The organism is bacterium (assembly GCA_023230585.1).
GTDB lineage: Bacteria > Ratteibacteria > UBA8468 > B48-G9 > JAFGKM01 > JALNXB01.
This window is the reverse complement of sequence record JALNXB010000004.1, coordinates 1-57,671: the sequence shown is the minus strand read 5'-3', so window position 1 is coordinate 57,671 and position 57,671 is coordinate 1. Positions and strand designations below refer to the sequence as shown.

Sequence of the window (57,671 nt, the reverse complement as noted above, 5' to 3'; positions counted from 1 at the left end):
GAAATTTTCTGAAAATTAAATATACACAACATTATGAGAAAAACAAGAGATATAGTTATTTTAACCATAGGTAAAATGCTTTTAATTTTAACCTCAGTATTTTCTATACGAATTTTTACCACTCTTATATCACCCTACGAAGTAGGACGTTTAAATATACTATCTGTTATTTATGGGTGGTTTGGTTTGATTTTTATTGCTCCTGTTGGTAATTATGTTACAAGAAAACTTCTTGAGTGGAACAAAGAAGGTATGATAAAAAAGTATGTGACCTCTATTTTAGGTTACTATTTTTTGGTCTCTGTATTTGCTACATTTTTAATTATGATTTTAAGAGTTTTTTTTAATGTTGGAGTAACTGTTTCTTGGGTAATTTTTTTAACTATAGGAAGTGTTCTATTCTCAAACGGAAACACATCTTTTATTGGTTGGATAAATATTTATGGTAAACGTTTGCAATTTGTTCTATTTTCTATACTAACTGTCTGGCTGGGGTTGTTGTTTAGTTCATTTTTTGCATTAAAGATTAACCCATCAGCAGAATACTGGTTATTTGGAAATTTAATAGCCCAAGGGCTAATACTTGTTCCAGCAGTTTTTTACTTATTTAAAGCTTCAACTAAAACATATATTGTAAAAGACAAACTATATACAAGCGGTTCTATTAAAAATGTTCTCAAATTTTCTTGGCCTTTTGCTATCAGTTCTTTTCTTTACTGGCTACAATCTCAAGGGTACCTTTTTGTGTTTAAAAAAATTACCAGTTTTGAGATGGTGGGTATTTTTACTGTTGGTATAGGTATGGGCAACAAGTTGATGGTACCTTTTGAAGACCTTTTTAACCAGTATTATAGACCTTTATTTTATAAAGAGATATCTAACAGCACCGAAACAGAAAGAGCGGAGGCATGGAACAGGTACGCTTATGCTTTTTTCCCTGCTGTTATTATAATGGCAATCTATATATTTATGAACGGTCCACTTATAGCAAAAGTTTTTACAGGCGAGAAATTTCATAAGGCAGGATATATAATACTTTGGGGTGCTGTAATAGGAGGTATGCAGATGGTATCTTCTGTTATAACACTTGTTTCTCATGCTCAGTTTGAAACTAAACCGCTTATAACTCCAGGAGTTACGCTTGCCTTTTCTTCGCTACTATTTATCTTTTTACTGGTACCAAAAAACCCTTTTTTAGGCGGTGGGATTGCTTTATCTCTCGGTTGGCTACTCTATATTGTGCATTTGTATTCAAATATGAAAAGACAGTTACCTATTAGAATACCTTGGTTAAGAATGGGGTATGCTGTAATCTTATCTTTACCAATGTTTTGTCTAACACCTTTACTCTATAGATATGGAAATACATTTAGTATGATAAAGTCTTTGCTAATCCTTTTTATTTCAGGGATATACTGGTTTGTTATTCAATTTATTCTTGCACGTAAATGGATTTTTTATTCCTTAAAGATTTCTTTTATTGATAGTTTAGAAAATAAAATTAAGTTTCTTTTTATAAAATGAAAAAAAATCGACTTATTACAATAGGTGTACCAACATATAATAGTGGTAGATATATTAAAGAATGTCTTGATTCTATCATTGCTCAGTCCTACACAAACCTTGAAATTATTGTGTCTGACAATGGTTCTACAGACGATACAAAAAATATAGTTCTTTCATATAACGACCCGAGAATAATTTTTAGAGAGAATAGAGAAAATTTATACTGTTACGGTAACTATAATGCAATTTTACGTTATGCTAAAGGAGATTTTATTTCTTTCTACCATTCAGATGATATATATACACCTCAAATTGTTGAAAAGCAGGTGGAATTTCTTAATTCCAATAATGGTGTAGGGGCAGTGTTTACTGAAGCGTTTGAGATTGATACCTTAGGTAAAACAACAGGAACAAGGGAATTTCCTGAAAAATTTTTAGATGTTAACAGTTTGAATTTTAAAAGTGGGTATAATGGTTTTCTTGAATTTTGGGATTTTCTGATATGTCCGAGCGGTATGTTTGTTCGGGAAATGTTTTCACAGATAGGCTCTTTTAAGGAAGAGAACTACTTTTTAAATACTAAGAACAAAGTTTGGTTGGAATTGTTAAGTAAGTATAAACTGAAAAAAGATATGATATTTACTGCAAACGATCTGGATATGTGGCTACGTATTTTACAGGTAACCAATATAGGAATTCTTCATAAAAAACTTATGTATTACCGTGTTCATTCAGGTCAAGGTTCGCAAATTTTTGGAACAGACAACTCTATCTTTTTTGTTGTAATGGACTATTATTCTGGGTACGCTAAAGAAGAAAAACTTGTTTCAAAATCTTCCTGGAAAAAATATGAACTATGGAAACTCTCCGAAGAATTTGCTTCCGGGCAAAGAGCGTTATTAAAAAGTGAGTATAAAACTGCACAGAGATATTATTTATCTTTTTTAAAAAATTTAAAGTCGTTTAATTTGCCAGTTTCAAGTGCAAATACAGTTAAAATTATCTGGGCAGTTAAGTATGTGTGTTTCTATTATTTAGGGTTTAGTTCTATGTTTCGTAAGATTTTGATTTTTTTTAGAAAAAAGAGAGGATTAGATACTTATTAAAAATGAGTAGTGCTTGGTGAACATTGTGAAGTTTATAGAGAAATGTATAATCTCCCACTACTCTCCTCTGGGGGAGAGGATGAAAGGTGAGGGGAGCTTTTCTCCGTCACTATAACAAAAATATGACGGGGTTTACCGAATATTTACTAACTAAAAACTGAAATGCGAGATTGTTTTTAATCTTTTAAGTTTGTTTAAACCAAAATATAATGGAGCAAAATGAAAATATTGATAGATGCAGCTTTTGGTAAGACCCAACCTGCTGGGTTGGAATTGTGGGGGCAAGAATTTTTAAGGTACCTTGGAAATTTTGATAAAGTTAACGAGTATATTATTTACGGTTATTTTTGGAGAAATTATCAAGAGAGGAAGGAACTTGTCTATATCCCTAAAGGAGAAAACTTCTCTCTGTATGTAAGTAAGATACCTAAACAGGTAGTAGATTTTTTTGAATCCAGAAATGTTGGTCTAATTAGCAAATTGCTTCCGGCTAAAGATATAGATATTTTTCACGGAATAGGTTTCTTCTTACCAAAATTGAAAGGAATAAAGGGTATTATTACTGTTCACGGGTTGGACTTTAAAGAATTGAAGGTAACCTGGTATAAAGATAAATGGTACAAACATTTTCCAATATATTTAAAGAGGGCAGACAAAATCATTGCTGTTTCAGGTTATGTTAAAAATATTCTTATGGATTTTTATAATATCCCTGAAGAAAAAATATCTGTTATATACCACGGTATAAGAAACAATTTCTATTATTATGGTGATAAAGAAAAAAAGAATAAGAACGAAACTGAAAAACCGTATATAGTTTGTGTTGCTACTTCTGTTGAAAGAAAGAATATTACAAGAATAATAAATGTTTTCAATTCATTGAAAGACAAACATAAAGATGTCAATCTTTTGCTTGTTGGTGATAAAGAGATGCTTTTAGGGTCATTAAAAAAACAGATAACAGAACTAAATCTTGGTGAACGCATTATTTTTTCTGGATACCTTGGGGATGATAAACTACCAGAAGTTTATAATAATGCAGAATGTCTTGTTTTTCCATCGCTTTATGAAGGGTTGGGGTTACCTATTATAGAGGCGATGGCTTGTGGATGCCCTGTTATAACATCAAACATTACTGCAATGCCAGAGATATCTGGTGAGGCAGGGGTGCTTGTTGACCCGTTAAGTGAAGAAAGTATCAGAGATGCAATAGATAAGGTTTTGTCTAATGAAATCTATCGTAAAGAACTGATTACTAAAGGGCTTGAAAGAGCAAAATTCTTCTCTTGGGAGAAAGCAATAAAAAACACAATTGATTTATATACTAAATTGGTTACCTAATGAAAATTTTAAAAATCTGTTATGTGCTTGGAACATTAGAAGTTGGTGGGGCTGAAAAACAGTTACAACTTCTAATAAGGGATCTGGATAGAAAGAGGTTTGAGCCGATTATGGTTGCCTTAAGAGGCGGTAGGATGCAGAAAGATTTTGAAAAGATATGCAAGGTGCATATTATTGGAAAGAGATGGAAGCTTGATATTCTTTTTTTGGTGCGCCTTATAAAGGTAATAAAATCAGAAAAGCCGGATATCGTTCACACCTCAATGTTTACTTCTAATCTATGGGGTCGCCTGGCAGGGGTAATAAATCGGGTTCCTGTTATTATAGGTTCAGAGTTGAGTATGGATTTCTGGAAGACACCTTTTTATTTTTTTATAGATAGGTTTTTTGCTAAATATAGCCAAAATATAGTTTGCAACTCAAAAGAAGTTAAAGAAAGGTATAAAAAAACTCTTGGTAAATATTCAGACAAGTTGAGCGTAATTTACAATGGTATTGATATGCCCTTTTTTGATAGGGTTGAATATAAAGAAAAAATTAAAGAAGAGTTTGGAATAAAAGACGAAATAGTTGTTTTAACGGGAGGGCGTCTATGTGCTGAGAAAGGGCTTGACTATTTTTTACAGGCGGCTTCAATGGTTGTTAAAGAGTTTGATGAAGTAAAATTTCTTATAGTAGGCGAAGGCGAAAAACGTGAGGAACTTTTAGAGTTGACTGATAAGTTAAAGTTGAACAAATTTGTTATCTTTACTGGTTATAGAAATGATTTATCGGACGTTATGAAGGTAAGCGATATTGTAGTGCTGTCTTCCTTATGGGAAGGGTTACCTAACCTTCTTATTGAAGGTATGGCTTTAAAAAAGGCTGTTATAGGGACAGGTGTTGGCGGGACTGTTGAGATAGTAAAAAACAAGGTTAGCGGGTTTGTTATACCAGCAAAAAATCCTGAGGAACTTGCAAAAAGTATTTTATCTTTATTAAAAGACGATAAGAAAAGAAAAATGATGGGGGAGAGTGGATATAAGTTTGTAAAAGAGAACCTGTCCCTTGAGAAGATGGTTAAAAATTATGAGAAGTTGTATGAGGATAACTGCGGATATTCCCCTTGCATGTCATTCCGGACTTGATCCGGAATCTCGTTTTTTACGTAGTGCTTATTACCAACGTGAGTTAGGTTAGAGATCCTGAAACAAGTTCAGGATAACAAATTTTGACGTTCAGGCGATAATGTGAACAAGTAGAAGGCAAAAATAGATAGTAAAACAAGCAAAAGGCGTCGAAAAAAATGAAAAAAAACAGAGAAGATAAAAAGATAATTTTCAAAGTTTTATCACTATTCATTGTTTTGGTGTCTCTTTTTTTGTTGTTATTTATTGGTTTTAAATACGGGCTCCAAAATATAATATCTGAAACAAGAATAGATGAAATTTCAAATATATTAAATACAAAACAAAGAATATCTCTTGGTGGATATTCGGTAGGAATTTACAAGTTGTTCAATTTAGTACTTGTTCTAATTTCTATTAAAGCTTGGTTTTTTGTAAAGAAGAAGGTAAGAAATAAGTTCATAAGATTGATTATTCCATTATTTTTTATATCTTTTATAATAAAATATTTATTTACATTATATGCTTGTGCTGTTTCTTGTTCAATTTATTCTTTCGTAGATTGGTTAATCAGTTTTGCGGGAGGTTTTGTCCGAAGGGGATTATCTGGCTATTTAATACTTTTTTTATCTGACTTATTGAAAACAAAACCTGATACAATTGTTTTAGCTGTGCAGACGTTCTTTTATCTGGGATATATGGTACTGCTTTTCTGTTTAATATATAAGAAAAAAATCAATTTTTTATTTTTAATAATTCTGCTTTCTCCGGCAACATTACGTTTTCCTATTTTAGATAGTGCTGGCGCAGGTAGGAAAGAGATAATTTTATTTTTTATATTTGCTTTATATCTTCTCTCTTTAGAAAAGAAAAAAAATTATTCATTTTTTTCAAACTTGTTATTCTCTCTTTTAATTGTTTTTGCAACTTTTTTTCACGAGTTAATATTTTTCTACACACCTTACTTTATGCTAATTGCCTATTTAAAATCCAAAGTTGAAAACCAAGTTTACAGTTTTTGGCAACACTCATTGTTTATACTTTTACCTCTTCTTGCAATGATTTTAATATTCCTTTTTGGTAGAGATATCAATGGCCCAATAATTGGAGCCGATTTAGTTAGAAGAGGTTTAAGTTCAGAAGTCCATAACGGAATACTTGACCCATATTGGAATACTTATTGGATAAAAGAGAATTTACATTTTTTAAAAACTAATAATTATTATATAACTTATAGTATCTGCACTTTTTTAGGATTGATACCATTTTATTTTTTTGTAAAGTATTTAAAATATCAAATAAGTAATCTGAAGATATTTTCAACTTTATTATTGCTATTTGTATTTTCTTCTCCCTTATTTTTACTTGCCTGTGATTGGGGAAGGTGGCTAAATATACACTTTATGCTTATGTTATTTTCTACAACTATTTTTTTAAAAGATAAAGACGAGATTACTGAATCAGAACATCAGGTTACCGAGCAATTTACACCCCATTTATTTCAAACAAGCAGAGTTCATAAATTATCATATAAAACAATTTTTAGTGTCATTTTTTTCTGTTATTTAACTATGTGGTATATGCCAGTAATCTCGTATGAGAGTTTGTATGAAAGCATATTTATTAACGCAAATATAAGTATTTTTTTTAATAAGTAAATTGAAATTTAATTTAATATACAAAAAATTGAACGCTTGAGGGATAAAAGAGATTAATATGGGCGCTATATGTGGAATTATAAATGAAAACCAAAAAATAGACACTCTTCTTTTGAGTAGAATGTTAAAAACTATTTCACACAGAGGCAATAGAGAAGAGAAGGTTTTTGTAAAAGAGAATATAGGGTTAGGTTATAAGGATTTTAAATTATCCAACTCTGATTCAACAGACCAATGTATCTCAAATGAAGATAATACAATTTTTCTTGTATGTGATGGTAATATTTATAATTATAAAGATTTAAAAATTACTCTTCAAAAAAAGGGGCATAGGTTTAAGAGTAGTTCTGATAAAGAGGTAATTATACATCTGTACGAAGAAAAAGGTGTAAAACTTCTTAATGACCTAAGAGGAGTTTTTTCTTTTGGTTTATGGGATAACAGAAACAAAGAACTTTTTCTTGCCAGAGATAGGGTAGGTAAAAAACCTTTGGTATATTCTGATACATCTTGTGGAATTATTTTTGCATCCGAAATTAAATCTTTACTCCTCCATCCAGAAATGAAAAAAGAAATCGACCTTCATTCACTCGATTTGTTTATTACATATCAAGCAGTTCCTTCCCCAAAGACAATCTTTAAAGGAATAAAGAAATTACCGCCTGCCCACTATCTTTTATGGAAGAATAATAATCTGAAAATAAAAAAGTATTGGGATATTGACTACACAAAAAAACTTATACTAAAAAATGAAGACGAATATTCTCAACTGTTATGGGCAAACCTTGTTGATTCAACAAAAATATGCATCTCTGACGATACTTCTTTTGGGGTTTTCCTATCTGGAGGGTTAGATTCAACTGTAATAGCAGGTATAGTTAATCAATTATCTCCCAATAAAATTAAAACTTTTTCTGTAGGGTTTGAGGAAGAAGAGTTTAATGAATTGAAGTACGCTTCTCTTGTAGGAAGTTTTTTTGGCTCTGAACATTATGAGTTTATAGTTAAACCTGATATTATGAAGATTTTACCTAAACTCCTATGGCATTATAATGAACCCTTTGCTGATTCTTCTATGCTTGCTACTTACTGTCTTGCTTACGAAACAAAAAAATCTGTTGAAATAATTTTTAACGGTGATGGTGGAGATGAAACTTTAGCAGGATATACCCGTTATTGGCAAACTTTGATGTTGGAAAAAATTAGTAAACTAATGAAGGTTTTGCCTTCTGGAATAAAAGAGAAATTTATCAACTCTTTTATTAAAGTGTGTGAAAAGAACCCATCAAGCAGTTTTTTTAAGGTTGGGAAATGGTTATATGAACTGGAAAAAAACGGATATGGACACGCTTACGGGAGAACATTAACTGCTTTTGCAAGTGAATATAAAGAACGACTATACTCTCCAATGATAAAGAATGCCTTAAAGGATTTTGACCCGTTTCATCTATTAAAAACTCTCTGGACACAAGCAGGCAATATTTCTTTACTTGAAAAAATCCTTTATACCGACCAACACCTTTATCTACCAGAAGTTCTCTCTGTTAAGATGGATGTTGCTACAATGTCAAACACACTTGAAACTGTTAGCCCTTTTCTTGACCATAAGTTTATTGAACTGATGGCCTCTTTTCCGCCTAACCTTAAATTGAAAAAAAACACTACCAAGTATATACTCAAAAAAAAGGTAGGTGGTTTTATTCCCAAAGAGATTATTTATAGAAAAAAAATGGGGTTCGGAGTTCCTTTAGGTAAATGGTTTAAAGGAGAACTTAAAGATTATATTTCTTCGTATCTTTTATCAGACAAGTTTGATAAGAGAGGATTTTTTAATAATCTTGAAGTAAGAAAAATGGTTCAAGAACATATTTCTGGTAAAGCGCTACATACTTCTCGTTTATGGTCTTTATTGGTCTTTGAGTTATGGTATAGAGTTTTTATTGAAGGAGAAAGTTTATAATGGTCTTAGCGTATCATAGAGTTAACCCTTGGTATAAAAAGGATGCTTTAAGTGTTTCGCCTGAAACTTTTAAAAGACAGATGAAATATTTAATCAGACGAAAGTTTATACCAACCAGTATAAATGAAATTTCAACAGGAACTAAAATACTTCTTGAAAAGAATAGGTTTTGTGTAACTTTTGATGATGGTTTTGCTGATAATCTCTGGTATGGGTTACCGGTTATGGAAAAGTTACATATTAGACCCATTATATTTATTAGTGTTGATTTTATAGGGACAAATAAGACACTTCCAAGATACGAGTTTTCTGATAAGGAGCGGTTTTTAAACTGGAAAGAGATAAAAGAGATGGTTGGGAGGCAGGTAGAGTTTGGTTCTCACGGGTTGAAACATTTACACCTACCCACCCTTGAAAACAAAGAACTGAAAACAGAAGTATATGACTCAAAAAAAATTATTGAAGATAAGATAGGAAAAAAGGTTGATTTTTTCTGTTATCCTTATGGAGATTTTAATCAAAGAGTGGTTGATGCAGTAAAAGAAGCTGGTTATGCAGGAGCGTTTGTAACACCGGGTAAAAGAAAGTTAGAGGTAACAGAGTACACAATACCAAGAACAGGGATTTATAGTCATAACAATTTTTTAATTTTTAAGGTAAAGATATGGAAAAGCAACAAGAAAATAGAAAAATCGTTTTAATTCTTTTTATAGCAAGTTTTGTAATACGATTAATTTTTATATTAACTTTAAAAAAAGAGTTCTACTTTGATGATGAGAGTGAGTATTACAGAATGATACAGAACTTTTTTTCTGGTAAAGGTCTAATAGCAGGTGAACATATTAAAGGTTTTAGACCTCCTTTATATCCTCTGATAGCAAGTATTTTTTATTATTTCAAATTAGGTCTTACTGGTATCCGAATTTTTCAGGTGTTCTTATCATCTTTAACAGTCCCATTGATTTATCTTATAGGGGAAAAGGTCTTTTCTAAAAAGGTAGGCATTGTCTCTGGAATAATAAGTGTTTTTTATCCCTTCTTTATCTTTTATAACGGGTTTTTGTTAACTGAAACCCTATTTCTTTTTTTGGTAGTTTTAACCTTTTATATATTTGTAAATCTTGAAAAAAATATAAAATATTATATATTTGCAGGTATAACTCTTGGGCTTGCTGGTTTATGCAGGCCTACAATGCAGAGTTTTTTGCCATTTATATTATTTCTTATTTTAATAACTAAAGAAGCAGTAAAACCAAAATTGCAAAAATCTTTCATACTATTGCTCTTTTTTTCTCTTACTATAAGCCCTTGGGTTATCCGCAACTATACTCTTTTCAAAAAAGTTATTCCCGGTACTACTATGGGAGGGTATGTTTTTTGGGAAGGTAATAACCCAAATTCTGATGGTGGACCTTGCCAGTTTTTTCCAGAAAATATAATGTCTGTTGAAGAAACTGAAAGAGACCAAATACTATATAAAATGACTTTTGATGTTATCAAGGAGAACCCTAAACGGTTTGTATGGCTCTTGGCAAACAAATTTAAGAGGTTCTGGAATATTATCCCAAACGCTTTAGATTATACAAAACCTCTTTACAAAGGTATAAGCATAATGAGTTTTGGAGTAATGATGCCTTTCTTTCTGTTAGGTTTTTTTCTAACATTAAAAAAGCGTGGTGCACAATTTATGCATCTATTAATAGTGTTTTTCACTATTTTTCATATGGTTTTTCTTGCTTCCATAAGATATCGGTTGCCTATAGAGCCGTTTTATATTATATTGGCAGTGTACGGTTTTTTTAAGGTGGAGGAATGGGTTATTCCGACAATCAAGCGGGAGAAGGGTGGATGTTAAAGGTTTGGATGGTCAGGCTTGTAAAAAAAAGGAGGGGTGATGAAATTATCGGTTATAATTCCTGTATTTAATGAAATTAAAACAATTGAAGAAATTCTTAAGAGGGTTCAAGCGGTTCCTTTAGATAAGGAAATTATTATAGTCGATGATGGCAGCACCGATGGAACCAGAGATATTCTTAAAGGTTTATCTTCAGATAACCTGAAAGTTGTATTAAAAGATAAGAACCAAGGTAAAGGTTCAGCCATAAGAGAAGGACTTAAATATATAAGCGGAGATGTTGTTGTTATACAAGACGGTGACCTTGAATATGACCCATTTGATTGGATTAAGATGTTGGAGGTTATGAAAGAGAAAAACTTGTCGGTTATTTACGGTTCAAGAATTTTAGGGAAAGGTAAAAAATCTTCATTAGCTTTCTATTTCGGTGGTCGACTGCTATCTGTGATAACCAATATTCTTTATGGCACAAAAATTACTGATGAGCCAACCTGCTATAAGATGTTTAAGACAGACTTAATTAAATCAATAAAACTTGAGTGTATGGGGTTTGAGTTTTGTCCGGAAGTAACAGCAAAGGTTCTTAAGAAAAGGTACAAAATATATGAGGTTCCAATCAAGTATGCACCGAGAAATATCAAAGAAGGTAAAAAAATTAGATGGAAAGATGGCGCCATAGCTATATGGACTCTTTTAAAACATAGGTTCTGATATATGGTTAAATGTTCAATTTGTTCAAATAAGAGTAAGTTGGTATGGAGAGACAGTAAATACAAATTATACAAATGTAAAAATTGCGAAACTGCTTTTTTGTATCCTTTGCCACCACACCCTGAGAAGATATACGATAAAAATTATTTTCACAAATGGTATATCAACTACTACTTAGAAAGAAAAAGGTACTTAATTAAACTACTCTCAAAGATTGAAAATTATGTAAAACTAAAAGGTAAACTTCTGGATGTAGGTTGCGGTATAGGTATTTTGCTGGAGGTTGCAGAAGAGAAAGGGTGCGAGGTTTATGGGCAGGAGGTTTCTTCTTTTGCTGCTTCGTATTCTCAAGAAAAAGGGTTTACTGTTAACCAGATTTCTTTATCAGAAGCCAGACTGCCTGAAAATTATTTTGATATAATAACAATTTTTGATGTTCTTGCCCATTTGGAAGACCCATTATCTTATCTTAAAAGTTGTAAAAAGTTATTAAAACCAGGTGGCGTTATTATAATTAAAACACCTTACTATTCACGGTTTACTCTTTTTTTTACTAATTTGTTATCTTTTACTGGAAAAAGCAAATCTTTACTTCATATACCGGCACAAATGTTTCATTTTTATACTGATTCATTTAAGATAATATCAGAAAGTTTAGAGCTTCTTTTTTTTAATAGTTTTAAGGTAAAAGAATTTCAAACTTTAACAAAACTTAATTTAAAGGGAGTTATACCCTTTTTGTATAAATTTTTATTTTCAAACAAGAGTTTAATTGTAATTCTCAAAAAAGATATTTTATGATTAAAAAAAACAAGTCATACATAGGAATAATTTGTTTAATATCCGTAGGGATTTTTTTAAGATTTTTTTTGATTTCTAAAAGAAGTCTCTGGTGTGATGAATTTATTGCAATCTCTCTTGCGAAACTAAATTCATCTGATATGGTGAGGTGGATTATAGAAAGAGATGCACATCCACCTTTCTTCTATTATATATACCATTTTATTTTAAAATTTACCCAAAGTGAGTTTGGCTTAAGGTTTTTGCCAGCAGTTTTTGGTGGAGGGTCAATTATCATTTTTTATTTTTTATTAAGAAATTTTTTTAATAAAGAAAAAATCGTTCTACCTTTAACTCTTTTTGTTTTATCTCCTGCTGCAATCTTATGGTCACAGATGATAAAATCTTACAGTATGCTTACCTTCTTTTCACTCGTATCATTATATTCTTTCTTATCGCTCTTAAAAGAAAATCGGTTTAAATTTGTTTTTTTCTGGTCTTTTTCAACGATACTCTCGGTCTACCTCCACCATTATGGAGGAATAATTTTATTATCTCAGGTAATAATATTGTTTTTAAGTAAGAAAAAAGACCAACTAAAACCTTTCATATTGCCTGTTTTGGTTATCGCACTCTTTTCTGTTCCTTATCTCGGAATATTCTTATTACCTCAACTAAATTATGTTAAAGGTGCTTACCATACAATAACAAATCCCTTTTTGCGGCTTGGGTATACGTTTTTCTACTTCACTTTTGGGGAAACACTCTCACCTTTAAATTTAATTTTTGTTGTACCTGGAGGTCTTCTTTTTGTTTTCTTTTTCTTAAAAGGTGTTTTTAAAAAAAAGAAGGAGGTGCTGGAAAATTTTTCTATTATTTCGTTAGGTATTTCAATAATTTTATATTTTACTGTTAAAGCAACGATTCCTCAAAACCTTATTCTTTTACAACCTTTATTTTTTATTCTTATATCTTCTGGTGTGAATATGGAAAGAAAAGTTCTGCAAAAAAAAGTGTTTTCATTTCTCCTACCATTATTTCTTCTACCACCGATATATTTTTATTATAAAGGTGATAGTTTAGAGTACCACGATGTTAGCAAACTTACCCCGTATAGAGAGGTAAGCAAAATGATACAAGAAGAAGAAAGAGAGGGAGAAGCGGTTTTGTTCACTGAAAAAAGAGAAAGACGGTTTACCGATTTTTTTCCTAAATACTCTCCTTGGGATTGGTATTACAAAGGTACTTCTACTATGTTTGAAGTTAATCCTTCAAATATGCGGGATTTAGATGAAGAGTTGTTAAAAATTAAAAACAAATATAATAGTTATTGGCTACTTTTAGATTACGGTTTTGTTGAACCAGAATGGAACGAAAAAGTTAAAGATTTCTTATTAAACAAAAAATCTGTTAAAATTAAAGAAGAAATGTTTGTAAAAAATTTCTCTTTTCTTGATTTTTTAAAAAACAGGGAAAAGAAAGAATACCATTTTCTCTGGGTTTATCATATAGAGAGGGAGACAAATGAATAAGAAAAAAATCATAGTAACAGGTGGAGCAGGTTTTATTGGGGTTAATCTTGTTATTGAACTATTAAAAAATAAAAATAATTTTGTTGTTGTCTTTGATAACCTTTCAAGGAAAGGTACAGAAAATAACCTTAACTATCTGCTATCGCAAAAATATAAAAATCTTGAATTTGTTAAGGGAGATATTAGGGATTATAACCAACTTAAAGATGTTATGCAAGAATGTAAAGAGATTTATCATCTTGCTGCACAGGTTGCAGTAACTAAGTCGGTAGAAGACCCTGTTGAGGATTTTAAAATCAATGCTGAAGGAACACTCTACCTTTTGGAAGCAACAAGAAAGGTTGTACCTGAAGCAATTTTCACTTTTGCTTCAACCAACAAGGTATATGGCGCTTTATCACATATAAAATTAAAGGAAGGTAAAAAAAGGTACCTACTTTGTAGCAAAAGAAAGGGTGTCTCAGAAAAAGAGTGTCTTGATTTATACTCACCTTATGGAGTTTCTAAAGGTGTTGCCGACCAATACGTTAGAGATTACCATAGAATATATGGACTAAAAACAATTGTTTTTAGACAATCTTGTATATATGGAAAATTCCAGTATGGAAACGAAGACCAAGGGTGGGTAGCACATTTTATAATTAAGAGTATTCTTGATGGAAAACTAAATATATATGGGGACGGTAAACAGATAAGAGACCTTCTTGAAGTTTCTGATTTGGTAAAAGCGTATTTATCTGCTGTTAAAAAGATTAAAAAAACAGAAGGTAAAATTTACAACATAGGTGGTGGTGCTGACAATACTCTTTCTTTACTGGAATTTATAGAGTTATTGAAAGGGTCCCTTAAATTAGATATTGAGTATTCGTTTTCGGATTGGCGTCCTGGTGACCAAAAAGTTTTTGTTAGCGATAATTCTAAACTTGAAACGGAAGTTGGGTGGAAACCTAAAATATCAAAAGAAAAAGGGATAGAGCAACTTACAGGATGGATTTGGAAAAATATTTCTTTGATAGAGAAAGTAAATAAAAAAAAGTGAGAGTTTATTACTTTTTGGCTCTATGTAGAGATGAGTATTTAGGGCGAGAAAGATAGTTAGGAGAATTTTAAAATGAAAAAAATAGGTATTATAGGCGCTGGTCATGTAGGGCTTGTAACGGCTGGGTGTTTTGCTAAACTTGGACATACTGTTATTTGTGCAGATAAAGATATTGATAAGATAGAAAAAATCAACAAACTTGAGATGCCTTTTTATGAGCCAGGGCTTAAAGAATTGATTGAAGAGGTTGTAAAAAGTGGTAATATTTCTTTTACAACTTCAGTAAAAGAGGTGGCAGTAAATAGTGAAATAATTTTTATAGCTGTTGGAACTCCTGCAACAGATGATGGCGGTGCTGACCTTTCGTATGTGGAGAATGTTACTGTTGAGATAGCAAAATCACTTGCTAATATAAAAAGAGATACTAACCAGCCTATTTATAAACTTATTGTTGAAAAGAGTACTGTACCTGTTTTAACTGGTGAATGGGTAAAAAGAACCCTTGCTCTTATAGCACCAACTGGGATAGAGTTTGATGTGGCTGCAAACCCAGAATTTTTAAGCGAAGGTAACGCTATAAGAGATTTTTTGGAGCCAGATAGGATTGTTGTTGGGGTAGAAAATGAAAGGGCAAAAACTGTGTTTGAGGATATATACAAATCAATTAAAGCTCCAATAATTTTTACTGATGTTAAGAGTGCTGAAATAATTAAACACGCTTCAAACTCTTTTCTTGCTTTAAAAATATCTTACATAAACGGTATTTCTCAGATTTGTGAAAGGGTTGGGGCTGATATAGAAAAAGTTGCAGAAGGTATGGGATATGATAAAAGGATAGGCAAAGAATTTTTAAGGGCAGGTATTGGCTGGGGGGGAGGGTGTTTTCCTAAAGATGTATCTGCTTTTATTCAACTTTCAAAAGAACTTGGATACTCTTTCGACCTACTTAAAGAGGTTCAGCAAATCAACCGTGAACAAAAGTTTCTTCTTATAAGTAAAGCAAAAAAGATGTTATGGAACTTGAAAGGGAAAAAGATTGGGGTTTTAGGGCTCTCTTTTAAACCTAATACTGATGATATAAGAGAATCGCCAGCGATAAAAATTGTAAAACTTTTATTAGATGAAGGGGCAGTTCTTAAATGTTATGACCCAGAATCTATGGAAACAGCAAAAAAGGAAATTCCGAATGTTGTTTATTGTGATAATGCGTATGAGGCAGTAGAAGAGACTGCTCTGATGTTACTTCTAACAGAATGGAAAGAATTTTTGGCTCTCGATTTTACAAAAGTTAAGAATCTAATGGTAACTCCATATATAATAGATGGGAGAAACTGTTTAGATAAAGACAAACTTAAAGAATTAGGATTTATTTATAAAGGGATTGGTAAAAATGGATAAGAAAAAAGTCTTTATTAGTGGAGGTGCAGGTTTTCTTGGAAGTTTTCTTTGCGGACATTATTTGAAGAACAACTGTGAGGTCTGGTGTATGGATAATTTTATTACCAGTAGCAGAGATAATATTGAAGAATATTTAAACGATAGAAACTTTACTTTTATTGAAAAAGATGTCATAGATTTTACTCCAGAAAATATGCCTACAGATTTTAATTATGTTTACCATCTTGCAAGTCCAGCTTCACCTCCCGACTATTTTAAATTTCCTTTTGAAACCTTGAGAGTAAATTCTATTGGAACAGAAAATTGTCTTAAGCTTGCCCTCTCTTCTGGTGCTGCGTTCTTATATTCTTCTACTTCAGAAGTTTACGGTGACCCTTTAATACCAGTACAGAATGAAGAATATTGGGGTAACGTTAATTCAATTGGAGTCCGTTCTGTATATGATGAAGGGAAAAGATATGGTGAAGCAATAACTATGGCTTACAACAGGAAATACAATTTGAATACCCATATTGTAAGGATTTTTAATACTTATGGTCCTCGTATGAGGTTAAACGATGGTAGGGTTATTCCTAACTTTATACACCAATCTTTATCAAATCAATCTTTCACTATTTATGGAGACGGTAAGCAGACTAGAAGTTTTTGTTACGTTGATGACCTTATAAAAGGTATAACCTTATTGATAGAAAAAGATTATCATCTCCCAGTAAATCTTGGAAATCCAGGAGAATTTACTGTTATAGAGTTGGCTGAATTGATACAGAAACTACAAAACAAAAAATCAAATATGGTGTTTATGGCACCTCTCGAAGACGATCCTAAACGACGCCGACCAGATATAAGTAAAGCCAAGGAGTTGTTGGGTTGGCAACCAAAAGTGGCTCTTGAAGAAGGTCTTAGAAAAACCTTAGATTATTTTCAAGAGAAAATTCTTAACACCAAACAGGAGGAAAAGTGAAAAGAGTTCTTGTTACTGGTGGTTTGGGTTTTATAGGAAGTTATGTTGTTGATAAACTTGTTAAAAAAGGGTATAAAACAACGGTTTTTGATAACCTTGAAAAACAGGTCCACCCTAATGGTCTGCCTGAATATTACAATATAGGTGCAAAATTTGTTAGAGGAGATGTAAGAAACAAAAATGTTTTTAAAGAAGTTGTTCAGAATTGTGATTATATAATCCATCTGGCAGCTGCTGTTGGGGTGGGTCAATCTCAGTATCAGATATCAAAATATGTTGACGCCAACATTAGAGGTACTGCAAATCTTTTGGATATTCTTGTTAATGAAAAACATACAGTAAAAAAATTTGTTGTTGCTTCATCAATGAGTATCTACGGTGAAGGGCTCTATACTTGCTCAAGTTGCGGGATAGTTAAACCGCCTTTACGAGAGTTTTATGGCTCAAAAATCACTTCTTGGGAACCAGTGTGTCCTACCTGTAACGGAACCTTAAAACCAATACCTACAACAGAAGATACCCCTCTTGTTTCTAACTCTATATATGCCATTAGCAAAAAAGAGCAAGAAGAAATGTCCATACTTATAGGTAAGACTTATGGTATACCTGTTACAGCACTAAGATTTTTTAATGTTTATGGTCCAAGACAATCATTATCTAACCCTTATACAGGGGTTGCGGCAATATTTTTAAGCAGAATAAAGAATAACAATCCGCCAGTTATATATGAGGATGGGCTTCAAACGAGAGATTTTATTTGGGTAGAGGATATTGTTGATGCATGTATTTTATCTATGGAAAAAGAAGATGCGAATTATCAGATTTATAATGTAGGTTCAGGTAAACCAGTTAGTATTGCTGGTATTGCGCAACTTCTTATAAAACTCTTAAAAGTTAAAGACCTTAAACCAGAGATAACATTTAAATTTAGAAAGGGAGATGTCAGACATTGTTACGCTGATACAACAAAAATAAAGAAAGATATAGGTTTTGTGCCTAAGGTTTCTTTTGAGGAAGGGTTAAAAAGACTTATTGATTGGTCAAAAACTGCAAAATCAGAAGATAAGTTTATAAAAGCATCTAATGAGTTGAAAAAGAGAGGACTAATTTAAGGGATTGTTTTTCTCATTCCGTCTTTTGTAGTTTATCTTGCGAGTTTTCGTCGAAGCCAACCTACGCTAAAATAGAAGCTTTGGCAGGTATACCTTGGCGTAGGAGGGGCTTATTAACGTGGCAATCTCCGCCTCACTCGCCTCTCCTCTTGGGGGAGAGGGATCAAGGGTGAGGGGAGGCTGTTAGCAGGCGAGGAAAAACGAAAGGCGTAGTGATAAAAAAGTAGACTCTCTCTTGTATGTCATTCCGGACTTGATCTGGAATCTCGTTTTTACGTTGTGCCTACTACCAGCGTGGGTAAGGTTAGAGAACCTGAAACAGGTTCAAGATGACAAACTATAGTGGATTGAGAGAAAAAAACGGTAATAAATTGGAGAATTTTGAATGAAACTAACAGTTATCATACCAGCAAGAGACGAAGAAGATGTTATTGAAGAGACAATAAACGGGTTGATACCCATAGTTAAAAACCTTGAAACTGAAATACTTGTTGTCAATGACCACTCTATAGATAAGACATCTAAAATTGTTGAAGATATTGGTAAAAAACATTCTTTTGTAAAAAAGATAGATAACCATAGAGAATCTGGTTTTGCCAATGCTCTAAAATCTGGTTTTGAAAGTGCTACTGGTAAATTTGTAGTACCATTTATGGCTGATAGTTGTGATGACCCTTTAACTTTACCTAAAATGCTTGAAAAAACAGATAAAGGGTTTGATTTAATATGTGGCTCACGTTATATCAGGGGTGGAAAAAAAATAGGTGGTCCTCTTGTCCAAGGTTTTTTTTCAAGGATTGTAGGGTTATCTCTAAATATTTTTACTGGTATACCTACCAAAGATGTAGGTAACGCTTATAAAATGTATAGAAGAGATCTACTCCTCTCATTTCCGCTTAAACAGAAAGGGTTTGCGATTTCTATGGAAGCATGTGTGAATTTTTTTCTTTCAGGGTACAAAATTTGTGATGTACCTACTGTTTGGACTGGTAGAAAAAAAGGTAAATCAAAATTTAAACTCTCTAAAACACTTCCTTACGCTCAACTATATTTTTATACAATATGGAAAAAATGGATATCTCGATTATAATACCAGCATATAATGAATCAGAACGTATTTTACCTACCTTAGAAAAGATAGATAGGTATATGGAAAAAGAGTACGATAGTTTTGAAATAATTATTGTTGATGACGGTAGTAAAGATGATACTGTTGAAATACTTGAGAAGTTTATAAAAAAATACTCTAAGATGTTACTCTTAAAACATAAGGTTAATTCTGGCAAAGGTGCAGCTATTAAAACAGGAGTGATGGCTTCTAAAGGAGAACTTATTCTTTTTTCTGATGCTGATTTATCAACACCTATTGAAGAGTTAAAAAAACTTAATAAAGCAATTTCTGATGGTTATGATATATCTATTGCTTCAAGAGGTTTAAAGGATTCTAACATTGTTATCCCTCAACCTTTTCATAGACGATTGGCTGGTAAGATTTTTCCTTTATTAGTAAGATTGATAGTTTTGAAAGATTTTAGGGATACCCAATGTGGTTTCAAACTGTTTACTAAAGAAGCTGGGCTTTTTTTATTCTCAAATCTGCAGACCGAAAGTTTTGCTTTTGATGTCGAAATACTTTATAGAGCGGTAAAAAATAATTTAAAGGTAAAAGAGGTACCTGTTAAATGGATAAACTCAGATGTATCAAAAGTAAATATTTTTACCGACCCAATAAAAATGTTTATCTCTCTTTTTAAGATAAGGAAAATATCTACTTGAAGTTTTTTCTATTTGATAAAACAAATGAAAAATAATATGAATATTTCAATTGTAATTCCGGCATACAATGAGAAAGAAAACATTGAAGAAGTTATCTCAAATTCTATTGAAGTTCTTTCTGCTATAGCAAACAAATATGAAGTTATTCTGGTAGATGATGGGAGTGTTGATGGTACCTACGAGGTTGCTGAAGACTTAGTGCAACGCAACCCTGACTGTGTTAGAGTTTTGCGGCATAATACAAACCAAGGGTATGGAGCTGCACTTAAAACAGGGTTCTCAGTGGTAAGATATGAGTACATTTTTTATACAGATGCTGATAATCAATTTGATATGTTTGAACTTAAAGATTTTCTTCCAATGATGAAAAGATATGACCTTGCAGTTGGGTACAGGGTTAAGCGCAAAGATTCTCCTGTACGAATCTTTTTATCATGGGGTTACAACTGGCTAGTTTTTTTCTTATTTCAAATAAAGGTAAGAGACGTGGATTGTGCTTTCAAACTATTTCACAGATATGTATTGGAGAGTATCACAATAGAATGTAATGACTTCTTTGTAGATACAGAAATTATTGCTAAAGCGGGGAAGGCGGGTTTTCGCATTGGAGAAAGAGGCGTTTGCCACTTTCCTCGAAAGCGAGGCAAAACAACGGTTCGGCTCAGCCATATACCAGAAACTCTCAAAACTGTTTTCAAGATGCGTAAGCGTTTGAATATGGAGAGAAAAACAAAGAATAGTAAAGAATAGTTATGCTCTCAAACCTAATAGATTGTTTTCTGATTGTGTTGTAGTAAACACTTATCTTTTGCCAAAGAGATAACTACCTTATATCTTCAAACTAATATAATAATCTCTTTATATAAAAAGGAGAATTTAATATGAAAGGAAAAACAGGCTTAATAGTTGTTCTTATTTTGTCTGCACTCCTAAATCTTTTGGGTTTTAATTGGGGTATACCCAGAGATGATTATAGGCGATTTTATTATACCAACAAAGAAGAAACAGAACAAATGACAGTTGGTATATCAGAAGAATATATTAAAAATAGTTGGGAAATATCCAAAGGAATATCTCCGCCTCAAGAGAAGCTTCCTCGCTCTCTTTTTAATATAATACGCTCTTTTCACCCTGATGAACACAATATAATAAAAAGCATAAGCAATATGAGCCCTAAAAAGTTTGATTTCAATCCTCATTATTTTGAATATGGAACATTCTTTATATATTTTGTGGCTTTTCTACTTGGGCTGGGTTATATTTTAGGGTTTATACATTTGACTTCTGACTTATCCTTCTATTTTCTACATCCAGACCAGATGGGACGATTTTATTTGGTAAGTAGGGGAGGTGTGGTTTTACTATCTATACTTGGAGTATTCTTTCTTTACAAAGCCATTGAGAACCTTTTTGGCAAGAAGGCGGCATTTTATTCTGCTTTTATTATGGCGGTTTCCCCTATTTATGTGTTGAACAGCCGTTATATCACCGTTGATGTTCCTATGGTTTTCTGGATATCTGTTACAATATATTTTATTACACTTTTTCTCCAAAGAGGTAAGATAAAGTTTTTTTATCTTGCGGGGTTAACTACGGGAATTGCAGCTGGAACCAAATATCCAGCGCTGGTTTTGTTGGCTCTTCTTCCTCTTGTATATTGGAACAAAAAAGAATCGTTTAAAAAACTGTTGTCGCTTGAGGCTTTAAAAACATTAATATTTGTTGTGGTTGGCTTTATTATTACCAATCCGTATTCTGTACTTGCTTTCTCAGAATTTAGAAGAGGTCTATTTTATCAAGTTGAAACACGAGAATTTTGTGCTTTTGGTCCAAATTTATATAACCATATTTCAGCTGTTTTTTTTAATACTCATATAGCAATGAAGTCAGGATTTTCTTTATTCTATCTTGTTATGTACATCGGAATAATATATCTAATTTTTAAAAAAGGAAGAGAGAAATTGTTTTTGGCAGGAGTTTTTTTTACTATGTTGCCGCTTTTCTTAACAGGTGGACTAAAATATACAAGATACTATCTCCTTATGCTTCCTTTTCTTGCTGTTGGAGGTGCTCTGTTTATAACCTTCATAACTGATGCTGTAAAGTCTCGTTTCTGGAAAATATGTTGTACAGTTATTATATCTTTTATATTGTTAATACCGTTATTGAAGTCATTTTCTTATTCTTTATTTATGTGTACCAAAGATGTTAGAATTGTTTCGGCGGAATTTATTGAATCAAATATACCTGCTGGCTCAACAATAGCGTTTACAAAAGATCCGTGGATATTTGAAGTTCCACCTGTTAATACGAAAATCTACAATGTGGTTGTTTCGGATAAGGAAAATATTGCTAATTTAAAAGAAGGAAGTCACCTTATTATTGGAGAACTCCAGTATTTTCTTAGGCTTGGTTCCAGAAAGAGTAATGAGAATGCTCTTTTATCTGAGATTGAAGGTTACGGCTATAAAGTTGTAAAGATTTTTAAGAACCCTCCCAAAATAGGTCCTTTCAAGTTTGATTCTGATATAACAGTACACGATATGATTTATACCCACCCAACAATATATTTATTTAAAAAAATATGAGTAAAATATTTGAGTATCACTTACCTGAAAACCTTATTGCACAATACCCTTTAAAAAAAAGAGATTCTTCACGTTTAATGGTTTTGAACCGTAAGACAGGCAATATAGATGAGAAGTTTTTTTTAAAAGCGCCCTACTATTTTGAGGAAGGGGATGTTCTTGTTCTTAATAACAGCAAGGTTGTGCCTGCTCGCCTTAAAGGGAAAAAAGATACAGGTGGGAAAGTTGAGGTCTTCCTTTTGAACAAGATTTCCTCGTACAGATGGGAGGTTTTATTAAGAGGAAATATAAAGGTAGGGCATACCTGTAAAATAGAAAAAGAAGGACAAGAAGGTTTTGTTGTAGTTGCAATAAAAGAGAAAAATACTAATGGAAGTTATATTGCTGACTTTAATTTAAGTAATAATGATGATGGGAATGAAATTTTTTGTTTTGGTGAAGTGCCTTTGCCTCCATACATAAAAAGGAAAGTTGAAAAGAGTGACGTAGAAGATTACCAGACAATTTATGGTGAGAAAGACGGTTCTGTTGCTGCCCATACTGCTGGACTCCATTTTACACCAGAGGTTTTACAAAATATCGAAAAGAAGGGAGTTAAGATTGTTTACGTTACTCTACATATTGGATGGGCTTCTTTTAAACTTTTAAAAGAAGATAAGAATGTTGTTGGAGAAGAGTATTACGAACTAAATCAAGAGGCAGTTTCAGTAATTAACTCGGCAAAAGAGAGTGATAAAAAAGTTTTTGCTGTTGGAACAAGTGTTGTAAGGGCTCTTGAGAGTTCGGTTATTAATGGAAGGTTAGCCCCGTTTTCAGGTTATACTGATTTATTTATTAAACCAAATTTTCAATTTAAGGTAGTTGATAGTATGCTTACAAATTTTCATCTTCCTTCTTCAACACATTTATATCTTGTAAGTGGGTTTGCTGGGTTAAGTTTAACTGAAAAAGCGTACCTTCTTGCGGTTGAAAAAAAATATAGGTTTTACTCTTATGGGGATTCAATGTTAATACTTTAGTAAGGGTAAAAAAGTAAGGGGTGTTATCTACTCTCTTTGGTACTATGGTGCATATACCTTCCCCTTTTTGCCCTCTCCCCTTGGGGATGTTTGGGGTAGTAAGTCCCTAAGAGTTTGCAGAGAGGTTAATGGGATGAGATTTATCCACCGAAGCCAACCTACGCTAAAATACAAGCTTCGGCAGGTATACCTTGGCGTAGGTGGAGGTGCAGTTAGCAACTTAAACAAAAACGAAAGACGTAATGATAAAAAATTAGACTCCCCCCTATATGTCATTCCGGACTTGATCCGGAATCTCGTTTTTACTACCCCCTATTCCGTCTTTTGTAGTTTATTTTGCGAGCTTTACCCGCCGAAGCCTTGGCGTAGGAGGGGCTTCTTAGCGTGGCAATCTCGCCGAAGGCGGAAAAGGAATTGGGGGGTAAACAATAGTAGGATGAAAAAAGAAAGGGTATAAAAAATGTTCAATTATAAGATATTAAAAAAAGATAAAGATACAAAGGCAAGGGCTTGTCTTCTTAAAACCCCTCACGGTAACGTCCATACTCCCTGTTTTATGCCTGTTGCAACTATTGGAAGTGTAAAAACTCTCTCTTCCGAAGAACTTGAAAAGATTAAGGTTGAGATGATTATTTCCAACGCTTACCATTTATATTTAAGGCCAGGCCTTGAAATTATAGGTGAAGCAGGTGGGTTACATAAGTTTATGAACTGGACAAAACCTCTTGTTACCGATAGCGGTGGGTTCCAGATTTTCAGTTTAGAGAACGTTAAAATCGAGGAGGAAGGAGTCTGGTTTAGGTCAAAACTTGATGGTTCTTCTCATTTTATTACACCAGAAAAATCTATGGAGATACAGCAACTTATTGGTGCAGATATTATGATGGCTTTTGATTACTGTCCAAAAAATTGGGACGATTATGAAGAAGTTAAAAAAAGTGTTGATATGACTATTAAGTGGGCAGAAAGATGTTTGAAGTTTCGTGAAAATGTAGAATCTCCACAATGGCTTTTTGGAATTTTACAAGGAGGGATTTATAATGACCTCCGATTAAAATGTTGTGAAGAAATGGTAGATATGGGGTTTACAGGTTTTGGTTTTGGTGGGCTTAGTATAGGGGAACCTTTTGATAAGAGTATTTCAGCAGTTGAGACAATGGTAGATGTTCTACCGTCAAAAAAAATAAGGTACTTTATGGGGTTAGGAATGCCTTTACAGATTCTTGATATGGTTGAGAGAGGTGTTGACCTTTTTGACTGTGCAATGCCAACTCATATAGCAAGAACCGGTTCCACAATTACCTGGAGTGGTAAGATAAATATTAAAGCAGGAAGGTATAAAAAGGATTTTACTCCGTTAGACCAAGAGTGTGATTGTTTTGTTTGTAAAAATTATACAAGAGCTTATATAAGACACCTCATTAAAACAAATGAAATACTTGGACTTAGGTTAAATTCTTACCATAATATATATTTTACAATAAGGTTTATGGAGGAAATTAGAAGGTCCATTAAAAACGGTGAATTTAAAAAATTTAGCAAAAACTTCAAAAAGAAGTATAATATATAATTCTATGAGAAAGGTATTAAAAATTTTCTTAATAAATAACGCATAAAACAATAGGAGGCTGATATGTTTTTAGGACAAGCACAGGTAGCGGGTGGGGCACAGAATCCACTTTTAGGTATTTTACCGCTTATTTTAATCTTTTTTGTTTTTTATTTTCTACTAATTCTTCCTCAGCAAAAGAAACAGAAACAACATAATAAAATGCTCAGCGAAATTAAAGAAGGAGATAAAATAACAACTGTCGGCGGTATCTTAGGCACTGTCGCAAAAATAAAAGATAATATTGTAACTGTTGAATTGAAAGAAGGTGTTAAAGTAGATTTTGTTAGAAATGCTATCGCTCATATAAAAAGAGAAAACACCCCTGAAAAATAAGTTTGTTGTTAACTTTTAATAATATATAAAAGATAATTATGTTTGTTGGGACATTGACTGTTGAACTCATAATTCCTGGATGTAACGGACTTAAAGATAAGAGAAAAGTTATACGCTCTATTCAAGATAAATTAAAAGCAAAATTTAATATAGCGATTGCTGAACTTGAATATCAAGACAAGTGGCAAAGAAGCACTATTGGGTTATGTACAATCAACAGCCGTAAATCAGAAATTGAATTAACTTTGTTAAGAATAAGCGAAATACTTAACGATAGTTATAATTTTATGGTTATAAAAGAAAGAAATAATATAGACACTCTTAAGGAATATTAAATGAAAGAAAACCTTGCTTCACAATATGACCCAAAGGGGATAGAAACAGAACTTTACGAGTTCTGGGAAAAAAATGGGTATTTTAAGGTAAATAAAAATAAAGATAAAGAATCTCTTGACCCTTACGTTATTGTTATACCACCACCCAATGTAACTGGTTTTTTACATATGGGGCACGCCTTAAATAATACTATACAAGATGCTATTATTAGGCAAAAAAGGATGGAAAAATATGATGCGTTATGGGTTCCCGGTACAGACCATGCAGGTATTGCAACTCAGAATGTTGTTGAAAAGATGCTTGCCGATAAAGGAATTAAAAGATATGAGATAGGGAGAGAAAAATTTATTGAAGAAGTATGGAAATGGAAAGAAAAATATGGTTCACGAATAATTTTTCAACTTAAGGCTCTTGGAGCCTCTTGTGATTGGGATAAACTAAGGTTCACAATGGACCAATCTCTTTCTAAGGCTGTAATTGAAGCCTTCATCCATCTTTATAATAAAGGTTTGATATACAGAGGTGAAAGAATTATCAATTGGTGCCCTCGTTGCACAACTGCTTTATCTGATGAAGAGGTTGACTATAAGGATGAAGAGGGTCACCTATATTATATAAAATATCCAATTGTCTCAGGCGGTTATTTAGTTGTTGCAACAACAAGGCCAGAAACAATGCTTGGCGATACTGCTGTTGCTGTTAACCCAAAAGATGATAGGTTTAAACACTTAATAGGCAAAGATATTAAACTTCCTTTAATGAACCGTATAATAAAAATCATTGGAGACAATTTCGTTGACATAGAGTTTGGAACTGGTGCTGTAAAGGTTACACCCAACCATGACCCTAACGATTTTGATATTGGAGTTAGGCATAACCTTGATTCTGTGACTGTAATAGATAAGTATGGGGTTATGAATGAAAATGCAGGAGAGTTTGAGGGGCTAAATAGGTTTTTATGTAGAGAAAAGATTATTGAAAAACTGGAAGCAGAAGGATTGCTTGAAAAAATTGAACCATATTCTAATAGGGTAGGGTGTTGTTATAGGTGCGATACTGTAATAGAGCCATATCTTTCTAAACAGTGGTTTGTTTCAATGAAAACTTTAGCTATTCCTGCTATTAATGCTGCTGAAAATGATAATATAAAGTTTTATCCTGATAGATGGAAGAAAGTTTATTTGAAATGGCTATACGAAATAAAGGATTGGTGTATAAGTCGGCAGATATGGTGGGGACATAGGATTCCTGTATGGTATTGCAACTCTTGTTTTACAAATGATAATAACGAAAAAGGGACCTTTGTGTCTAACGGTAAACCAGAAAAATGCCCTTTCTGTGGTTCTTCAGATATTTATCAAGAAACAGATGTTCTTGACACCTGGTTTTCTTCGTGGTTATGGCCTTTCTCAGTTTTTGGATGGCCGGCTAAAACAGAAGAACTTGATACTTTTTACCCAACTAACACTCTTGTGACAGCGCCAGATATACTTTTTTTCTGGGTAGCCCGTATGGTTATGGCTGGTTACGAGTTTATAGGTGAATCACCCTTTGAAAACATATTTATTAACGGAACTGTTAGAGATAAAACCGGCAAAAAAATGAGTAAATCTCTGGGGAATGTTATAGACCCAGTTAAATTGATTGAAGAATACGGTGCTGACAGTTTAAGGTTTAGTTTAATTTCAATGACTGCTTTAGGGCAGGATGTATTCTTGTCGCCAACTTTTTATATTAAAGGTAGGAATTTTACCAATAAAATTTGGAACGCTTCAAGGTTTATATTGTCGTCTGTAGAAAAAGAAGATATTCAAAAGGTAGATTTAACAATAAAGAAAGAAGACCTTAATTTTGTTGACTTATGGCTGCTTTCAGAGTTGGAGTTGCTTATAAAAAAAGTTGATGAATCGATGAAACTATTTCGCCTCAACGAAGCTCTAAATTATCTGTATGATTTTTATTGGCACTACTTCTGTGATTGGTACCTTGAAATTTCTAAGGTATATGATGGAAACAATTATTTTAAGGAAAACGTTCTACCTATACTTTTTTATGTGAATATTACTTTAATGAAGTTGCTACACCCTTTTATACCGTTTATCACTGAAAAGATTTGGCAACTTACCTCTAAATATTGTGATATGGAAACAGATAGTATTATTGTAAGTAGTTGGCCTAAAAAGAGTGATTTTTACGATGTTGAATCTTGTAACAGTGTTAATAATCTAATAGAAATTATTACTACAATAAGAGATATTAGGACACGTTTTAGGATTCCTTTGGCTAAAAATATTGATTGTTTTTTTGAAAAAGAGTTTGACACTCTTGAAACTGGTATCATAAAAAGGCTTGCAAGCATCGAAAACATTAAACCGTTTAACATAGATACCCCAAATATTAAGAGTCTTATTGTAAAGAACCTAACCCAAGGGAAGTTTGGCATTTCTCTTGCAGGTATAGTGGATTTTACAATTGAAGAGAAGAAACTTCAAAAAGAGAAAGAAAAACTAGAAGATATACTTGTAAGGATAAAAAATAAACTTACTAATCCTGAATTTTTGGAAAAAGCACCCGATGAAGTAATATCAAAAGAAGAAGAAAAGAGAACTCAGATCCAAGAAAAAATAGAGAATATACAGAAAGATATAGATTTTATAACTGGTGGAAATTAGTAATTACTTATGTATTTAAGTTAGCGGGTAAAGATAAAGTCGTCGAAGGCGAAAAAAAATGCACCTCTCTTTACCTTCTCCCTTGAGGGTATTAGGGTAGTAAGTCCCCAAGGGTTTGCAGAGAAGTTAATGGGATGAGGTTACCCTTGTATGTTATTCTGGATTTATCCCGAACACCCCCCGAGGGGCTGAAGGCAAAAGATGGCAATCTCCGCCCCACTCGCCTCTCCCCTTAGGGAAGAGGATTCAAGGTGAGGGGAGGTTGTTAGCAGGCGAGGAAAAAAAACAAAATTAGAACATTTTATAAAAAATGCAAAATAAAGGAGAAAACAAATGGATGCATTAATAGATTTAGGTGGAACACAAGTTAGAGTAAAAAAAGGTTTGGAGTTTACCATACTAAAATTGAAAGATAAAAAAGTTGGAGAGAAGGTAGAGTTTACTCCAATATGTATACTTGACGATAAAGACTCAATTATTGTTGAGGAAGAAAAACTTAAAAATTTTCTTGTTCAGTGTGAAATTATTAGCGAGAAAAAGGGTAAAAAAATCTATTCTTTTAAGAAGAAAGCTAAAACAGGATATAAGAGAGGTATTGGGTATAGAGATAGTTTGATGGTTTTAAAGGTGGAGAATATTGTCCAAAAGTGAAAAATATTGACCAATTACCTAACGAACCATTTGTAGGTAAAAAGATTTTTCTTGTCAATTTTAAGAAAAGATATACCAGAGATACACAAGAAGAAATTACTGAACTCCAATCGTTATCTCGCACTCTTGGGTTTGTAATTCTTAAAGAATATTTAATTAAACTTAACTATGTTAATCCTGCTACTTATCTCGGGGCAGGTAAACTAAATGAATTAAAGAAAGATACAGATGTTTTAACCCCATCTTTTATTGTTTTCAGTGATGACTTATCACCTATCCAACAAAGAAATTTAGAAGAATCTTTGGGTTTACAAGTTATAGATAGAACTGGACTAATTCTTCATATATTTGGTAACCACGCTAAAACCAAAGAAGGTAAGATTCAGGTTGAATTGGCACAACTTGATTATATTCTTTCTCGCTTGACCGGACACGGTATTGAACTATCAAGAATAGGAGGAGGTTTTGCTACAAAAGGTCCTGGCGAAATGAAACTTGAGGTTCATCGTAGAAGAATCAAATCTCGAATATATAAGTTAAGGCGCGAAATAAAAGGTGTAGAAAAACACCGAAAAATTATAAGAGAATCAAAACGCAGAGAAAATTTTCCTGTAGTTGCTCTAATGGGGTACACAAATGTTGGTAAAAGTAGACTTTTGAATAGGTTGAGTTCTTCGGATTTATATGTAGCAAACAAATTGTTTGCTACTCTTGACCCAGTTACCAGGGCTGTTCATATTGGTAATGAAAAAATATGTCTTGTAAGTGATACTGTTGGACTTCTTTATAATATACCGCACCATTTGATAGAAGCGTTCAAATCAACACTTGAAGAAGTAAAATACGCTGACCTGATAATGGTTGTTTTTGATATATCAAAAAACAATCTTGCACGACAGAAAGACACTGTTTCTGACGTTTTCAAAATGCTTGGTGTAGACGATAAAAAAAGGATAGATGTTTATAATAAGATAGATTTATTGGCACCAGAAGAAAAAAACATTATGCAGAACAATCTAAGTGATGGCGTTCTTGTTTCAGCTGTTACAGGCGAGGGGATAGAAAACCTTAAAGAAAGGTTAAGGGAAAATCTGTATGACTATGAAAGAGTTTGACAAAGAAACTTTACTAATAGATAAGATAGTTGCTCTTTTTAATAATGAAGATAATTTTATTATAACTTCTCATTATAATATTGATGGAGACGGGCTTGGAAGTGAAATAGCCATATATCTTCTCCTTAAAAAACTTGGAAAAACTGTTGAGATAGTTAATCAAGATAAAGCCCCTGAAATCTATAATTTTCTTCCTTATATCAATGATATAAAAAACTCCCCGAGCAAATCTCTTGCTGAGCCAAATGTAAGTATAGTTTTAGATTGTGGCACTCTGGAAAGGGCAGGAGAAATTGCTTCCTTTGTTAAAAAAACATCTACTATAATTAATATTGACCACCATTTTTTGAATACTTGTTTTGGGACAATTAATTTTGTTGATGCTGGTTACTCCTCAACAGGAGAGATGGTACTGAAGGTCCTGGAAAGATACGACCAACTTTCAAAGGAGCAAGCGATCTGTCTTTATACTTCAATAATTACAGATACAGGTAGTTTTATATATAATGTAGGTAAAAACACTTTAAACGCTGTCCAGAAATTACTCGATACAGGTATATCCCCTGCAGAAATATCTGGAAAAATTTATATGCAAAAACCTTTAAAATATATTGAGTTGCTTACTCTTTCTTTACAAACTTTAGACTATAACCTGAAAGAAAAAATTGCTTGGATGTATGTTGACAAAAAAATGTATGAAGCAACTAAAACAACAGCAGAAAACACAGAAGGTTTTGTAGAGATGTTGCTTGCTTTAAAAGAATTTAAAACTGTTTTTTTATTAAAAGAAGACAAGAATATTAAGGTTAGTTTAAGAAGTAAGGATGGGTATGATGTAGAAACGGTTGCAAGAAAGTTTGGTGGGGGTGGGCACAAACAGGCAGCAGGGTGCGAGTTGGAGAATTTATCTATATCAGAATCTATTAAAAAAATTGTTGCGGAGATTAAAAAGAATAATGAACGGAATAATAGTGGTAAATAAACCGTCAGGTATTACTTCCTACGATGTAATAAGGTTTTTTAAAAGAAAATATAATATTAAAGAAAAGATTGGTCATTCAGGAACCCTTGACCCTCTTGCGCAGGGGGTTCTTGTTGTATGTATAGGTAAAGCAACAAAATTAGCTACTATGTTTATGGGAATGGAAAAAGAGTACGTGGCAAAAATGGTTCTTGGAAAAAAGACTGATACCGACGATATTGACGGAAAAGTAGTAGAAGAAAATCCAGTATCTGTGGATGAATCTCAAGTTATGGAAGTAGTTAGGGGATTTAAAGGAGAGATTGAGCAGATACCGCCTATTGTTTCTGCTATTAAGCATAAAGGTAAGCCACTATACAAACATTATAGAAAAGGTGTTATAGTTGCACCTTCCCCAAGAAAAGTTTTTATTAAAGATATTGAACTTTTAAATCTTCAAATACCCTATATACAATTTAGGGTTGTTTGTTCAAAAGGAACTTATATTAGAGCCTTATGCAGAGATATAGGTAATAAACTTGGTTGTGGAGGAACACAAACAGAATTAAAGCGAACCAAGGTAGGTAATTTTCTCATAAAAGATAGTTATACACTTGAAGATATAGAAACTATGGGGCTAGAAAAAGTCTTTATAAAGATGGAACAATTGTAAGAGGTAATAATGAATATGGAGAAAAAACTTATTATAAGCGTTGCAGGAATTAGAGGTATTTACCCGTTACCATTATCTCCTGAAACTGTTTATAAATTTGGATTTGCCTTTGGAGTTTATTCAAGCGGTAAGGATGTTTTTGTAGCGCAAGATACACGAATTAGCGGTTCAACTTTAAAGTATGCTCTTTTGTCTGGGCTACTTTCTGCTGGAATAAATGTTATAGATCTAAATGTTGGCTCAACTCCTCTACTTACATACATAATAGAGAAGAATCCCAATGTATGCGGTGTTATGATATCTGCAAGCCATAACCCTAAAGAGTATAACGGTTTAAAGTTTGTATCATCTAAAGGGACCTTTCTAAATGAAAAAGAAGGGGCAGAGTTTTTAAGTATATATAAGAATATTGATTCTTATCAAATACCTTCTCAACCTGGTAAAATAATTTCCTCTCAAAACGAAACATATAGAGAATCTTTTTTTAATGATATATATAATAAAGTGAACCTTGCAAAAATAAGAGAGAGGAAATTTAAAGTAGTTGTTGATGTTTGCCAAGGGGTAGGGGCTTTTGAAACCCGTTTGTTTTTAGAAGGACTTGGTTGTAAGACGGTGGTTATAAACGCAGAACCGCCCGGTGTCTTTTCTCATAATCCTGAACCGTTACCTGAGAACCTTAAAGAGTTATCTAAAAAAGTTGTTGAGGAAAAAGCAGATATAGGGTTTGCTCAAGACCCAGATTGTGATAGGTTGGCATTTGTTTGTGAAGATGGGGTTATACCTGGTGAAGAGTTAACCCTTGCATTATCGGTATTAAATATTCTTGAAAAAGAGAGAGGCTCTGTTGCAGTCAACTTGTCTACCTCTTCAATTATTGAGTATGTATCAAATATGTTTGATGTAAATGTTTACAGGAGTAAGATTGGTGAGGTAAATGTTGTTGAAAAGATGAAAGAAAAGAATGCTATTATAGGTGGTGAAGGTAACGGTGGAGTTATTTTACCTTCAATACATTACGGTAGAGATAGTTATGTTGCAATGGCTCTTATACTTGAACTTATGGCAGTTAAAGATAAAAAAGTTTCCGAAATACTATCAGTTTTACCAAGATATATTATGATAAAAGAAAAATTGGTATTAGAAGAAGTCAAGAAAACCAGTATATTACAAGCCATAAGAGATAAATATAGTAAAAACGAAGAAGTAAACCTTGATGATGGTATAAAAATTATAAGAAAAGATGGCTGGATACATATTAGACCTTCAGGGACAGAACCTATTTTAAGGGTATATGTTGAAGGAGAAAACCAATCTATTGCAAAAGCGTATCTTTCTGAAATATATCAGTTTGTAAATAGCCAATAATCCGTTATTAACAGTATCAAAACGGTCTTTTCAAATAAGATTTCCTATCAAAAAGTCAACTTTCTTAATTTAAAATTTAAGAGAATTAGTAAGGGATATTATTTTTACGAAAATCCTGAATTATCTCTATAGCCTCTTCTGGCTCTTCTGCTATCTGAAAAAGATTTAAATCTTGTTTTTCTATGTAATCGTCAACCAATAATCTCTTATCTAACCATTTAAGGAGCCCTTCCCAATACTCTTTACCCATAAGCACAATAGGAAATTTGTGAATACGTCGAGTCTGTATCAATGTAATGGTTTCAGCAAACTCATCAAGAGTTCCATAGCCGCCTGGGAAAATAATAAATCCTTTTGTATACTTTAAAAACATAACTTTTCGCGTGAAAAAATACTTAAAAGATATAAGAGTTTTAATGTAAGGGTTAGGTTTTTGTTCGTGTGGAAGTTCTATATTAAGCCCAATAGAATCCCCATTAGCAAGCGAAGCGCCTTTGTTAGCTGCCTCCATTATACCGGGTCCTCCACCAGTAATAACAGAATAACCTTCTTTTACAAGTAATTCCCCAGTTTTAACGGCTTTTTTATACCAAATATTATCTTCCTTAACTCTTGCTGAACCCCAAACTGTTATCCCGTTTTTAGTTTTTTCAAGAGCTTCAAACCCTTCAACAAACTCAGCCATTATCCTAAAGATACGCCAAATATCAGTCTCATAAAAATTTTTCATCTTCTACTCCTTTGTTTGGATGTTAAATAATGTTTATATTACTTTTATTGCTGTTTTGTGGAGTTGGGAGGAGTGTTTTTAAATGACGTGGCAATCTCCTCTTTTATCCTTGCCTATGTCTTTACCCTTTCCGTTCTGTTCTTTTAACAGTAAGTTTAAAATTAGTGATATCAATTACTTCAACCTCAGTATCAGCTGGGATTTCTTCTTCATTTGAAATACCTGTCCAGTATTCTCCGTGAACAAAAACTGTTCCTTCAGGTGATAAAGCAGTTAAAGTCTTACCTTTCTCCCCTATCATACCTTCTTTTCCTGTAGTAACTTTCTTTTTCTTTGTTCTAATTATAAAGAATAATGACAAAAAGAGCATCAAAGAAACAAAAAATGAAATTGTAAATATTAAAAAATATGGGATATTAACATCTGCAGTAGGTTTAAACAGAAGCATAGAACCTAAAAAAAGAGAAACGATACCTGAAATAATAAAAAGCCCAAAGGAAGCGGTAACAGCTTCTATTGCAAAAAAGATAAGACTTGCAACAATAAGAAAAATTCCAGCAATATTGATAGGTAATGCGTGGAGGGCAAAAAAAGCAAGAATTAAAGAAATAGTTCCCACTATTCCTGGCACTCCAAAACCAGGGTTATAAAACTCAAGTAGAATACCTGCAAAACCAATCATCAACAATATATAGGCTATATTTGGGTGTGCTATAACTTTTAGAACATCTTCTTTAAAACTCTCTTTATATGGAATAATTTTCGGATTTTTAGTATTTAAAATAGTTTCACGTTCATTTATAATAATTTTTTTACCATCTATTTCAGAAGTAAGTTGGAAAATATCTTGGGAAATAACATCAATAACATTCTCCTTAAGAACTTCTATCTCTGTTGAAGAAATACTTTCTCTGACAGCTTTTTCAGCCCACTCGGGATTTCTTTTTCTGTGAACAGCAATACTTTTAATAAAACTTACTGTATCATTTACAAGTTTTGTATTTACAGTTTCATCAGAGTTTGAGGTAAGACTAACTGGGTGAGCAGCTCCAATATTTGTTGCAGGGGACATAGCAATGATATGACTTGAAAGAGCAATAAAAACACCAGCTGAAGCACACTGAGCCCCCCTGGGAGATATGTAAGATATAACTGGAACTTCGCTTGATAAAATCTCTTGTACAATCTTTCTTGTAGAGGATAACAACCCACCTGGTGTATCTATAACAAGTATAATAAAATCGGCTCTATTTTTTTCTGCTAACCTAATAACACTCTTTATTTGATAATAGGTGATAGGTCCAATAGAACTATCAACATTTAATATGTATCCTACATTCTCTTTTGAAAACAGTTTTTGTGGTGAGACTAAAAGCGTTACTAAAAGTATTAAAAATAATATCTTTTTCATAACCTTTAATTTACTTTAATTTACTGCAAATGTCAAAATTCTACAAAAGAAATGCAAAGGCAGGTTACTGAAACAAGTTTAGGATGACTAAATAAGAAGAAAGAATGCAAAAAAATCTTAAACCCCCTTCAAGTTTCTTATTTTCTTGTTTTCTGTTATAATGATAGGACAATTTATTAACACTTAAACTTTGACCAAAAAAGGAGTCAATATAATGGAAAAACTTACTAAAATAAGGCAAGTAATAGGTAAGGAAAAAGAAAATATAAAAAAGTTTCTTGAATCTCTTGTCAATCAGAACAGTTACACTTATAACACCGAAGGGGTAGATAAGGTTGCGGCTATTTTAGGTACCGAAATGCCCAAAGTTTTTCAACATCAAACAGTTGATGGTGGTGTTAAATATGCAAAGCACCATATTTATACCAAAGATGGAAAATATGATAAACCTGTTGTTCTTGTTGGACATATGGACACCTTATTTAAACCAGATGTACCTTTTAATAAACTTTACGAAAAGGGCGACAAATTAATAGGTCCTGCAGTTAATGATATGAAAGCAGGTCTAACGGTAATAGTTTGGGCTTTAAAAGTTCTTGATATCTGCGGCCTTCTTGATGAAATACCAGTGAAAGTTGTTTTTAATTCAGAGGAAGAGACAGGTTCATTAGATTCTAAAAAAATCTTTCTTGGGCTAAAAGACAAAGTTGTTAAAGGTCTTGTTTATGAAGATGGAGGAGTAGGTGGTACTGTTGTCACTAAAAGGATTGGTATTACCGATTATACCCTCGAAGCTACTGGGGTAGCTGCCCACGCAGGGTTATACTATGGGTCCAAAATAAGTGCTCTATTAGAGATAGCCCATAGAATTGTATGGTTAGAATCTCTTAATCTTGGAAGAGACAGGTTAACTATAAACGTTGGAATGGCGCAAGGAGGACTTGCTACTAACATTGTGCCAGATAAAGCAGTATGCAATTTTGAGATAAGAGTTTGGGATGAGTCTGAACTCAACACAATGCTCCAAAAAATTGAAACTTCAATATTAAAACCTACGGTTGATGGTTGTAAACTTAATTTGATTAAAGGTAAACACCGTCCACCGTTAGCAGAAAGTCAAGAAGGGACAAAACTTTTTAACCTTGTTTCAGAAGTTGCTTCTTCTATTGGGCAGAAAGTAATAGAAGAACACCGCAGTGGTGGCTCTGATGCCAGTTGGCTTTCCTCTGTTGGAGTACCTTCAATCGATGGTCTTGGTCCTGTGGGTGACCTTGATAGAACAGAAGATGAATATATTTTAACGGAAACTCTTTTTGAAAGAATAGAACTGACTGCTGCTCTTCTTTTGTCATCAAAATTGTTTGAAAGTTGAAGGTAAGCACATTATTTAGCGGTTGGAAAAAGTATGTATGGAGGTAGTTATGAACAGAGTAGAAATTTATGATACAACCTTAAGGGATGGTTCTCAGGGAGAATCTATCTCTTTTTCATTATCTGATAAACTTGGAATTGCAGAAAAACTCGATTCTTTTGGAATAGATTTTATTGAAGGCGGTTGGCCAGGTTCTAACCCAAAAGATATAACTTTTTTTAAAAAAATCAGAAACAAAAAATTAAAAAAATCAAAAATTGTAGCCTTTGGAAGTACAAGAAGAAAATCTGTTTCTGCTAAAGACGATAATTTTCTTAAAAAACTTATTGAGAGTCAAACCGAATGTGTTGCAATATTTGGGAAGGCTTGGGATTTACATGTAACTGATGTTTTTAAGACAGATTTAGACGAGAATCTGTTTATGATTGAAGACTCTATAAAGTATTTATGTAGTATGGGGAAGAGGGTTTTTTTTGACGCTGAACACTTTTTTGATGGATATAAAATGAATCCTGAGTACGCAATGAAAGCTTTACTTGCTGCCGCTGAAGGAGGCGCAGAAAAGATTGTTTTATGCGAAACAAACGGTGGTACGCTACCTTTTGAAATAGAGGAGATTATCAAAAAAGTTAAACAACAAATAGAGTTACCAATAGGTATCCATACCCATAACGATGCGGGGCTTGGTGTTGCAAATTCTATTTCTGCTGTAAAAGCAGGTGTTACACATATACAAGGGACTATTAATGGTATAGGTGAAAGATGTGGAAACGCTGATTTATCAATAATTATTCCTATATTAAAACTTAAAATGGGTTTAGAGTGTCTTGAAAAAGATAGTTTAGTTCATCTTACAGAAATCTCTCGTTTTGTGTATGAGAAAGCAAATATTGTTCCCCCTAACTCTCAGCCGTTTGTTGGTTTTAGTGCTTTTGCTCACAAAGGTGGAGTTCATATTGATGCTGTTGGAAAGAATCCTCGAACCTATGAACATATAAATCCAGCACTTGTTGGAAACGAAAGGAGAATACTTCTTTCTGAGTTGTCTGGAAAAAGTACTATACTTCAAAAGACTAAAGGTTTTGAACTTGAGAAGAAACCAGAGGTTATAAAAAAACTTCTTGATACTGTTAGCAAACTTGAAAATCAAGGGTATCAATTTGAATCGGCAGAAGGTTCCTTTGATATAATGGTGAGAAAATCTATAGGCGAGTATAAACAATTGTTTAAGATAGAAGGGTTTAGGGTGATTGTTGAAAAAAGAGGTAAAAAGGTTGTCTCAGAGGCGACAGTTAAAGTAAAGGTTGGAAGAGAAACTGCCCATACTGCAAGCGAAGGTAACGGTCCTGTGAACGCATTAGATAATGCTTTAAGGAAAGCCTTGGTGAAGTTTTATCCTGAAATAAAAGATATGAAACTTACAGATTATAAAGTAAGAATCTTACAACCTGAGCAAGCTACCGCTGCTGTTACAAGAGTTGTTATAGAAACAATCGACGGGACTTCTACCTGGGGCACTCTTGGTGTTTCTGAAAATATTATTGAAGCTTCCTGGAAAGCATTAATTGATAGTATAGACTACAAACTCCATAAATCTATTTGATGTGAGAAATTGCAAAGGCAGCCCCCCTCACCTTGCATCCTCTCCCTCAGAGGAGAGAAGAATGTAGGGTGGAATCTCGTTTTTACTATCTCTTGTTATGTTGGTTAAGTTTGTTATCCTGAAACAAGTTCAGGATAACAAAAGGGGGCGTTAAGGATGGTAAAGTGTGCGGGTAGAAAACAAAAAGAAGTGGAGAAGGGCTTACAGTAGTTTTATTTTGATGGAATATTAGATGGTTTCAATAAAAAAATACATTCTTTTTTTACTTTTTCAAAATATTTTACATAGTCTTTCGCCAAAGGAACCGATTCAATTATAACTGCGGTCTCATTGTTAAAAGCAAGGGCATAATATGTCCAATTGGTGCTTCCTATTACTACGTATTTCTCGTCAATAATAAGAAGTTTTGAATGTGTGGTTTTTTTTTCAGAATCGAAGAGAACAGTTACACCGTTTTTGGCAAGAAAAGCGCCTGTATTCATATTTTCTTTAGTAAGCGAAGAATCCTCCTTTCTTATACCACGATTAAAAATAACCTCTACCTTTGCACCTCTCTTTTTTGCTTCTGCTAATTCTTTAAGAAGAATATTTCCAGGACTTTTAGGGTATTTATCGTAATATTTTGATATATACATAATAAGGTAAACAGATTGTTTTGCCTCTTTAATTTTTGTTAAAACTTTTTCAAAATATTCTTCATTGTTGGCAGTAGATATTTTTCCAGAAAATTCCTGAGGAAATACCCTAAACGAGGAAGAGAGAAATAATATTAAAACAAAAAAGAACGAAACTTTAATTTTGATTTTCATTTAATTGAAATTTAGCAACAGCTGTTTTTAAATCAAACCTCTGCTGATAAAGAGCTTTACCAATAATAACGCCAGAAGGTTTATATTTAAGGTTCATAAGTTTTTGTATATCTTTTTCAGAGGTAACCCCGCCAGCAATAATTATTTCTTCAGGGTAGCACTTATCAAAAGCAAGTTTACCTAAAATGTTTTTAATGGAACCAATATCTATACCTTCAAGGGTACCATCTTTCTCAACATTTGTTAAAATAAATCTTTTATATCCTTTCTTCATAAATTCTTTTATAAGATAGTGTGGAGTTAAAGGGATAGTTACCTGCCACCCGCTTAAAGCGGTCTCTTCTTGCCTGTAGTCTATTGATACAATAATCTTTTCACGAATATCTTTCTCCAGACAATCCGGAAGCCCAAATTCAGGCAATTCTTTTTCTTGATTAAACTCTTTGCCTCCAGCTTGGTAAAACATTTTTATATCGTTTTTTGTAAAACCTTCCTCAAAAGCAAGAGGAATAATAAAAGCTGTACCAACAATAATATAATCTACACCTTTTTTTATAAGTTCGGAAATTCTTGTGGAAGACCTCATCCCACCACCAATCTGTATTGTGCAGGTGTTTTTTGCGTAAATATCTCGAACATTTATAATTTTATCTATCACTTGCTCTTCTTCAGGAGAAATATTTCCAGAATACGCCCCCCAAAGAAATATTAAATGTAATCGTTCAATTTTTGCAGTTAAATATTGTATAAAAGCGTCTTCTGGAGTAGGTTCATAATGACTTATTTTATTGAAATCTCCTTTATACAGTCTTACTATCTTGTCTTTTTTTATATCTATTGCGGGAATAATTAACATTTTCCTTTATCCTTTCTGTATATTTGCAGTTTGGAAAACTTGGGCATCCAAGAAACATCCCAAATTTACCTCTTTTAACAACAAGCGGTACATTACAAGTTGGGCACACTTTATCACCTACCAGTTTTTCTTCAAGTTTTTTTATGTTTTCAGACACCAACTCTTCGGCTTTTGTAAGCATTGGTTTAAATTCAGAATAAAATTTACTTATAAGTTCTGTCCATTGTACATCCCCCTCAACAATCTTATCAAGATTATCTTCCATTTGAGCGGTAAATTTTGTGTTTATTATATCAGAAAAATATTGGGTAAGAATATCGCTAACAAGTATTCCTATCTTTAATGGTATAAGAGTTCTCTTTTCTCTTTTAACATACCCACGGTTAAATAGTATGGATAGGGTAGGGGCGTAAGTAGAAGGTCTTCCTATCCCGTATTTCTCAAGTGTTTTTATTAGACTTGCCTCTGTATATCGTGGTGGAGGGTTGGTGGTATGTTCTTCTTTAATATAGTTGGTGACAGGTATTGTTTCTCCTTCTTTGAAGTCTGGAACATCTTTTTCACCTTGGTCTATCTTCACTTCCCATATTTTCATAAACCCATCAAAATGAATTGAGTTGTTAGTTGTTTCAAAGGTATACCTTCCATTTTCAGCAGTAAGAGTTACATTTTTAATTTCTGCTTCTTTCATTTGGCTTGCAACAAATCTATTCCATATTAAAGAATATAGTTTATGTTGTTCTTCGTTCAAATAGGGTTTTACCTTTTCAGGCGTCATATCAACAGAAGTAGGTCTAATTGCCTCATGAGCTTCTTGGGCTGTAGAAGATTTGCTTTTGTAAAAGAATGGTTTTTTAGGAAGATAATTCTCACCAAAAGTTTCTTTAATATGTTTTAATGCCTGGTTTAAAGCAGGTTTAGCGACTGAAGGTGAATCTGTTCTCATATATGTAATTAAACCTATGTTGTTATCTTCAATGGATATACCTTCATATAATTGTTGCGCATTAAGCATAGTCTTTGTAGAAGAAAAACTTAGCCTAATTGAAGCCTCTTGTTGCAAAGTACTTGTTATAAAAGGTGGATAAGGTTTAACCTTTCTGATAGATTCTTTTTTGTCTTTTGTAATAAGTTCGCCTTTATTTAAATTATCCAATATATTGTTAACATCATCAGGTTTTTTTAAAAAATGTCTATCAAGTTTTTTATCATCCATTCTTACAAGTTGCATAGTAAAACCTTTTCCTTCTTTCTCTACCTCAGCTTTAATAAGCCAATATATTTCTGGCGTAAAGGCTTCTATCTCTTTTTCTCTTTCAACAATCAATCTTAGAGCAACAGATTGAACCCTACCAGCAGAAAGGCCTCTTTCAAGGTTTTTTGCAAGAAAAGGGCTTAATGTATACCCAACAAGTCTATCTAATACACGTCTTGCTTGCTGAGAGTTAACAAGGTTAAGGTATATAGGTCTTGGGGAATCGAATGCCTTTTTGATAGCTTCTGGGATAATTTCGTGGAAAGCTACCCGTTTAACCTGGTCTAAATCTTTCCCAATTGAAAAAGCAATATGCCAAGCAATAGCTTCACCTTCTCTATCTTCGTCAGTTGCTAAATATATTTCATCACATTCCTGAGCAGCTTTGCGAAGTTTAGAAACCAAACTCTTTTTTGCAGAAATTATTTCATACTTAGGTTCAAAATTATTATCTATATCAATTCCAATCTTACTTTTTGGAAGGTCTCTTATATGTCCCATAGTAGACATAATCTTAAATTTGTTTCCAAGCATACCACCAATGGTTTTAGCTTTTGTTGGGGATTCTACGATTACTAATGGTTTACTCATTTTTAATCTCCTTTCTCTATTAAATTAGCACTATGCTCCTTCTCCTCTGTGGGATTTATCTTGAGTAGTTCCAAAGGAGAGAGAAGTATGGTTTATCCGCCTAACCTTTAAGTAAGCAGAGTTTTTTCTTTTCCCTTTTTATGTTTATCATAATACCTTAATAATAATCACTTTTTAACCTTTTATTATAATACTTTAAAAAAATAAGAAAAATTTTTAAATTTCTGTTATAATATACTAATGGACAAAACAGATAAAATAAAAATTGCCATTGTTACTGGCTCTACTGGGGGTCACTTTTTTCCCGGTCTTGCAATAGGGGAGCAATTACGAAATAAAAACAATGTAGATATCTCTTTTTTTGTACCACATAAAAATTATATACAAAAATGGCTTAAAAAGAAAGAGTTTAGTTTTGTTACTATACCTTATGCAAGGTTATCTTGTAAAGATATTTTCTCCCCATTAAAATTTATTTATGTTTTTTTTAGAGCTTTCTTACATTTAGTTCATAAAAGATTTAAGGCTATAGTTATTACTGGTAGTTATACCACAGTACCTTATTTACTTGCTTCAAAGGTACTCGGTATAAAGATTTTTGTCCATGAGCAAAACTATAAAATGGGCAAAGTAACCAAACTATCAAAATATTTTGCTGATAAGATAGCTATAACTTTTCCAGTTTTTGAGGGTTACCCTATTAGGAACACTTTTCATACAGGTTTTCCTCTTATTAAAGATTTTACTGAAAATTTTGATAAAAGCAAGATTCTTAAAGATTTTGGGTTCTCTTCCAAACGTTTAACTATTCTTGTTTTTGGAGGAAGCCAAGGTGCAGATTTTTTAAATAGACTTATTACCGAAAACGTGTCTTACTTAAAAGGTTTAGATTTACAGTTTTTACATCTAACAGGTGGAACTCCTGAAAAATTGCAAAGATTGTACGATAAAAATAGAATCTCAGCTAAAGTATTTAAATTCTACTTTGATATGGCACAACTATACAGTTGTGCTGACGTAGTTATTTGCAGAGCTGGAGCTGGAACTCTTACTGAGATTAATGCTTGGAAAATTCCTGCTGTCATAGTTCCTTACCCTTATGCAGGTGCACACCAAGCATTTAACGCTTCCTATTTTGAAGAAAGAGGAGGATGTGCAGTTATAAAACAGAATGAGAAAAATTTGAAAGAGTTTCCTCATTTCTTTGATAATTTTCTTAAAAACAGAAGCGAAATACAGAAAAATATGAAAAATTTTTCTATCGTTGATTTTGAAGAAAAAAATACAAACTTAATACTTGGATTGGTAAAAAATGAAAAATAATCTACTTGAGTCTTCCAAGAAAATATATATGACTGGTATTGGTGGTACAGGAATGAGCGGTCTTGGAAGAATGTTGTTAAATATAAATAAAGAAGTCGTAGGTTCTGATAAAACATACTCTACTGTTTTAGATGAGTTGAAAGCTAAGGGTGCAAAAATACATTTAACTCAAACAAAAAAAAATATAACTAAAGATATAAATATATTTATATATTCTCACGCTGTTGCTCCTGATAATCCTGAATATATAAAAGCTCTTGAGTATGGTATTCCTATGCTAAGTTACCCTGAAGCAGTTGGGTTGCTTATGAAAACCAAAAGAGGTGTTGCTGTTGCAGGTACCCACGGTAAAACTACAACTGCCTCTATGGTTGTATCTATATTACAGTCAGCTGGCGCTTGTCCATCATTTCTTATTGGTGGGCAAATGCTAAACTCAGGTAACAACTCAGGTGTTGGGGCGAGCGATTTTCTTATAGTTGAAGCCTGTGAATATAGAAGGTCATTCTTAAACTATTCACCTGAGATTGCAATTGTAACAAATATTGAAAAAGACCATCTCGACTATTATAAAAATATTACAGAAATAAAAAGAGCTTTCAAGCGTTTTTTTGGTAACCTCAAAGCTGGTGGAAAGATTATCTACTGTTCTGATGATAAACACACAACTAATGTTGCCAATAAATTAAAGGATAAATCAACTATCTCTTACGGTATTTTGTCTGGAGATTACCGCGCAGAAAATATAAAAGTGTTTGAAGATTTTACACAGTTTGATTACTGCTATAAAAAGAAAAAGATAGGTACCATAAAATCTAAAACACACGGACACCACAATATTTTAAATTCTCTTGCTTCAATGATATGCGCCGACTGTTTTGGTATTCCTTTTGAACTTATTAAAACAGGAATCGAAGATTTTAAAGGTGTTCATAGAAGGTCTGAGGTACTTGCTAATATAAAAGGGATAACTGTGATTGACGATTATGGACATCACCCAACAGAAATTACCTGCACTTTAAAATCAATGAGGAAGTTGTTCCCAAAATCAAGACTTATTGTTGTTTTCCAACCTCATCAACATAGTAGGACAAGAATTTTATTGAAAGATTTTGCAAAATCTTTTAATCTTGCTGATAAAATTATTGTGCCTGAAATATTTTTTGTAAGAGATTCTTTGCTTGAAAAAAAACTTGTTACTTCACAGGTTCTTGTTGACAAAATCAATTTGAACGGGCAGGAAGCGATATATTTACCTTCGTTTGACGAGATAGTCGATTATCTTGCTGATATTTCTCAACCAGGAGACGTTATCCTTACAATTGGAGCAGGTCCAGTAGATACAATTGCTAAAGGGTTAATCGCAAAATTAAATGTTTAATATGAAAACAAAAGTTCTTACAGTAAAAGAGATTGTTCAAATAGAAGAAAAAACAGAAAAAGAGATTGGGATTACACGCAAAATTCTAATGGAAAATGCTGGCAGGTCTCTTGCAGAAATTGTTTTTAAAAAACTTTCTAATTACAAAGATAAAAGAGTTTGGATTTTTTCAGGGAAAGGCAATAATGGGGGAGACGGCTTTGTTGCGGCAAGGTATTTATTCAATTTTGGAGTTCCTGTTAAAGTCTTTTTTCTTGGCACTCCAGACAACTTTACACAATTATCCTTTACAAATTTCAATATTTTGCATAAAATGAATATAATAACTTATTCAGTTGATAAGTTAAAATTACATAATTTCAAGGTTGAAGCACCGATTTTAGTTGATGCTCTTTTTGGTTCTGGTATAAAGGGAGAACTTAAAGAACCAACATCTAAATTGGTCTCTAAAATAAATGAATCTAAAAAGTTTGTTGTATGTGCAGATATTCCTTCAGGATTAAATCCTGATACTGGAGAAGTTTGTGGTTCAGCAATTAAAGGCAACATAACTGTCAGTTTTGGTTTTTCTAAAAAAGGGTTTTATATAAACCAGGGACCTGAATATTGTGGTGAAATAAAAATTGTTGATATAGGTTTTCCTGCTTTTTTTTACAACGATTAAAGAGAGAAAAATGATTAAAAAAATTAAAATTGCAACAATAGTATTTAGTATGATTTCATTTTCACTTTCTTATGCAAAAGATAATGTAGAGATAAGAGGATTAAATTTTGGAACAAAGCAGAAGAAAATAGAGATAATTGATAAAATGGTTAAGTCAGGTAATAAAATATATTTACCTGAACTTGGGGCTGTTTTGAGTACTGAAAAGAACGATGAAGTTCGAACAAAAATTTCTTTTGCTCTTTTACAACTTGGTGATTCTACCTGCATCCCTTATTACAAAAAAACTCTTGATGATACATATTGGCAGGTACGACTATACGGAATACAAGGATTAGTTAAATATGGAGAAGAGACATCTGTTGAAGATTTTAAAAAAGGTATGAAAGATTCTTATTGGCAAGTAAGGTATTATTCAGCTATTGGGCTAAACAAATATGGTGATGAAACAACTGTACCTTTTATTGTATCAAAATTAACCGATACAAACCAAGATGTTAAAGCCAAACTTTTATGGGCTTTATTTAGTCTTATGTGGAAAGACAATTCCCGTGCAGCGTTCAAAAAGTTGCCAGATAACCAGATTAAACCATTACTTGATTCTGTTGACAACTTAGATCCAGAGGTTAGACTCCGAACATTATGGGCACTTGAGGCGTCAAAAGATAAAAGAGCGATTCCTTCTTTTATAAAGATGCTTGAAGATGAAAAAGACGAGATAAAAATAAGGGCTTTATGGGCTATAGAGAAATTTAAATCAGAAGATGCCAATAAAGAGATAGAGAGTCTTCTGTTAGAAGAATCCACACAGGTGAAGATAGAAAGCATTAAAACTCTTGTTAGACTAAAATCTTCTGAAAGCCTTACTGGTATATCTAACGCCTTAATTGATAAAGATGACAGGGTTAGAATGTACTCATTGTGGGCTCTTGAGAATTTTCGTGAACCTCTCTCTTACCCTTATATAGTTGAAAAACTTGGGGATAACTCACCTCAAATAAGGGAGTATGCTGAAAAATTAATCAGAGATATAAATGACCCTGTTTTTTATGAACTATTACAAACTTTTATTGATAATGACACATTTCCGCACAACTCAAGAATTAAAGCGTTTACTATTCTTGGCAATATTGGCAAAGGAGATTCTGTAAAAGAGTTTCTTATTGAAAAAGCAAAAGATGAAGATGCCTCTTTTAGACACTCTGCAATAAAGGCCTTATATAACACTTTTAGATATGACGATGATTACTTAAAAATTCTTGTTTACCAAGAAAGATACGAAAAGAACCGACAAGTAAAAAGACAGTCGAGTTTTCTAATTGGCAAGATAATAGATGAACTTTCATATAAAATAAGAAGCACTGATAAAAGAGAAAGAGAGGTTTCTTTAAATAAGATTGAGATTCTTTCTGGTTCAAGACAACTTACGAATTTATTACTTAAAATGGCGTACAGCAAATATCCCGAAGTTAGAGAAAAGATGCTTCTGATATCAAAAGAAGTTCCTTCTCGAACTTATGGCAGAAGTTTAAAAACCCTTATCCAAGAATCTGATATGAATATCAAAAAACTTGCGGCTTTTGCTATAGGGGAGTCAAAATATAGAGATGCAATCCCTCAATTAAAAGTTGGGACACGCCACTTTGACCCTGAATACCAAGTTATATGTGCGTGGGCTCTTGCTAAGATGAATGTTTCTGACGCTTTTCCTTTTGGAGTGAAATATATTCAAAGTAGCAATGTTGAGTACCAGAAACTTGCAGCTGAAATTTTTGTTTTTTTATCTAACAGGCGATCTTCAACTTATCTTCTTAGAAGTATGATAGATTCAGAGTTAGAAGTTAAACTTCTTTCTGCGTGGGCTCTTGCAAGAATAGGAGAAGATAAAGGATTAGAAACTCTCGTTAGGTTGTCAGAAGAATCTATAGAACCAATAAGAACTCAAGCGAACAGATATCTTTCAGATACAGGTATTCCTTCAACCCTAAGAAGAAGAGTACCACTAATTAGAGAAAAACTTGCCTTAGAAAAAATCGGCATAATGGAAATATCTTCCAAAGTAATATATGCAAAAACTGTTAAAGAAAAAATAGTTATAGATGGTTCTGATAAAGAAAGGTTTTGGAGGACATCTCAAAAGGAAGGTGACTTTGTTTTGATTGATGATGAAAAAGTCCCTTCAAACATCCAAACAAAGGTTGCTTCAGGGCACGACAAAGACAACCTATACCTTCTCTTTATCTGTGATGACCCGAACGCTACAAATTTAACACTCAATTCAAGGGATTTTATTACTGTTTCAATAAATCCATTAAATTCAGAAGATGAATGGTACCAGTTTGTTGTACATCCTTTGGGGGATATAAAATATAACTATGTATGGAAGTTATATCAGAACAATGAAACTCAAAAAGAAGGGGTATCAGGGTGGCAATCTGCAATCACAATAGAAAAATCAAGATGGGTTCTTGAAATGTCTATACCCTTAAAAGATTTACAGATAAATAAATCTCTATTGCATAGTAGCTGGGGTATAAATTTTCAAAGAGATTCCCAGCAAGTTCCGTTAACAACCTGGACAGGCAGAATTGATAACCCTGAACAATTTGGGATTATCAATTTCAGGGAGTAAAATGAAAAATATAAGAAATACTATTATTTTGGTTTTATTACTTTTAACTAACCTGTTAAACGCTTCAGAATGGTATAAGAATAATAGAAGATTAAAGTTCGTTTTTCCAGAAAAAGTATGGGTTTATATAGAAAGAGCAGATTTTTATGATTCTAAAGGGGATTTAACGAGGGCAGATTCTTATCTAAGATTAGCCAAAAGGAAGACCGACGAAGGAAAACCTTTCAACCCACACAACTGGCCAAAGGGATGGCCCCAGAAAGGGGAATCCTTGAAATTGTTAAAATATGCTTCCCCAGAGGCGTATCTTTACAGAATAATGGGAGATTTTGCATACCAACATAAACGACCAAAGGAAGCACTAATTAATTACTCCACATACCAGGAATTATCCATAATACCTGATACCGATTATATGATGAAGATGGCTAATATTTTTGAAAACGAAAAGATGTGGCGAGATGCAAAGGTTTTATATGAAGAAGTTATTAAATCTCTTGAATCGAAAAATTTTCACGGTAAAGTCTATTCAAACTCTTTATTAACAAGAAAAATTGATAGAATAAAGACAATATTAACTAAACCATCTGTTTTAACTTTAAATACTCTTTTTAGAAATATTCCAGAATTTATTAAAGAGGATATACAAAAAATAGTTTCTGAAGAGATAAACAGTATGGAGAATTATATAACTGTTAACAGACTTGCTGTTGATAAGAGTATGTCTGAGTTAGAAATAACAGTTGAAGATTTGTTAAAATATGAAGAAGAGTTGTCTAACCTTGGAAAGATGGTTAACGCAAATTATATTTTGAGACCTGTACTTACAAGAATAGACGATTATTATATTTTCCAGGTAGATGTTTTTGACCCGTTAAAGATTAAATGGTTAAAAACTTATGAATACAAAACCGAATCTTATGAATATTTACACAATTTTGTTAAAAGGTTTACTTACCAATTTCAGAATAAAGATATACCTGAAAACCTTTTTATCCCAGAAAATAAACTTTTATGGAGTTACGAAGCAGACAGTTTTGTTACAGATTTTAGTTTTTCCGAAAACTCTAAAAATATCATAATAGGAACTGAAAGTGGTTTAGTATCTATCCTTAACTCGCGAGGCACCCTTTTAAGAAAATTTAATTTACCAGAAAAAATTGTTAAAGTTTCAATTTCTCCGTGCGGACAATATTTTTCTTGGACGTCTTTAAACGGTATACTATATTTTGCTAGTCTTAAAGGCGGAATAAGCTGGAAACATAAAGTTAACAATTATGCAAGAGGCATAGATATTGCCAACGATGGTAGGTTTCTTGTTTATAGCATAAATAATGAAGTTGTTTTTAAAGACAAGAAAGGAGAAACTTTCTGGAAAGAACAACTTCCTCAATGGGTTTCTTCAATAAAGATATCTAATAGATCAGACAAAGTATTTATTGGTATGGAAAACGGTCAATATTGGGCTATCTCCGATGAAGGTAATGTCTTATGGAAGAAGAACCTTAATAACAGAGTTTTTAGCATAAAGGTTTCAAAAAACAATTATAATTGTGCAGTAACAGTTAGGGGTAGAACTTTTCTCTTTGATGAGATTGGAAACGAAATAATAAATTTTGAAGATGGACAAGATATTCAATATTCAGCGTTTAGTCAAGAAATATTAAAACTTATGACTGGTAAAAAGGGAAACTATTTTTATCTACTTTCTCAAGATAAGAAAAAATTATGGAGATATGACCTTTCAGGAAAAACATCTTTTATTTCAACACTTGATGATGGCACTTTTCTAACAACTGTAGAAGGAAAAAACATATTCTCTTTCAAAATTATATGGCTTTAAGCAAAACAACCTTAAATAAGGTATAATATAGGCATATTGAAACACCCTGATTTATAACATATCAGCAGTTTCAACAAAAACCAATTCGTTAGTATAATTTATAAAATATGAATGTTTTGTATTACAAATAATTAGTTTAAAATAAAGTTAAGCATTTGACTTATAATTGAAAAATTGCCCGTAAAACATAAGTATAAAAAAGTTTTAAAACGTTTGGAGAAACGGTATAAAAGGAGGTTTTAAAATGACAAGGGTAGGTATTCTTGGAGCCGGATTTATGGGAAATATGCACGTAAATGTTTACAATATGCTCCCTGATGTAAAAATAGTAGGTATTGCTGATATCAGAGGCGATAAATCGAAATCTCTTGCAACCAAAGCTAAGGCAATCCCTTATTACGATGCAGAACAACTTTTAACAAAACCTGATGTAACAGTAATAGATGTTTGTTTACCCACTTATCTACATAAAGAGTTTGTTATAAAAGCAGCAGAGAATGGCAAAGATGTTTTCTGCGAAAAGCCTATTGCGTTGAATGTTCAAGAAGCAGATGAAATGATTGAAGCTTGCAAAAAAAATAAGGTTAGATTTATGGTAGGACACGTAATTAGGTTTTGGAACGAGTACAAATATTTAAAAGAAGTGTATGAGAGAAACGAGTACGGTAACCTCAAAAGCCTTGTTTGTAGACGATTGTCTCCGTTGCCAACATGGAGTTGGGAAGATTGGCTCTTAAACGATGAACATTCAGGCGGTGCTTTACTTGACCTCCACATACACGATACAGACTTTATATTACACCTTATAGGAAAAAACCCTCAAAGAATCTGTACAAAAAGCGCAAAGTTGGAAAGTGTTTATTCACATATATTTTCAACCTTTACTTTTGATGATGACCTTATAGTTTCAGTTGAAGGTGGATGGGATTTTCCTTCTCAGTTTCCATTTGAAATGAGTTATACAGCAAAATTTGAGAAGGCGGTTGTAGCGTTTAATTCAAGAAGCAATCCTTCTGTTATTGTGTATGAATCTTCTGGAAAATCTATTAAACCTACTTTTGAAACTATTAAAGTTGAAGGCGAAGGTAATATAGATGAACTCGGTGGATATTTTCACGAGTTAAGATACTTCGTTGACCACGTCAGCCATAACAAACCGTTTAATATCATTACTCCTGAAGAAGCAAGACACTCACTTGCTGTGTTGATGCTTGAGAAGGAATCTATTGATAAAAACGCCGAAATAATCATATAAAGGAATACCATTATGAAATCAGGTTTTGTTTCTATTGTTGGAAGACCTAATGTTGGAAAATCGAGCCTATTAAATAGTCTTTTAAATACAAAGGTATCTATTGTTTCTTCTCATCCAGCTATTACTCGTATAAAAATTTTGGGGATATACAATTCACAGCAAGGGCAGATAGTTTTTCTTGATACACCCGGTTTTGAGAAGAGCAATACTGAACTTTCAAAAAATATGGTAAGGACTATTTTTAGTTGTGTTGAAGATTCCAACCTTGTCTTACTTTTAATAGATGCCTACGGGTGGCAAGAATATGATGAGAAAATTCTTGAAAGCTTAAAAAAGTTTAATAAAAAAATCATTCTTGTAATAAACAAGGTTGATGTTGTCCCTCAGAGAGAGTTTGTTTTACCTTTAATTGAGGAAAGTTTAGAGAAACACCCGTTTCTTGAGGTTGTTCCTATCTCGGCAAGAAGAAGTGATAATGTTACTCAACTTATAAAAACTATTTATCGCCATTTACCAGATGGAGAAGAGATTTTTCCTGCAGATATGAAAACAAATATTCCTCTTGAATATAATATAGCAGAAATAATCAGAGAAAAGGTGGTCAACAACACCTACCAGGAGATTCCTCAAAGTGTTGCAGTACTGGTAGAAGAAGTAAAACCTGGCAATAGAGATAAAAGAATGCTTGCCATAAGAGCAACCATTATTATCGATAGAGAGAATGTCAAAAGAATAATTATTGGTAAAAAAGGTGATAAGCTTAAAAAAATTGGCACTCAATCAAGGAAAGAACTTGAACAATTGCTCGGTAAAAAGGTATTTCTTGAATTATGGGTAAAGGTGATTAAAGACTGGAAGAATAGACCTGATATTTTTAGGAATTTTGGTTATGGTAATTTTTAAAAAGTGCGTGTTCAGTCTTTTCCCAAAAATGGGGTTTTCTTATATACTGGGAAAACCCTTTCCAAGCACCAAGACTCATCAAAAACCAATATATGGGCGATATAGAAGCCGCAAAAACAAGTTTATACCACCTTCTTTTAAGTACACCCCAAATATGTATCAGAACGAAAAAGAGATTTCCAACCAATAGTGCTATAGTTGAAATAAGAAGGAAATTATTTTCCATAACAAATTTATGCGGTTTGAAGAGCCATATCAATATCATTATCCAAGCAATAGGGTTGAAACATAATACAAAGAAGTTGCCACCTACAATAATATTGAAATGGAAAAAATTGATTAAACCAACCCTTTTAATTAGTTGTATAGGGTTTCTTAGATTAACAAAGTATGTTTGTATATATCCTTTCACCCATCTGCTTCTCTGTTTAAGCCAATTGTTAAGAACACTGTTTGCTTCTTCCCAGGTAGTTGTATCAAGAACTCTTGTAGTATAATGAGCTTTAAATATTCTAATACCTAAATCACAATCTTCTGTAACATTAAAAGGGTCCCACCCTTTAAGTTCAACAAGTTTATCTGTTCTAAAATGGTTGGAAGTACCACCAAGAGGCATAGGTGCTTTAATTGCATCAATTCCTGGTAAATAAAGGTCAAACCAAGAAGAATACTCAGCAGTGAACCATCTGGTAAGGATATTCTGGTATGGGTTATAATAGTTAAGTTTTGATTGAAGACAGGCAACGTTCTTATCTACTTTGCTAAAAGCTATTGCAGCTTTTTTTATCTGATTTTTTTCTGGGATATCTTCAGCGTCATATATAACAAGAAATTCACCTTTCGTTTGTAAAAGCCCATAATTTAGCGCTTTACCTTTTGTTTTTGGTTTAAAATCAGGTATTTCCAAAACCTTCCACCATTTAGGTAAAGTTTTGTCTTTTAAATACTCTTTAAATTTTATATCATCTTCTTCAACAAGAAGAAGAACCTCAAACTTATCACGTGGGTAGACAATGTTTTCTATAGCTTTAAACAATTGTGGAAATATTGCAGTCTCTTTATAAACAGGTAGAAGGACAGTATAAAATGGCCATATTTTTGTATGGGCTATTTCTATATCAGAAATTTTAATCTCACTTTTTAGTAAACTCCCAGAGACTATTAAAAGAAGTTTGTGGGTACAAACAATAAGATATAATATGGTGATAAGATAGTAAAAGAAGTAGTGTAGGAAATGTAAATCTTTTTTAATAAAAAAAATATAAAGAAAAATTAGAGAAATAGAAATTATAGTTAATTTTTGTGATAAACTTAAATTTGATGCAGCGTTATCATCAGGTATCGGTATCTGAGACTTTATATATTCAAGGTCATCTTTATTTTTGTTCATAAATTATTCTTTGAAACAATTAAGATGATAAGGTTGCCCTTCAATATTATAACAACTTTAACAGTAGGGTAAACAAAATCTTATTACTTTACTTTTTTTCCTTTTATCCCAATCTGAAATTTGGAATAATTTTTATAAAGAGTATCTAATTTCTTCTCTACAAGATAATTAACTGTTCCTACTGGGTAATTGCCTCTACTATTCTTTTCTCCTGCTGGTTTCCCTGTCAAAATTTCTATACCCATATCAACATTGCTTACTGCCCAAATGTGAAAATCACCCTTTTTTACAGCCTCTATAATCTCGTTTTTTAGCATAAGATGTTTTAGATTTTGGTGGGGTATGATAACACCTTGTTCACCAGTCAGTTTTTTAGATTTGCAGGTGTAATAAAAACCTTCAATCTTTTCATTAATTCCGCCAACAGGTTGAATTTCACCTTTCTGATTAACAGAACCAGTAACCGCTATCCCTTGTTTTATAGGTAACCCAGAAAGAGCTGAAAGCAACACGTAAAGTTCAGTCGATGAAGCGCTATCACCTTCTATCTCATCATAAAGTTGTTCAAAACAGATACTTGCAGAAAATGCTAAAGGTTTATTCTCTCCATATTTTTCGCCAAGGTACCCAGATAAAATCAAAAAGCCTTTGTTATGGATTGTGCGAGCAAGTTTAACTTCTCTATCAATATTAATCATTCCGTTTAATCCAGTGTAGACTCTTGCTGTAATTCTTGAAGGTTTACCAAAGGAATAGTCTCCCATAGTCATAACAGAAAGACCATTTATTTGACCAACAACAGCACCGTCAGTATCAACCATTAAGGTTCCTTCAGTAATAAGTTCTTCAAGTCTTTTTTCAGCAAGATTAGACCTAAACACTTTCTCTTCAAGAGCAGTTTCAATATGTTGTTTGTTTATAAACTCAGAATTATCCTGTACAGCCCAAAAGTTTGCTTCTCGAATAATATCAGCAATTTCAACAAACCTTGTAGTTAGTCTATTTTGGTCATTCGCAACTCTTGAACCATACTCTACAATACTACCGACCGCTTCTGCTTCACAATGCTTTAAATTTTCTTCGCTACAAATTTTACTTATCAGAGCGGCATAATTAGATACGCCTTGTTTATTTCTATTCATTACAACACTATAATCGGCTTTCACCTTAAAAAGTTTCTGAAACTCTTCATCATATTGGAACAACATATAATAAAGCATTGGATTACCTATAAGAATAATCTTAACATTCAATGGAATAGGTGCGGGTCTTAAAGTAGGGGTATTTACCAACCTAAACTGTTCGTTCAAATCTTCAATTATTATCTCGCTATTTTTAATTGCTCTTTTAAGGGTTTCCCAAGAAAAGTAGTTCTTAAGCACATCAATAGCTTGCAAGATTAAATATCCACCATTAGCTTTATGTAAAGCGCCCGGTTTTATCATAGTGAAATCTGTTACCATACCACCATATTGAGGCTTATATTCAACCTTCCCGCTTAAATTATAAGATGTTGGGTTTGGCTCTTTTATTACAGGTGCACCTTCAATACGTGAATTATCAATAAAAACATTAACCTGATACCTATATAATAGAGATTGTTTTTCTGGCAATCTGACACCCGGAAGTATCTCAACCTCTTTTTTATCTTTAAACTCCTCAATATTCTCAAGCATATCGTTTTCAACATCTTCAAGATATTTATATACAGGAAGGATATTTCTATATTTTTCTTTTAACTCTTCAATCTTAGGATGAATAGTAAATTTTGCTGTATTTTTTTCAATCTCATTAAGTTTTCTTTGAGCTTCCTTTTCAAGAGACCTAATAATTCTTAAAACCTTGGTTAATTCCTCATAAAGAAGTTCCTGTTTTTTTCTCAAAGTTTCACGAGCTGAATCCGTCATTGCATCTATATCTTTATCAGTTAAAGGTTTTCCACCAATAATAGGTACAAAAGCAACCCCTGCAGAGGTCTTCTTTATTTTGAAACCAGCAGCTTCTGCTCCTTTTTCCAGTTTATCAAATAGTTCATTTTTTTTAACCTGTAACTCTCTAATTATTGTTGTTTTATGTTCTTCATAAAGTTGACTTTCAAATGCTTTGGGAAGTTCAACAAGCAGTTCTCCTACAAGTTCGTCCATCTCTTTTTTAAATACGACTGCTCGCCCAGGAGGAAACCTTAAAGCAGAAGGCATATCATTGTCTGTAAAATTAAAAACATAACACCAATCGTCAGGTATATGTCGGCTTTCAGCCATTTTTTTAACTGCTTGTTCAACAGAAGTTGTTCTTCCTGTGCCAGAGATTCCAGTAACAAAAATGTTGTAACCAACACTATTAATGTTAAGCCCAAATTCGAGAGCTTTTTTAGCTCTTTCTTGTCCAATAAGACCAGTTAAAGGCTTTATTTCTGCTGTTGTTTTAAAATTCAACTCTCTAAAATCACAAACAAGTTTTAGGACATCTGATTTAACTTCATATTTTTTCATTTATTCTCCTGTTTTTTAGACAGAAAAACTGCTTTGTTTTATAATATATTCATTATACTTTATTATTTGAATTAAGTCAAAATAGGTGCTACTTATGGAAAAAAAAAGGAACATATCAAACGAAACTATTAAAAGAATGATTGTATACCTAAGATATCTTGATATGCTAAAGAAGAAAGGGGTTAAGGTTTTTTCTTCAACAGATATAACATCGTTTCTTAATATACAGCCGAGCCAATTTCGTAAGGACCTTTCTTTTTTTGGTGAATTTGGCAAAAGAGGGGTAGGGTACAATGTTGATGACCTTTATAAGGCTATCAGAATTATCCTTGGAGTTAACACAGAAAAAGAGGTTGCTCTGGTAGGAGTTGGAAAACTTGGTTCTGCCTTGATGCAATATTCAGGATTCTTAAAAATTAATGTTACCATTGTTGCATGTTTTGATAAAAACCCTAATAAGGTTGGAACCATTATAGAGGGTAAAAAAATTTATGATATAAACGATGCTAACAAAGTCATAAAGAAACTTGGTATTAAGATAGCTCTTTTATGTGTACCTGTTGAGGAAGCACAGAAGACAGCAGAACATATTGTAAGTTTGGGAATTAAAGGTATACTAAATTTTGCACCAACTACACTTGTGCTACCCAATTATGTTTATGTTAGCAACGTAGATATGGCTTCAGAACTTGGGAACATCATATACTACCTTCAATAATTTTAACTTACCTTAGTCCATTCTCCATTCTTCTCTGAAAGACGTGAGGCTTCTAAAACTTTCATATTATAATGACCGTCATAAAAAGAAGGGTTAGCTTGCTGGTTTGAATCTATCGAAGATACAAATTTATAGATGGCGTGGATGTGTCCCCTTATCCATCCAACTGCAAATTTAGGTCCGGGAAAATTACTTTCAGGATACCTGCTAACAACAGGAATGGTCTTAAAACCTTCTTGAGAATCGTTTTTATCAAAAAAGAGTATAAAGTTAGGTTGCATAGAATTAAACTGGATTGCTCCTTTTGTGCCGAACAATTCGTATCTAATCTCATCTTCTGAACCTAACGCTATCTTAGACGCAACAAGGTTACCCACTGCACCATTTTTAAGTTTTATATTACAGTTAAAATAATCTTCCGCTTCAACCTTTACAAGTTCTCCCTGTTTGTTTATTCTTTCAGGATATAATATTTTAGTTATAGCAGAAACTTCAGAAAATTCTCCCCAAAAGTAGTAAAGTAAGTCAACAATATGTGAAGCCAAATCAAGAGAAACGCCAGCGCCTTTTTCTTGTTTCCAACCCATAGGTTTATCTTTTTCAATGCTACCAGAATGATAATACGCAATATTAAAAGATATAGGGTCACCCAATTTTCCTAAATCTATAAGTTCTTTAACCCTAATTGAGGTTGGAGTAAACCTGCTATTAAAGGTTATCTGGTGGGTTTTTTTAAAATTTTCAAGAGCTTTTAGGATTGATTCAGAATCTTCTATATCAGAAACAAGTGGCTTCTCGCAATAAATATGTTTGTCAGCTTTGATTGCCTCAAAAATCTGTTCCTTATGAAACTGGTTTGGAGTACATATATCCACTATATCTATTTCAGGATGGTTAATCAGTTCTTTATAATCGGTCGTGGCAAAACTGTAATCATCTTTCAGTTTATCAACAACCTCTTTTCTGCGGCTACAAACACCAAAGAGTTTCACTTTGAAAGGTGAGTCAGGATAGTAATATTTAAGGTTTTCATACGAGTACGAATGTACCTTTCCCATAAAACCAGTTCCGATTATTCCTACATTATAAGTTTTTTTCATATTCTTAGCCTCCCTTGTTTCTTACTCCAGTAAAAAAGTATGTGTTTAGGAACGAATTACGAGGTGCTAACCGACGCTTTTTGTCGTTGCGAAGGCATGTCTGCCGAAGCCTTGGCGTAGGTTGAAACGCTTTGTGTGACTGCGGCAATCCTCGTTTTTATCCTATACACTATT

At 32.8% G+C, this 57,671-nt stretch carries 48 protein-coding genes (1 of these 48 running past the window's edge); 40 read left to right on the top strand and 8 right to left on the bottom strand.

Annotated features, from left to right (window positions below):
- From M0P98_01795 to glmM, 30 genes are all read left to right on the top strand, one after another.
- A protein-coding gene (locus M0P98_01795; GenBank protein MCK9265610.1) for a glycosyltransferase family 10 crosses the window boundary here: on the top strand, positions 1-19 show its end. The gene continues 983 nt to the left of window position 1, outside the view; 19 of the gene's 1,002 nt are visible here — the last part of the coding sequence; the start codon falls outside the window, past its left edge; it ends in the stop codon at positions 17-19.
- Between the two features lie 14 nt (positions 20-33).
- The gene (locus tag M0P98_01790; GenBank protein ID MCK9265609.1) at positions 34-1,524 is read left to right on the top strand and encodes a hypothetical protein; all 1,491 of its coding nucleotides are present in this window, start codon (positions 34-36) and stop codon (positions 1,522-1,524) included.
- A complete protein-coding gene (locus M0P98_01785; GenBank protein MCK9265608.1) occupies positions 1,521-2,612 on the top strand; it encodes a glycosyltransferase family 2 protein in 1,092 nt (363 codons plus the stop codon). Before M0P98_01790 ends, M0P98_01785 begins: the two co-directional genes overlap by 4 nt.
- 219 nt (positions 2,613-2,831) lie before the next feature.
- Entirely contained in the window at positions 2,832-3,953 is a 1,122-nt protein-coding gene (locus tag M0P98_01780; GenBank protein MCK9265607.1) for a glycosyltransferase family 4 protein, read from the top strand.
- Positions 3,953-5,080: a glycosyltransferase gene (locus M0P98_01775; GenBank protein MCK9265606.1), complete on the top strand. Its 1,128-nt coding sequence runs from the start codon at positions 3,953-3,955 to the stop codon at positions 5,078-5,080. The genes M0P98_01780 and M0P98_01775 overlap by 1 nt, the downstream gene beginning before the upstream one ends.
- A 158-nt stretch (positions 5,081-5,238) precedes the next feature.
- Positions 5,239-6,717 (top strand): hypothetical protein, encoded by a 1,479-nt coding sequence (locus M0P98_01770; GenBank protein MCK9265605.1) that lies wholly within the window; start codon positions 5,239-5,241, stop codon positions 6,715-6,717.
- Positions 6,718-6,775: 58 nt separating this feature from the next.
- Positions 6,776-8,677, top strand: a complete 1,902-nt coding sequence (gene asnB / locus M0P98_01765; protein MCK9265604.1) for an asparagine synthase (glutamine-hydrolyzing) — start codon at positions 6,776-6,778, stop codon at positions 8,675-8,677.
- The gene (locus M0P98_01760) at positions 8,677-9,378 is read left to right on the top strand and encodes a polysaccharide deacetylase family protein (GenBank protein ID MCK9265603.1); all 702 of its coding nucleotides are present in this window, start codon (positions 8,677-8,679) and stop codon (positions 9,376-9,378) included. The genes asnB and M0P98_01760 overlap by 1 nt, the downstream gene beginning before the upstream one ends.
- The gene (locus M0P98_01755) at positions 9,342-10,532 is read left to right on the top strand and encodes a glycosyltransferase family 39 protein (GenBank protein MCK9265602.1); all 1,191 of its coding nucleotides are present in this window, start codon (positions 9,342-9,344) and stop codon (positions 10,530-10,532) included. The genes M0P98_01760 and M0P98_01755 overlap by 37 nt, the downstream gene beginning before the upstream one ends.
- Positions 10,533-10,571: 39 nt before the next feature.
- Positions 10,572-11,243 (top strand): glycosyltransferase family 2 protein, encoded by a 672-nt coding sequence (locus M0P98_01750; GenBank protein ID MCK9265601.1) that lies wholly within the window; start codon positions 10,572-10,574, stop codon positions 11,241-11,243.
- A gap of 3 nt (positions 11,244-11,246) precedes the next feature.
- Positions 11,247-12,044: a class I SAM-dependent methyltransferase gene (locus M0P98_01745; protein ID MCK9265600.1), complete on the top strand. Its 798-nt coding sequence runs from the start codon at positions 11,247-11,249 to the stop codon at positions 12,042-12,044.
- 68 nt (positions 12,045-12,112) lie between these two features.
- A complete protein-coding gene (locus M0P98_01740) occupies positions 12,113-13,555 on the top strand; it encodes a glycosyltransferase family 39 protein (GenBank protein MCK9265599.1) in 1,443 nt (480 codons plus the stop codon).
- Positions 13,548-14,594, top strand: a complete 1,047-nt coding sequence (locus M0P98_01735) for a GDP-mannose 4,6-dehydratase (GenBank protein ID MCK9265598.1) — start codon at positions 13,548-13,550, stop codon at positions 14,592-14,594. The genes M0P98_01740 and M0P98_01735 overlap by 8 nt, the downstream gene beginning before the upstream one ends.
- A 72-nt stretch (positions 14,595-14,666) precedes the next feature.
- Complete coding sequence (locus M0P98_01730) at positions 14,667-15,992, top strand: UDP-glucose/GDP-mannose dehydrogenase family protein (GenBank protein ID MCK9265597.1); 1,326 nt, start codon at positions 14,667-14,669, stop codon at positions 15,990-15,992.
- Complete coding sequence (locus M0P98_01725; protein MCK9265596.1) at positions 15,985-16,953, top strand: SDR family oxidoreductase; 969 nt, start codon at positions 15,985-15,987, stop codon at positions 16,951-16,953. The genes M0P98_01730 and M0P98_01725 overlap by 8 nt, the downstream gene beginning before the upstream one ends.
- Positions 16,950-18,065, top strand: a complete 1,116-nt coding sequence (locus M0P98_01720; protein ID MCK9265595.1) for an NAD-dependent epimerase/dehydratase family protein — start codon at positions 16,950-16,952, stop codon at positions 18,063-18,065. The genes M0P98_01725 and M0P98_01720 overlap by 4 nt, the downstream gene beginning before the upstream one ends.
- 385 nt (positions 18,066-18,450) lie before the next feature.
- Positions 18,451-19,155, top strand: a complete 705-nt coding sequence (locus M0P98_01715) for a glycosyltransferase family 2 protein (GenBank protein MCK9265594.1) — start codon at positions 18,451-18,453, stop codon at positions 19,153-19,155.
- Entirely contained in the window at positions 19,137-19,841 is a 705-nt protein-coding gene (locus tag M0P98_01710) for a glycosyltransferase family 2 protein (GenBank protein ID MCK9265593.1), read from the top strand. The genes M0P98_01715 and M0P98_01710 overlap by 19 nt, the downstream gene beginning before the upstream one ends.
- Before the next feature lie 24 nt (positions 19,842-19,865).
- Positions 19,866-20,591, top strand: a complete 726-nt coding sequence (locus M0P98_01705; GenBank protein ID MCK9265592.1) for a glycosyltransferase family 2 protein — start codon at positions 19,866-19,868, stop codon at positions 20,589-20,591.
- A 131-nt stretch (positions 20,592-20,722) separates the two neighbouring features.
- Positions 20,723-22,429, top strand: coding sequence for a glycosyltransferase family 39 protein (locus M0P98_01700; protein MCK9265591.1), 1,707 nt, complete (start codon positions 20,723-20,725; stop codon positions 22,427-22,429).
- Positions 22,426-23,448 carry a tRNA preQ1(34) S-adenosylmethionine ribosyltransferase-isomerase QueA gene (queA, locus tag M0P98_01695; protein MCK9265590.1) on the top strand — a complete coding sequence of 341 codons (1,023 nt, stop codon included), beginning with the start codon at positions 22,426-22,428 and terminating at the stop codon, positions 23,446-23,448. Before M0P98_01700 ends, queA begins: the two co-directional genes overlap by 4 nt.
- Before the next feature lie 460 nt (positions 23,449-23,908).
- Complete coding sequence (gene tgt, locus M0P98_01690) at positions 23,909-25,018, top strand: tRNA guanosine(34) transglycosylase Tgt (protein ID MCK9265589.1); 1,110 nt, start codon at positions 23,909-23,911, stop codon at positions 25,016-25,018.
- 63 nt (positions 25,019-25,081) lie between these two features.
- Positions 25,082-25,393, top strand: a complete 312-nt coding sequence (gene yajC, locus M0P98_01685; GenBank protein MCK9265588.1) for a preprotein translocase subunit YajC — start codon at positions 25,082-25,084, stop codon at positions 25,391-25,393.
- A gap of 38 nt (positions 25,394-25,431) precedes the next feature.
- Positions 25,432-25,728, top strand: coding sequence for a DUF503 domain-containing protein (locus tag M0P98_01680; protein ID MCK9265587.1), 297 nt, complete (start codon positions 25,432-25,434; stop codon positions 25,726-25,728).
- Complete coding sequence (locus M0P98_01675; GenBank protein MCK9265586.1) at positions 25,729-28,401, top strand: valine--tRNA ligase; 2,673 nt, start codon at positions 25,729-25,731, stop codon at positions 28,399-28,401.
- A 333-nt stretch (positions 28,402-28,734) separates the two neighbouring features.
- Positions 28,735-29,052, top strand: a complete 318-nt coding sequence (gene rplU, locus M0P98_01670) for a 50S ribosomal protein L21 (protein ID MCK9265585.1) — start codon at positions 28,735-28,737, stop codon at positions 29,050-29,052.
- Positions 29,049-30,167, top strand: coding sequence for a GTPase HflX (hflX, locus tag M0P98_01665; protein ID MCK9265584.1), 1,119 nt, complete (start codon positions 29,049-29,051; stop codon positions 30,165-30,167). Before rplU ends, hflX begins: the two co-directional genes overlap by 4 nt.
- Positions 30,148-31,149 (top strand): bifunctional oligoribonuclease/PAP phosphatase NrnA, encoded by a 1,002-nt coding sequence (locus tag M0P98_01660; GenBank protein MCK9265583.1) that lies wholly within the window; start codon positions 30,148-30,150, stop codon positions 31,147-31,149. Before hflX ends, M0P98_01660 begins: the two co-directional genes overlap by 20 nt.
- Entirely contained in the window at positions 31,124-31,801 is a 678-nt protein-coding gene (gene truB, locus M0P98_01655) for a tRNA pseudouridine(55) synthase TruB (GenBank protein MCK9265582.1), read from the top strand. The genes M0P98_01660 and truB overlap by 26 nt, the downstream gene beginning before the upstream one ends.
- Positions 31,802-31,810: 9 nt before the next feature.
- Entirely contained in the window at positions 31,811-33,169 is a 1,359-nt protein-coding gene (gene glmM / locus M0P98_01650) for a phosphoglucosamine mutase (GenBank protein ID MCK9265581.1), read from the top strand.
- Between the two features lie 85 nt (positions 33,170-33,254).
- On the opposite strand, the gene M0P98_01645 is transcribed toward glmM, so the two are convergent.
- Together M0P98_01645 and M0P98_01640 are read right to left on the bottom strand one after the other, a co-directional pair.
- Entirely contained in the window at positions 33,255-33,899 is a 645-nt protein-coding gene (locus M0P98_01645) for a TIGR00730 family Rossman fold protein (GenBank protein ID MCK9265580.1), read from the bottom strand.
- 121 nt (positions 33,900-34,020) lie between these two features.
- Positions 34,021-35,310, bottom strand: coding sequence for a nodulation protein NfeD (locus M0P98_01640; GenBank protein MCK9265579.1), 1,290 nt, complete (start codon positions 35,308-35,310; stop codon positions 34,021-34,023).
- Positions 35,311-35,524: 214 nt separating this feature from the next.
- Here M0P98_01640 and M0P98_01635 point away from each other — a divergent pair, with 214 nt between their 5' ends.
- Positions 35,525-36,682, top strand: coding sequence for a M20/M25/M40 family metallo-hydrolase (locus tag M0P98_01635; GenBank protein ID MCK9265578.1), 1,158 nt, complete (start codon positions 35,525-35,527; stop codon positions 36,680-36,682).
- Positions 36,683-36,731: 49 nt separating this feature from the next.
- Positions 36,732-38,285, top strand: a complete 1,554-nt coding sequence (cimA, locus tag M0P98_01630) for a citramalate synthase (GenBank protein ID MCK9265577.1) — start codon at positions 36,732-36,734, stop codon at positions 38,283-38,285.
- 212 nt (positions 38,286-38,497) lie between these two features.
- Here the strand turns inward: cimA and M0P98_01625 are convergent, their stop codons facing one another.
- From M0P98_01625 to topA, 3 genes are read right to left on the bottom strand one after another with little or no spacing between them, the layout of a single operon-like run.
- Positions 38,498-39,094, bottom strand: a complete 597-nt coding sequence (locus M0P98_01625; GenBank protein ID MCK9265576.1) for a phospholipase D-like domain-containing protein — start codon at positions 39,092-39,094, stop codon at positions 38,498-38,500.
- Complete coding sequence (locus M0P98_01620) at positions 39,078-39,950, bottom strand: HisA/HisF-related TIM barrel protein (protein MCK9265575.1); 873 nt, start codon at positions 39,948-39,950, stop codon at positions 39,078-39,080. The genes M0P98_01625 and M0P98_01620 overlap by 17 nt, the downstream gene beginning before the upstream one ends.
- Entirely contained in the window at positions 39,895-41,796 is a 1,902-nt protein-coding gene (gene topA / locus M0P98_01615) for a type I DNA topoisomerase (protein ID MCK9265574.1), read from the bottom strand. Before topA ends, M0P98_01620 begins: the two co-directional genes overlap by 56 nt.
- A gap of 240 nt (positions 41,797-42,036) precedes the next feature.
- Here topA and M0P98_01610 point away from each other — a divergent pair, with 240 nt between their 5' ends.
- The 7 genes from M0P98_01610 (at position 42,037) to era (ending at position 51,797) form a co-directional block, all read left to right on the top strand.
- Positions 42,037-43,119, top strand: a complete 1,083-nt coding sequence (locus M0P98_01610; protein MCK9265573.1) for a UDP-N-acetylglucosamine--N-acetylmuramyl-(pentapeptide) pyrophosphoryl-undecaprenol N-acetylglucosamine transferase — start codon at positions 42,037-42,039, stop codon at positions 43,117-43,119.
- Complete coding sequence (gene murC, locus M0P98_01605; protein ID MCK9265572.1) at positions 43,109-44,500, top strand: UDP-N-acetylmuramate--L-alanine ligase; 1,392 nt, start codon at positions 43,109-43,111, stop codon at positions 44,498-44,500. Before M0P98_01610 ends, murC begins: the two co-directional genes overlap by 11 nt.
- Positions 44,493-45,164 carry an NAD(P)H-hydrate epimerase gene (locus M0P98_01600; GenBank protein MCK9265571.1) on the top strand — a complete coding sequence of 224 codons (672 nt, stop codon included), beginning with the start codon at positions 44,493-44,495 and terminating at the stop codon, positions 45,162-45,164. The genes murC and M0P98_01600 overlap by 8 nt, the downstream gene beginning before the upstream one ends.
- 10 nt (positions 45,165-45,174) lie before the next feature.
- Entirely contained in the window at positions 45,175-47,796 is a 2,622-nt protein-coding gene (locus M0P98_01595) for a HEAT repeat domain-containing protein (GenBank protein MCK9265570.1), read from the top strand.
- A 1-nt stretch (position 47,797) separates the two neighbouring features.
- A complete protein-coding gene (locus M0P98_01590) occupies positions 47,798-49,639 on the top strand; it encodes a hypothetical protein (protein ID MCK9265569.1) in 1,842 nt (613 codons plus the stop codon).
- Positions 49,640-49,883: 244 nt separating this feature from the next.
- Positions 49,884-50,894, top strand: a complete 1,011-nt coding sequence (locus M0P98_01585) for a Gfo/Idh/MocA family oxidoreductase (GenBank protein ID MCK9265568.1) — start codon at positions 49,884-49,886, stop codon at positions 50,892-50,894.
- A 12-nt stretch (positions 50,895-50,906) separates the two neighbouring features.
- Complete coding sequence (era, locus tag M0P98_01580) at positions 50,907-51,797, top strand: GTPase Era (GenBank protein MCK9265567.1); 891 nt, start codon at positions 50,907-50,909, stop codon at positions 51,795-51,797.
- Here era and M0P98_01575 read toward each other — a convergent pair.
- On the bottom strand, positions 51,769-53,187 hold the full coding sequence (locus tag M0P98_01575; protein MCK9265566.1) for a glycosyltransferase: 1,419 nt from the start codon (positions 53,185-53,187) through the stop codon (positions 51,769-51,771). The genes era and M0P98_01575 overlap by 29 nt on opposite strands.
- An 83-nt stretch (positions 53,188-53,270) precedes the next feature.
- Positions 53,271-55,679 (bottom strand): AAA family ATPase, encoded by a 2,409-nt coding sequence (locus M0P98_01570; GenBank protein MCK9265565.1) that lies wholly within the window; start codon positions 55,677-55,679, stop codon positions 53,271-53,273.
- 94 nt (positions 55,680-55,773) lie between these two features.
- Here M0P98_01570 and M0P98_01565 point away from each other — a divergent pair, with 94 nt between their 5' ends.
- The gene (locus M0P98_01565) at positions 55,774-56,397 is read left to right on the top strand and encodes a redox-sensing transcriptional repressor Rex (GenBank protein ID MCK9265564.1); all 624 of its coding nucleotides are present in this window, start codon (positions 55,774-55,776) and stop codon (positions 56,395-56,397) included.
- Between the two features lie 2 nt (positions 56,398-56,399).
- Here M0P98_01565 and M0P98_01560 read toward each other — a convergent pair whose 3' ends face one another.
- Positions 56,400-57,497 carry a Gfo/Idh/MocA family oxidoreductase gene (locus M0P98_01560; protein ID MCK9265563.1) on the bottom strand — a complete coding sequence of 366 codons (1,098 nt, stop codon included), beginning with the start codon at positions 57,495-57,497 and terminating at the stop codon, positions 56,400-56,402.
- Positions 57,498-57,671 lie beyond the last annotated feature (174 nt).

Bases quoted from the DNA above. Each gene is read 5' to 3' on its own strand.
- M0P98_01790 (MCK9265609.1), top strand. From the start codon at position 34: ATGAGAAAAACAAGAGATATAGTTATTTTAACCATAGGTAAAATGCTT.
- M0P98_01785 (MCK9265608.1), top strand. From the start codon at position 1,521: ATGAAAAAAAATCGACTTATTACAATAGGTGTACCAACATATAATAGT.
- M0P98_01780 (MCK9265607.1), top strand. From the start codon at position 2,832: ATGAAAATATTGATAGATGCAGCTTTTGGTAAGACCCAACCTGCTGGG.
- M0P98_01775 (MCK9265606.1), top strand. From the start codon at position 3,953: ATGAAAATTTTAAAAATCTGTTATGTGCTTGGAACATTAGAAGTTGGT.
- M0P98_01770 (MCK9265605.1), top strand. From the start codon at position 5,239: ATGAAAAAAAACAGAGAAGATAAAAAGATAATTTTCAAAGTTTTATCA.
- asnB (MCK9265604.1), top strand. From the start codon at position 6,776: ATGGGCGCTATATGTGGAATTATAAATGAAAACCAAAAAATAGACACT.
- M0P98_01760 (MCK9265603.1), top strand. From the start codon at position 8,677: ATGGTCTTAGCGTATCATAGAGTTAACCCTTGGTATAAAAAGGATGCT.
- M0P98_01755 (MCK9265602.1), top strand. From the start codon at position 9,342: ATGGAAAAGCAACAAGAAAATAGAAAAATCGTTTTAATTCTTTTTATA.
- M0P98_01750 (MCK9265601.1), top strand. From the start codon at position 10,572: ATGAAATTATCGGTTATAATTCCTGTATTTAATGAAATTAAAACAATT.
- M0P98_01745 (MCK9265600.1), top strand. From the start codon at position 11,247: ATGGTTAAATGTTCAATTTGTTCAAATAAGAGTAAGTTGGTATGGAGA.
- M0P98_01735 (MCK9265598.1), top strand. From the start codon at position 13,548: ATGAATAAGAAAAAAATCATAGTAACAGGTGGAGCAGGTTTTATTGGG.
- M0P98_01730 (MCK9265597.1), top strand. From the start codon at position 14,667: ATGAAAAAAATAGGTATTATAGGCGCTGGTCATGTAGGGCTTGTAACG.
- M0P98_01725 (MCK9265596.1), top strand. From the start codon at position 15,985: ATGGATAAGAAAAAAGTCTTTATTAGTGGAGGTGCAGGTTTTCTTGGA.
- M0P98_01715 (MCK9265594.1), top strand. From the start codon at position 18,451: ATGAAACTAACAGTTATCATACCAGCAAGAGACGAAGAAGATGTTATT.
- M0P98_01710 (MCK9265593.1), top strand. From the start codon at position 19,137: ATGGATATCTCGATTATAATACCAGCATATAATGAATCAGAACGTATT.
- M0P98_01705 (MCK9265592.1), top strand. From the start codon at position 19,866: ATGAAAAATAATATGAATATTTCAATTGTAATTCCGGCATACAATGAG.
- M0P98_01700 (MCK9265591.1), top strand. From the start codon at position 20,723: ATGAAAGGAAAAACAGGCTTAATAGTTGTTCTTATTTTGTCTGCACTC.
- queA (MCK9265590.1), top strand. From the start codon at position 22,426: ATGAGTAAAATATTTGAGTATCACTTACCTGAAAACCTTATTGCACAA.
- tgt (MCK9265589.1), top strand. From the start codon at position 23,909: ATGTTCAATTATAAGATATTAAAAAAAGATAAAGATACAAAGGCAAGG.
- yajC (MCK9265588.1), top strand. From the start codon at position 25,082: ATGTTTTTAGGACAAGCACAGGTAGCGGGTGGGGCACAGAATCCACTT.
- M0P98_01680 (MCK9265587.1), top strand. From the start codon at position 25,432: ATGTTTGTTGGGACATTGACTGTTGAACTCATAATTCCTGGATGTAAC.
- M0P98_01675 (MCK9265586.1), top strand. From the start codon at position 25,729: ATGAAAGAAAACCTTGCTTCACAATATGACCCAAAGGGGATAGAAACA.
- rplU (MCK9265585.1), top strand. From the start codon at position 28,735: ATGGATGCATTAATAGATTTAGGTGGAACACAAGTTAGAGTAAAAAAA.
- M0P98_01660 (MCK9265583.1), top strand. From the start codon at position 30,148: ATGACTATGAAAGAGTTTGACAAAGAAACTTTACTAATAGATAAGATA.
- truB (MCK9265582.1), top strand. From the start codon at position 31,124: ATGAACGGAATAATAGTGGTAAATAAACCGTCAGGTATTACTTCCTAC.
- glmM (MCK9265581.1), top strand. From the start codon at position 31,811: ATGAATATGGAGAAAAAACTTATTATAAGCGTTGCAGGAATTAGAGGT.
- M0P98_01645 (MCK9265580.1), bottom strand. From the start codon at position 33,899: ATGAAAAATTTTTATGAGACTGATATTTGGCGTATCTTTAGGATAATG.
- M0P98_01640 (MCK9265579.1), bottom strand. From the start codon at position 35,310: ATGAAAAAGATATTATTTTTAATACTTTTAGTAACGCTTTTAGTCTCA.
- M0P98_01635 (MCK9265578.1), top strand. From the start codon at position 35,525: ATGGAAAAACTTACTAAAATAAGGCAAGTAATAGGTAAGGAAAAAGAA.
- cimA (MCK9265577.1), top strand. From the start codon at position 36,732: ATGAACAGAGTAGAAATTTATGATACAACCTTAAGGGATGGTTCTCAG.
- M0P98_01625 (MCK9265576.1), bottom strand. From the start codon at position 39,094: ATGAAAATCAAAATTAAAGTTTCGTTCTTTTTTGTTTTAATATTATTT.
- M0P98_01620 (MCK9265575.1), bottom strand. From the start codon at position 39,950: ATGTTAATTATTCCCGCAATAGATATAAAAAAAGACAAGATAGTAAGA.
- topA (MCK9265574.1), bottom strand. From the start codon at position 41,796: ATGAGTAAACCATTAGTAATCGTAGAATCCCCAACAAAAGCTAAAACC.
- M0P98_01610 (MCK9265573.1), top strand. From the start codon at position 42,037: ATGGACAAAACAGATAAAATAAAAATTGCCATTGTTACTGGCTCTACT.
- murC (MCK9265572.1), top strand. From the start codon at position 43,109: ATGAAAAATAATCTACTTGAGTCTTCCAAGAAAATATATATGACTGGT.
- M0P98_01600 (MCK9265571.1), top strand. From the start codon at position 44,493: ATGTTTAATATGAAAACAAAAGTTCTTACAGTAAAAGAGATTGTTCAA.
- M0P98_01595 (MCK9265570.1), top strand. From the start codon at position 45,175: ATGATTAAAAAAATTAAAATTGCAACAATAGTATTTAGTATGATTTCA.
- M0P98_01590 (MCK9265569.1), top strand. From the start codon at position 47,798: ATGAAAAATATAAGAAATACTATTATTTTGGTTTTATTACTTTTAACT.
- M0P98_01585 (MCK9265568.1), top strand. From the start codon at position 49,884: ATGACAAGGGTAGGTATTCTTGGAGCCGGATTTATGGGAAATATGCAC.
- era (MCK9265567.1), top strand. From the start codon at position 50,907: ATGAAATCAGGTTTTGTTTCTATTGTTGGAAGACCTAATGTTGGAAAA.
- M0P98_01575 (MCK9265566.1), bottom strand. From the start codon at position 53,187: ATGAACAAAAATAAAGATGACCTTGAATATATAAAGTCTCAGATACCG.
- M0P98_01570 (MCK9265565.1), bottom strand. From the start codon at position 55,679: ATGAAAAAATATGAAGTTAAATCAGATGTCCTAAAACTTGTTTGTGAT.
- M0P98_01565 (MCK9265564.1), top strand. From the start codon at position 55,774: ATGGAAAAAAAAAGGAACATATCAAACGAAACTATTAAAAGAATGATT.
- M0P98_01560 (MCK9265563.1), bottom strand. From the start codon at position 57,497: ATGAAAAAAACTTATAATGTAGGAATAATCGGAACTGGTTTTATGGGA.